The 57,019-nt window shown below is 70.7% G+C and carries 50 protein-coding genes and 8 pseudogenes (1 of these 58 only partly in view); 29 read left to right on the top strand and 29 right to left on the bottom strand.

The window, feature by feature from the left end; all coding sequences use genetic code 11:
• Positions 1–279: the 5' portion of a TetR family transcriptional regulator gene (locus ACFZCY_RS18375; RefSeq protein WP_391174374.1), read on the bottom strand. It extends 312 nt beyond the left edge of the window; 279 of the gene's 591 nt are visible here — the first part of the coding sequence; it begins with the start codon at positions 277–279; its stop codon lies beyond the left edge, outside the window.
• A gap of 458 nt (positions 280–737) precedes the next feature.
• Between ACFZCY_RS18375 and ACFZCY_RS18370 the strand changes: the two genes are divergently transcribed.
• Positions 738–1,328 (top strand): TetR family transcriptional regulator, encoded by a 591-nt coding sequence (locus ACFZCY_RS18370; RefSeq protein WP_391174374.1) that lies wholly within the window; start codon positions 738–740, stop codon positions 1,326–1,328.
• 1,118 nt (positions 1,329–2,446) lie between these two features.
• Here the strand turns inward: ACFZCY_RS18370 and ACFZCY_RS18365 are convergent.
• Entirely contained in the window at positions 2,447–3,358 is a 912-nt protein-coding gene (locus tag ACFZCY_RS18365; RefSeq protein ID WP_391174371.1) for a LysR substrate-binding domain-containing protein, read from the bottom strand.
• A gap of 286 nt (positions 3,359–3,644) precedes the next feature.
• On the opposite strand from ACFZCY_RS18365, the gene ACFZCY_RS18360 reads away from it, so the two are divergent.
• The 4 genes and pseudogenes from ACFZCY_RS18360 to ACFZCY_RS18345 all read left to right on the top strand — a co-directional run.
• Positions 3,645–4,265 carry an NAD(P)-binding domain-containing protein gene (locus ACFZCY_RS18360; RefSeq protein WP_391174368.1) on the top strand — a complete coding sequence of 207 codons (621 nt, stop codon included), beginning with the start codon at positions 3,645–3,647 and terminating at the stop codon, positions 4,263–4,265.
• Positions 4,266–4,317: 52 nt separating this feature from the next.
• Positions 4,318–5,253 (top strand): NAD-dependent epimerase/dehydratase family protein, encoded by a 936-nt coding sequence (locus tag ACFZCY_RS18355; RefSeq protein WP_391174366.1) that lies wholly within the window; start codon positions 4,318–4,320, stop codon positions 5,251–5,253.
• Between the two features lie 81 nt (positions 5,254–5,334).
• Positions 5,335–5,994: an NAD(P)-binding domain-containing protein gene (locus ACFZCY_RS18350; protein WP_391174435.1), complete on the top strand. Its 660-nt coding sequence runs from the start codon at positions 5,335–5,337 to the stop codon at positions 5,992–5,994.
• Positions 5,991–6,158: pseudogene (locus ACFZCY_RS18345) on the top strand (winged helix-turn-helix transcriptional regulator); the annotation flags it as partial. The gene ACFZCY_RS18350 and the pseudogene ACFZCY_RS18345, both read left to right, overlap by 4 nt.
• A gap of 154 nt (positions 6,159–6,312) precedes the next feature.
• Here ACFZCY_RS18345 and ACFZCY_RS18340 read toward each other — a convergent pair.
• From ACFZCY_RS18340 to ACFZCY_RS18320, 5 genes and pseudogenes are all read right to left on the bottom strand, one after another.
• On the bottom strand, positions 6,313–7,212 hold the full coding sequence (locus ACFZCY_RS18340) for a zinc-binding dehydrogenase (protein WP_391174363.1): 900 nt from the start codon (positions 7,210–7,212) through the stop codon (positions 6,313–6,315).
• A 265-nt stretch (positions 7,213–7,477) separates the two neighbouring features.
• Positions 7,478–7,594: pseudogene (locus tag ACFZCY_RS18335) on the bottom strand (IS5/IS1182 family transposase); the annotation flags it as partial.
• A gap of 168 nt (positions 7,595–7,762) precedes the next feature.
• On the bottom strand, positions 7,763–8,323 hold the full coding sequence (locus ACFZCY_RS18330) for a DNA/RNA non-specific endonuclease (RefSeq protein ID WP_391174432.1): 561 nt from the start codon (positions 8,321–8,323) through the stop codon (positions 7,763–7,765).
• A gap of 63 nt (positions 8,324–8,386) precedes the next feature.
• On the bottom strand, positions 8,387–8,533 hold the full coding sequence (locus ACFZCY_RS18325; protein ID WP_391174360.1) for a hypothetical protein: 147 nt from the start codon (positions 8,531–8,533) through the stop codon (positions 8,387–8,389).
• A gap of 228 nt (positions 8,534–8,761) precedes the next feature.
• Positions 8,762–8,938: a hypothetical protein gene (locus tag ACFZCY_RS18320; protein ID WP_391174357.1), complete on the bottom strand. Its 177-nt coding sequence runs from the start codon at positions 8,936–8,938 to the stop codon at positions 8,762–8,764.
• Between the two features lie 615 nt (positions 8,939–9,553).
• On the opposite strand from ACFZCY_RS18320, the gene ACFZCY_RS18315 reads away from it, so the two are divergent.
• Positions 9,554–9,961 carry a hypothetical protein gene (locus tag ACFZCY_RS18315; RefSeq protein ID WP_391174354.1) on the top strand — a complete coding sequence of 136 codons (408 nt, stop codon included), beginning with the start codon at positions 9,554–9,556 and terminating at the stop codon, positions 9,959–9,961.
• 115 nt (positions 9,962–10,076) lie between these two features.
• On the opposite strand, the gene ACFZCY_RS18310 is transcribed toward ACFZCY_RS18315, so the two are convergent.
• The 10 genes from ACFZCY_RS18310 to ACFZCY_RS18265 form a co-directional block, all read right to left on the bottom strand.
• Positions 10,077–11,159: an integrase core domain-containing protein gene (locus ACFZCY_RS18310; protein WP_391174352.1), complete on the bottom strand. Its 1,083-nt coding sequence runs from the start codon at positions 11,157–11,159 to the stop codon at positions 10,077–10,079.
• 82 nt (positions 11,160–11,241) lie between these two features.
• A complete protein-coding gene (locus ACFZCY_RS18305; protein WP_391174349.1) occupies positions 11,242–11,916 on the bottom strand; it encodes a hypothetical protein in 675 nt (224 codons plus the stop codon).
• Positions 11,917–12,770: 854 nt separating this feature from the next.
• On the bottom strand, positions 12,771–13,436 hold the full coding sequence (locus ACFZCY_RS18300) for a MerR family transcriptional regulator (RefSeq protein WP_391174347.1): 666 nt from the start codon (positions 13,434–13,436) through the stop codon (positions 12,771–12,773).
• 53 nt (positions 13,437–13,489) lie between these two features.
• Positions 13,490–15,094, bottom strand: a complete 1,605-nt coding sequence (locus ACFZCY_RS18295; RefSeq protein WP_391174345.1) for a carboxyl transferase domain-containing protein — start codon at positions 15,092–15,094, stop codon at positions 13,490–13,492.
• Between the two features lie 81 nt (positions 15,095–15,175).
• Positions 15,176–16,180: a methyltransferase gene (locus ACFZCY_RS18290; RefSeq protein WP_391174343.1), complete on the bottom strand. Its 1,005-nt coding sequence runs from the start codon at positions 16,178–16,180 to the stop codon at positions 15,176–15,178.
• 99 nt (positions 16,181–16,279) lie between these two features.
• Positions 16,280–17,485: a cytochrome P450 gene (locus ACFZCY_RS18285; protein WP_391174340.1), complete on the bottom strand. Its 1,206-nt coding sequence runs from the start codon at positions 17,483–17,485 to the stop codon at positions 16,280–16,282.
• Positions 17,482–18,303 carry a methyltransferase domain-containing protein gene (locus ACFZCY_RS18280; protein WP_391174337.1) on the bottom strand — a complete coding sequence of 274 codons (822 nt, stop codon included), beginning with the start codon at positions 18,301–18,303 and terminating at the stop codon, positions 17,482–17,484. The genes ACFZCY_RS18285 and ACFZCY_RS18280 overlap by 4 nt, the downstream gene beginning before the upstream one ends.
• Complete coding sequence (locus ACFZCY_RS18275; protein ID WP_391174334.1) at positions 18,231–18,983, bottom strand: TcmI family type II polyketide cyclase; 753 nt, start codon at positions 18,981–18,983, stop codon at positions 18,231–18,233. Before ACFZCY_RS18275 ends, ACFZCY_RS18280 begins: the two co-directional genes overlap by 73 nt.
• Positions 18,984–19,027: 44 nt before the next feature.
• Positions 19,028–19,285, bottom strand: coding sequence for a phosphopantetheine-binding protein (locus ACFZCY_RS18270; protein ID WP_391174332.1), 258 nt, complete (start codon positions 19,283–19,285; stop codon positions 19,028–19,030).
• Positions 19,286–19,309: 24 nt separating this feature from the next.
• Positions 19,310–22,405, bottom strand: a complete 3,096-nt coding sequence (locus ACFZCY_RS18265) for an acyltransferase domain-containing protein (RefSeq protein ID WP_391174329.1) — start codon at positions 22,403–22,405, stop codon at positions 19,310–19,312.
• 19 nt (positions 22,406–22,424) lie between these two features.
• Between ACFZCY_RS18265 and ACFZCY_RS18260 the strand changes: the two are divergent.
• Positions 22,425–22,559 (top strand): annotated as a pseudogene (locus ACFZCY_RS18260) (daunorubicin/doxorubicin resistance ABC transporter ATP-binding protein DrrA); the annotation flags it as partial.
• A 396-nt stretch (positions 22,560–22,955) separates the two neighbouring features.
• Here the strand turns inward: ACFZCY_RS18260 and ACFZCY_RS18255 are convergent.
• Positions 22,956–23,084, bottom strand: a pseudogene (locus ACFZCY_RS18255) (LysR family transcriptional regulator); the annotation flags it as partial.
• A 215-nt stretch (positions 23,085–23,299) separates the two neighbouring features.
• Between ACFZCY_RS18255 and ACFZCY_RS18250 the strand changes: the two are divergent.
• The 3 genes from ACFZCY_RS18250 (at position 23,300) to ACFZCY_RS18240 (ending at position 25,836) form a co-directional block, all read left to right on the top strand.
• Complete coding sequence (locus tag ACFZCY_RS18250) at positions 23,300–24,403, top strand: YbfB/YjiJ family MFS transporter (protein WP_391174428.1); 1,104 nt, start codon at positions 23,300–23,302, stop codon at positions 24,401–24,403.
• Complete coding sequence (locus ACFZCY_RS18245; RefSeq protein WP_391174326.1) at positions 24,285–25,460, top strand: nitronate monooxygenase; 1,176 nt, start codon at positions 24,285–24,287, stop codon at positions 25,458–25,460. Before ACFZCY_RS18250 ends, ACFZCY_RS18245 begins: the two co-directional genes overlap by 119 nt.
• 91 nt (positions 25,461–25,551) lie before the next feature.
• On the top strand, positions 25,552–25,836 hold the full coding sequence (locus ACFZCY_RS18240; RefSeq protein WP_391174425.1) for an acylphosphatase: 285 nt from the start codon (positions 25,552–25,554) through the stop codon (positions 25,834–25,836).
• Positions 25,837–25,869: 33 nt separating this feature from the next.
• Here the strand turns inward: ACFZCY_RS18240 and ACFZCY_RS18235 are convergent, their stop codons facing one another.
• Complete coding sequence (locus ACFZCY_RS18235) at positions 25,870–26,115, bottom strand: hypothetical protein (RefSeq protein WP_391174323.1); 246 nt, start codon at positions 26,113–26,115, stop codon at positions 25,870–25,872.
• A 17-nt stretch (positions 26,116–26,132) separates the two neighbouring features.
• Between ACFZCY_RS18235 and ACFZCY_RS18230 the strand changes: the two are divergent.
• Positions 26,133–26,447 (top strand): annotated as a pseudogene (locus ACFZCY_RS18230) (IS5/IS1182 family transposase); the annotation flags it as partial.
• A gap of 178 nt (positions 26,448–26,625) precedes the next feature.
• Here the strand turns inward: ACFZCY_RS18230 and ACFZCY_RS18225 are convergent.
• Positions 26,626–27,006: pseudogene (locus ACFZCY_RS18225) on the bottom strand (transposase); the annotation flags it as partial.
• A gap of 176 nt (positions 27,007–27,182) precedes the next feature.
• Between ACFZCY_RS18225 and ACFZCY_RS18220 the strand changes: the two are divergent.
• Entirely contained in the window at positions 27,183–28,031 is an 849-nt protein-coding gene (locus tag ACFZCY_RS18220; RefSeq protein ID WP_391174320.1) for an oxidoreductase, read from the top strand.
• Positions 28,031–28,645, top strand: coding sequence for a TetR family transcriptional regulator (locus ACFZCY_RS18215; protein WP_391174317.1), 615 nt, complete (start codon positions 28,031–28,033; stop codon positions 28,643–28,645). Before ACFZCY_RS18220 ends, ACFZCY_RS18215 begins: the two co-directional genes overlap by 1 nt.
• A gap of 591 nt (positions 28,646–29,236) precedes the next feature.
• Here ACFZCY_RS18215 and ACFZCY_RS18210 read toward each other — a convergent pair.
• Entirely contained in the window at positions 29,237–29,653 is a 417-nt protein-coding gene (locus ACFZCY_RS18210) for a hypothetical protein (protein ID WP_391174314.1), read from the bottom strand.
• Here ACFZCY_RS18210 and ACFZCY_RS18205 point away from each other — a divergent pair.
• From ACFZCY_RS18205 to ACFZCY_RS18190, 4 genes are read left to right on the top strand one after another with little or no spacing between them, the layout of a single operon-like run.
• Complete coding sequence (locus tag ACFZCY_RS18205; RefSeq protein WP_391174311.1) at positions 29,646–30,179, top strand: hypothetical protein; 534 nt, start codon at positions 29,646–29,648, stop codon at positions 30,177–30,179. The genes ACFZCY_RS18210 and ACFZCY_RS18205 overlap by 8 nt on opposite strands.
• Complete coding sequence (locus ACFZCY_RS18200) at positions 30,176–31,177, top strand: hypothetical protein (RefSeq protein WP_391174308.1); 1,002 nt, start codon at positions 30,176–30,178, stop codon at positions 31,175–31,177. The genes ACFZCY_RS18205 and ACFZCY_RS18200 overlap by 4 nt, the downstream gene beginning before the upstream one ends.
• On the top strand, positions 31,177–32,268 hold the full coding sequence (locus tag ACFZCY_RS18195) for a hypothetical protein (protein ID WP_391174305.1): 1,092 nt from the start codon (positions 31,177–31,179) through the stop codon (positions 32,266–32,268). Before ACFZCY_RS18200 ends, ACFZCY_RS18195 begins: the two co-directional genes overlap by 1 nt.
• Before the next feature lie 37 nt (positions 32,269–32,305).
• Positions 32,306–32,692: a hypothetical protein gene (locus tag ACFZCY_RS18190; protein WP_391174302.1), complete on the top strand. Its 387-nt coding sequence runs from the start codon at positions 32,306–32,308 to the stop codon at positions 32,690–32,692.
• Between the two features lie 223 nt (positions 32,693–32,915).
• Here the strand turns inward: ACFZCY_RS18190 and ACFZCY_RS18185 are convergent, their stop codons facing one another.
• Together ACFZCY_RS18185 and ACFZCY_RS18180 are read right to left on the bottom strand one after the other, a co-directional pair.
• Positions 32,916–33,248: a hypothetical protein gene (locus ACFZCY_RS18185; RefSeq protein ID WP_391174299.1), complete on the bottom strand. Its 333-nt coding sequence runs from the start codon at positions 33,246–33,248 to the stop codon at positions 32,916–32,918.
• Positions 33,249–33,258: 10 nt separating this feature from the next.
• Positions 33,259–33,840, bottom strand: a complete 582-nt coding sequence (locus tag ACFZCY_RS18180; protein WP_391174296.1) for a helix-turn-helix domain-containing protein — start codon at positions 33,838–33,840, stop codon at positions 33,259–33,261.
• A gap of 40 nt (positions 33,841–33,880) precedes the next feature.
• Here ACFZCY_RS18180 and ACFZCY_RS18175 point away from each other — a divergent pair.
• Both ACFZCY_RS18175 and ACFZCY_RS18170 read left to right on the top strand, forming a co-directional pair.
• Positions 33,881–34,806 (top strand): annotated as a pseudogene (locus ACFZCY_RS18175) (ornithine cyclodeaminase family protein).
• Positions 34,803–35,930 carry an aminotransferase gene (locus ACFZCY_RS18170; protein ID WP_391174292.1) on the top strand — a complete coding sequence of 376 codons (1,128 nt, stop codon included), beginning with the start codon at positions 34,803–34,805 and terminating at the stop codon, positions 35,928–35,930. Before ACFZCY_RS18175 ends, ACFZCY_RS18170 begins: the two are co-directional and overlap by 4 nt.
• 110 nt (positions 35,931–36,040) lie before the next feature.
• Here the strand turns inward: ACFZCY_RS18170 and ACFZCY_RS18165 are convergent, their stop codons facing one another.
• Entirely contained in the window at positions 36,041–36,196 is a 156-nt protein-coding gene (locus ACFZCY_RS18165) for a hypothetical protein (RefSeq protein ID WP_391174289.1), read from the bottom strand.
• Positions 36,197–36,523: 327 nt separating this feature from the next.
• Between ACFZCY_RS18165 and ACFZCY_RS18160 the strand changes: the two genes are divergently transcribed.
• The 4 genes from ACFZCY_RS18160 (at position 36,524) to ACFZCY_RS18145 (ending at position 38,977) form a co-directional block, all read left to right on the top strand.
• On the top strand, positions 36,524–37,069 hold the full coding sequence (locus tag ACFZCY_RS18160; protein WP_391174286.1) for a hypothetical protein: 546 nt from the start codon (positions 36,524–36,526) through the stop codon (positions 37,067–37,069).
• A complete protein-coding gene (locus tag ACFZCY_RS18155; RefSeq protein WP_391174284.1) occupies positions 37,066–37,269 on the top strand; it encodes a hypothetical protein in 204 nt (67 codons plus the stop codon). Before ACFZCY_RS18160 ends, ACFZCY_RS18155 begins: the two co-directional genes overlap by 4 nt.
• Positions 37,270–37,397: 128 nt before the next feature.
• Positions 37,398–38,015 carry a PepSY domain-containing protein gene (locus ACFZCY_RS18150; protein ID WP_391174281.1) on the top strand — a complete coding sequence of 206 codons (618 nt, stop codon included), beginning with the start codon at positions 37,398–37,400 and terminating at the stop codon, positions 38,013–38,015.
• A 323-nt stretch (positions 38,016–38,338) separates the two neighbouring features.
• The gene (locus tag ACFZCY_RS18145) at positions 38,339–38,977 is read left to right on the top strand and encodes a CBS domain-containing protein (RefSeq protein ID WP_391174279.1); all 639 of its coding nucleotides are present in this window, start codon (positions 38,339–38,341) and stop codon (positions 38,975–38,977) included.
• Between the two features lie 405 nt (positions 38,978–39,382).
• On the opposite strand, the gene ACFZCY_RS18140 is transcribed toward ACFZCY_RS18145, so the two are convergent.
• A complete protein-coding gene (locus ACFZCY_RS18140; protein WP_391174275.1) occupies positions 39,383–40,516 on the bottom strand; it encodes a hypothetical protein in 1,134 nt (377 codons plus the stop codon).
• Complete coding sequence (locus ACFZCY_RS18135; RefSeq protein ID WP_391174273.1) at positions 40,513–41,364, bottom strand: hypothetical protein; 852 nt, start codon at positions 41,362–41,364, stop codon at positions 40,513–40,515. The genes ACFZCY_RS18140 and ACFZCY_RS18135 overlap by 4 nt, the downstream gene beginning before the upstream one ends.
• 34 nt (positions 41,365–41,398) lie before the next feature.
• On the opposite strand from ACFZCY_RS18135, the gene ACFZCY_RS18130 reads away from it, so the two are divergent.
• Positions 41,399–42,268: a hypothetical protein gene (locus ACFZCY_RS18130; protein ID WP_391174270.1), complete on the top strand. Its 870-nt coding sequence runs from the start codon at positions 41,399–41,401 to the stop codon at positions 42,266–42,268.
• Between the two features lie 264 nt (positions 42,269–42,532).
• On the top strand, positions 42,533–42,808 hold the full coding sequence (locus tag ACFZCY_RS18125) for a hypothetical protein (protein WP_391174267.1): 276 nt from the start codon (positions 42,533–42,535) through the stop codon (positions 42,806–42,808).
• 15 nt (positions 42,809–42,823) lie between these two features.
• Here ACFZCY_RS18125 and ACFZCY_RS18120 read toward each other — a convergent pair whose 3' ends face one another.
• The gene (locus ACFZCY_RS18120) at positions 42,824–43,219 is read right to left on the bottom strand and encodes a hypothetical protein (RefSeq protein WP_391174265.1); all 396 of its coding nucleotides are present in this window, start codon (positions 43,217–43,219) and stop codon (positions 42,824–42,826) included.
• Between ACFZCY_RS18120 and ACFZCY_RS18115 the strand changes: the two genes are divergently transcribed.
• On the top strand, positions 43,202–44,569 hold the full coding sequence (locus ACFZCY_RS18115) for an alpha/beta fold hydrolase (protein WP_391174262.1): 1,368 nt from the start codon (positions 43,202–43,204) through the stop codon (positions 44,567–44,569). The genes ACFZCY_RS18120 and ACFZCY_RS18115 overlap by 18 nt on opposite strands.
• A 40-nt stretch (positions 44,570–44,609) precedes the next feature.
• Here ACFZCY_RS18115 and ACFZCY_RS18110 read toward each other — a convergent pair.
• A pseudogene (locus tag ACFZCY_RS18110) lies at positions 44,610–45,030 on the bottom strand (transposase); the annotation flags it as partial.
• Between the two features lie 131 nt (positions 45,031–45,161).
• Here ACFZCY_RS18110 and ACFZCY_RS18105 point away from each other — a divergent pair.
• On the top strand, positions 45,162–45,857 hold the full coding sequence (locus tag ACFZCY_RS18105; protein ID WP_391174260.1) for an alpha/beta fold hydrolase: 696 nt from the start codon (positions 45,162–45,164) through the stop codon (positions 45,855–45,857).
• 69 nt (positions 45,858–45,926) lie between these two features.
• On the opposite strand, the gene ACFZCY_RS18100 is transcribed toward ACFZCY_RS18105, so the two are convergent.
• Positions 45,927–46,862 carry a LysR substrate-binding domain-containing protein gene (locus ACFZCY_RS18100; RefSeq protein WP_391174257.1) on the bottom strand — a complete coding sequence of 312 codons (936 nt, stop codon included), beginning with the start codon at positions 46,860–46,862 and terminating at the stop codon, positions 45,927–45,929.
• 305 nt (positions 46,863–47,167) lie between these two features.
• Here ACFZCY_RS18100 and ACFZCY_RS18095 point away from each other — a divergent pair, with 305 nt between their 5' ends.
• Positions 47,168–47,407, top strand: coding sequence for a hypothetical protein (locus ACFZCY_RS18095; protein WP_391174254.1), 240 nt, complete (start codon positions 47,168–47,170; stop codon positions 47,405–47,407).
• Positions 47,408–47,501: 94 nt separating this feature from the next.
• Positions 47,502–57,019: SDR family NAD(P)-dependent oxidoreductase (locus ACFZCY_RS18090; protein ID WP_391174252.1), on the top strand; the 9,518-nt coding region annotated here is incomplete at its 3' end.

Below are 57,019 nucleotides of genomic sequence, written 5' to 3'. Positions count from 1 at the left end.
CAGGTACCCGCGCACGATCTGCTCGAGTCCGGCACGGCCAGGCGCAGCCCGTGCGACGACGTTCTCGGCCTGCGCCTTCAACTGGTCGGCGATTGCCGTGGTGACGAGGTCATCTTTGGATTCGAAGTGAGCATAGAAGGCTCCATTGGTCAGCCCCGCGTCCTTCATGAGCGTCGAGACCCCGGAGCCGTCGATACCGTCTTGCTTGAACCGGCGGCCCGCCGTCTCGATGATCCGCCGCCTCGTCTTCCACTTGTGCTCTTTTCCGTACCGCACCACAGCACACACTCCTTCGCCGGCCGGAAGGACCAGTCGCCCTTCACCGACGTCGCCAGTCTATGGTATTGCGAACGTAATCCAAAGAGTCGGCAGCGGCGACGGTCGGCCGCCTCCTCGCCAGTTGCCCTCTGCGGCAAGAACGGCGAGCGAGCGTCGGGCTTTCATCAGTGAGGGCAGCCACGGACTCAGCGACTGAACTCGCCCTCGTCGGCGCGGCTCATGGTGACGGCCGTCACCATGAGCCGCGCCGACGAGGGCGAGTTCAGTCGCTGAGTCCGTGGCTGCCCTCACTGATGAAAGCCCGACGCTCGCTCGCCGTTCTTGCCGCAGAGGGCAACTGGCGAGGAGGCGGCCGACCGTCGCCGCTGCCGACTCTTTGGATTACGTTCGCAATACCATAGACTGGCGACGTCGGTGAAGGGCGACTGGTCCTTCCGGCCGGCGAAGGAGTGTGTGCTGTGGTGCGGTACGGAAAAGAGCACAAGTGGAAGACGAGGCGGCGGATCATCGAGACGGCGGGCCGCCGGTTCAAGCAAGACGGTATCGACGGCTCCGGGGTCTCGACGCTCATGAAGGACGCGGGGCTGACCAATGGAGCCTTCTATGCTCACTTCGAATCCAAAGATGACCTCGTCACCACGGCAATCGCCGACCAGTTGAAGGCGCAGGCCGAGAACGTCGTCGCACGGGCTGCGCCTGGCCGTGCCGGACTCGAGCAGATCGTGCGCGGGTACCTGTCGCCCCAGCACCGCGCCAGCCTCGGCGACGGCTGCCCCAACGCCGCTCTGCTCGACGAGATCGGGCGCTGTACCGACACAACCAGGCAGGCGTACACCGACGGCGTGCTGGTCCTCATCGACGGCATTGCCGACCGCATGGCGCCCGAGGCCCCGTCCTCCGCACGTGTGAAGGCGCTCAGCCTCCTCGCCCTGATGGCCGGGACACTGCAACTTTCGCGTGCCTTGACCGACAGCCAACTCGCCAATCAGCTCCTCGATCAGGGGATTAGCAACGCCCTCGCCCTGATCGACGCCGGGCAGCACGTCTGATGCGCCACATCCCCAGCCCCTGGGCTGTGGCTCTCGGGGGAACAGCCCGACGCCGACAGGTTCTCTCCAGCTGGCACTCGGCCGATGCCACCGACAATCATCTCCTGCGCCGCCAAAGCTGCTGGAAGACCCGCATGCCGTTCTTCGACGTACCCAGCCTCTTGATCATCGACGAGCTCGGTTGCCTCCCGCTGCCTAGGACGGTGTCTCTGTCCATTGCAGAGTGATCAACCAGCGGTATTTGAATTCTTGGCCCGGGCACGCTTCTGCCCTGGCACCGCCTGAAGGGTGTCTTTATTACCGTACGGTGGTTGACCTGGGGCTTTGCGATCGTCTGAATGTGGGCATGATCAATGATCGTGGGTCTGCGACTGCTCTACCTGGTCTTCTGCCGACTACTGGGCTGCCTCCTCGTGCTGGCCGATCGACCGTCGCGAACAACGCCGAGATCCTCGTGCTTCGTCATGAGCTTGCTGTGCTGCGCCGGCAGGTTGAGCGGCCGCGGTTCTCGTGGGCTGATCGTGCCGTGTTCACCGCTCTCGCCAAGCACCTGCCATCCGCCTTGCGCCGCCGTCGGCTGGTCACCCCGGGGACACTGGTGACGTGGCACCGTCGTCTGGTGCGCTGGAAATGGCGACAGGCACCCGCCAGGCCCGGCTATCGCGGAGAAGAGGTGTCGGCAAGCCCCACAGGCTTGCCCACGGGTTCTGACCAGGGCTGGACGGTACGGTCTTCGCCGCACGCCGCAGCGGTCGTCACCACCACCGCCATCCGGAGCCCGCCGAGGAGCCCGACAGCTTGATCATTCTCAAGTTCACCGCGGTGGACTTGGTCCAGGACCCGCTCTGATTCCAGCATACTGAGCACCCGCGTCCGGGGGCTCAGAACAGGTTGTCAGTGGGAGCTGGCATCCTCCCCGCCGGGACACATCAATGCTGCCGGTGACACGATGAGTTGGGGCGAAGGGGTGGGGGATTCCTTGCGGGACGACAGGCGCATCCGTGCGACGATGTCGATTCTCACTGTGCGCCAACTTCGCCTCCGCTCCCGAGCTGAATGCCTTCGCCATTGCTGTGACCGCGTGCCCCTGTTGGCGCTGCTGTTGTCAGTCGGAGTGCTCAACCTTGCTTTGAAATTGCATCGCCTCCAAGCTGCCACATTTCATAGTTCCCACATTCTGCCGTGATCTCGGCCGTCGCCTGAGCCGCGGTGAAGAAGTCATCGACCACCGGCGAGGTGCGCGATGCCGCCACCGCGAGGCACACCTGGTCAGGCGCCAGGTCCGGGATGGGTACATAGCTGACATCTGGATGTGAGTAGAACACGGTCGCCGAACGGGCCAGGAACGAGATGCCCCGGCCGGCCGCGACATGCTCGAGCGTCTCGTCCGCCCCGCGCACCAGGTACCCGGCGTTAGGGTGCGGGCGCCTGGTGGGCTGCGTACTCGGGTCGGCATGCCAGATGAGCGGTTCGCCGGCCAGCTCGGCCTCGGTGACCTCCTCCTTGCCGGCCAACCGGTGGCCGGCGGGCAGCACCACCACCCGCGGCTCGGTGTACAGCGGGGTGACGCGCAGGCCGGCCTCGTCAATGGGCAGCCGCACAAAGCCGACGTCGATGCGGCCGTCGAGCAGCATCGGGGCCTGGTCGTCCCCTTCGATCCGCTGCACGTCCACGACCACGTCCGGGTGCCGGGCCTCGAACGCCCGCGCCGCCGGGATGACCGGGATGCCGGCCCGGAAACCGACCATCAGCCGCCGGCTGCCGCGGGCGGCCGCGGACACCCGGCGGCGGACCGCGTGCGCGGAGGCGAGCAGCGGACCGGCGTCGGCCAGCAGTTGTCGGCCCGCGTCGGTCAGCGCTACGCCGTGGCGATCCCTGGTGAACAGTGAGGCGCCGAGATCCTGCTCGAGCGCGCGGATCTGTCGGCTGAGCACCGGCTGCGCGATATGCAGCTCGTCGGCGGCGCCGCCGAAGTGCAACTCGTCGGCCACGGCGACGAAGTAACGCATTTTGCGCAGGTCCAGATCCATGGAGCCTTTCGGTCCGGCGATGCCTCCAAGGTATCACCGGGGCTAAAAGAGGTCTTGGACACCCGCTCAGGCCAATGGCAACCTGAATAGGTACCTGATGGGGGCGAAGTGGATTCGGCACAAGAATTCGCTATCGGAACTTGATAGCAGGGCCCAGGCTCAGAATGAGCACATCAGAAATTGAGTGCCGTCCATCGCGTCATTTCGACAGCGTCGACGACACAACCGTTGACGACGACGGGGTGGGCGTGGCGTCCTATCCCAGCTCCAGAAAGCAGGCACACCAATGAGCAGCATCAGCATTATCGGCCTGGGGAACATGGCCAGTGCCCTGGCCGACCGGGCGCTCGGCGGCGGCAACGCCGTCGAGATCATCGGCCGCGACCCGGCCAAGGCCAAGGAATTGGCCGCCGCGCTCGGCGGCGCCACTGTCGGGACGGTCGGCGCCGCCCCGGCCGGGGACATCGTTGTCCTCGCCGTGCCGTACGCCAGCGCGGCGGCGGTGGTGAGCGAGTACGGGGACGCACTACACGGCAAGGTCATCATCGACATCACCAATCCCGTCTCCCCCGATTCCCAGGGCCTTGTCACCCCCGAAGGCAGTTCCGGCGCGCAGGAGATCGCCAAGGTCGCCCCCGTCGGCGCGCACGTCGTGAAGGCGTTCAACACCGTCTTCGGTCACATGCTGGCGCAGGGCAACCCGCTGGACGTGCTCATCGCCGGCGACGCCGCCGAGGCCAAGGCGACTGTGTCGGCATTCATAGAAAGCCTCGGGCTGCGGCCGATGGACACCGGCCCCCTGACAATGGCGCGCTGGCTGGAGGGAACGGGCCTGGTGATGATCGGCCTGGGCCGCTATGGCGCGGGAAGCTTCAACTTCACCCTCGGCGTCAACACGTCTGCCTGAGCGCGCCCGCACCACCACTTCTCGCGCCACATCAATCACAAGGACCAGTAGCATGCGCGTTTTCGTCACTGGCGGGACCGGCCATTCCGGTTCGTACATCATCCCCGAGCTCATCGCCGCCGGGCACGAGGTCACCGGCCTGGCCCGATCGGACACGGCCGCGGCGGCCCTGTCCGCGCTCGGCGCGAAGGTGCGCCGCGGCGACCTTCAGGATCTCGACGGGCTCAAGGAGGCAGCTGCGGATTCCGACGGCGTCATCCACGTCGCGCACCGGCAAGACCTGCTGCCCTCCGGCGGGATGGACGCCGTGGCCGCTGCGGAGCTCCCGATCATGCTCGCGTACGGCGAGGCACTCGCGGGAACCGGAAAGCCGCTGGTCACGGCGGGAAGCATCGGCTCGCCCGGGAACCTGGAGCGGCCGGCCACCGAGGAGGACCCGGCCCTCCCCGCTGGCGAGGAGCACAAGGGCACCTTGCGGGTCCGCAACGTCGTGGAAAGGGCCGTTGTCGATCTCGCCGAGCAGGGGGTGCGGTCTTCGGTCGTGCGGATTGCCACCATCGCCCACAGCACGACCGATCGTGCCGGCTTCCTCCCCACGCTGATCGCGCTCGCGAAGGAGAAGGGCTTCGTCGGCTACCCCGGAGACGGCGCGAACCTGTGGAACGCCGTGCACATCCGCGATGCCGCCACCTTGTTCCGCCTGGCGCTGGAGAAGGGGCCGGCCGGCAAATACTGGCACGCGGTCGAGGACGGGGGCATCCCGTTCCGCGACATCGCCGAGGCCATCGCCGGCCGCCTGGGCCTGCCCGCCGTGAGCGTTCCCAACGATGCCCTGATGACGCCGGGGTACTTCGGGTTCCTCACGAATATCGTCACGCAGAGCTACCCGGCGTCCAACCTCATCACCCGCCGGACCCTCGGCTGGGAACCCGCTCAACCCAGCCTGCTCGCCGATCTGGACAACGGCCATTACTTCTCCGCCGGCTGACGTCAGGGACCCGAATCGAAACGAGCCCGGCAAATGACAAGGGTTCGGCTCTTCTGAAGGGACGTCGAGAATATGACGACTGTGGGATTCATCGGAAGCGGATACATCGGCAGTACCATCGCGCGGCTCGCCATCGAGGCCGGGCACCAGGTGGTGCTCAGCAACTCGCGCGGTCCCGAAACGCTCGCGGACACGGCCGAGGAACTGGGGCCGCAGGCGTCCGCGGCGACGAGCGAAGAGGCCGCGGCGGCCGGTGACATCGTCGTGGTCACGGTGCCGGTGAGCGCCTTCCCCCACGTGCCCGCCGCGCCACTGGCCGGGAAGACGGTCATCGACACCTGCAACTACGGCCCCGAGCGTGACGGGCACATCCCCGAGCTCGACAGCAAGTCCCTCACCTCAAGCGAGCTGCTTCTGCGGTACGTCCCGGACGCCATGCTCGTAAAGGCGTTCAACAACACCTTCTTCAAGCACCTGCTGTCACTCGCCCGCCCGGCAGGGGCGGCCGACCGCTCCTACCTGCCGATCGCCGGGGACTCCGCGCCGGCGAAGGCGGCGGTGACCGAATTCATCGACTCCATCGGCTACAGCGTGGTAGACGCGGGAACCCTGGCCGACAGCTGGCGGCAGGCGACGGGCACGCCGGTGTGGGGAACACCGTACGGGCCGTTCTCGAACGAGAAGGGCCAGCCGGTCGGCGAGGACGCCATCCGCGCGGCACTGGCCACCGCAACGCGGTAACCGCCGCGGAGTTGCGCCGTCGTATGCCGGGCATCTCCCGGAAGATGCTCTCCGTTACTCCGCAGGGCCTGGTTCGCGCCGGCCTGGCGGCCCGCCATGTGGAACCCACCGTGCCGCCCGCCGTCCGCTACCGGCTCACCAACCTCGGCCTGTCGCTCGAGGGCTCTGCATCGGGTGATGTTCCGGCTGACGTGCGGCAGGCGGCGAGATATGCCGCGTCAGCATCTCCTCGGTCGCCCACCCTCAGTCTGACGACTTCTCGATCGCGCCTGGCGGGCACCGTGGCCCAGCATCGGGATCGGGCGGTGCCCCGTCGGGTCATGCTCGGGTGAGCACGATCTTCTTACCGCCGGCCCGTCCGGTAACCACCTGGGCGAACGCAGCCGGTCCCTCGCTCAGCGGCAGGGGTTCCGGTGCGAGTTTCAAGGTCCCCGCGGCGGCCTGCTCCGCCAGCTGGACAAGCTGCGCGGCGTTGGGCTCGACGTAGAGGTCCCAACTCGTGATGCCTCGTTCCTCCGGAGGCGCGTCCGAGGTCAGGGAGCACAGTCGGCCGCCGTCCCGCACCAAAGGCAGGGCGGCGTCCGCCGTGCCGGTGGCGATGATGAGGGCGGCGTCGAACCCGCCGCGTACCTTGGCCGACCAGTTCGGGTCGTGGTAGTCGACGACCTCCATCGCTCCCAGACCGAGCAGGCGCTCTGCGGCGGCAGGAGACGCGGTCGCGGTCACCTCGATGCCCTTGGCCGCGGCGAGCTGGATGGCCAGGGCTCCGGTGGCCCCGCCTCCGTTGGTGATCAGGAGCCGCTGTCCTCGGCTGAGGCCCAGCTTCTCCAGGGCCTGCAACGCGGTGAGTCCGTTGACCGGCAGCGCCGCCGCGTGCGCGGCGTCCAGCCCGGGTGGGCAGGCTGCCGTGTGATCCGCGTTGATCAGAACGCGTTCGGCCCAAAAGCCGCTTCCCCCGGGCAGTGGGGCCTCGTGTGCGAGCACCCGGTCGCCTACGGCAAACCCGGTGACACCCGCGCCCATGGCCAGCACCTTGCCCGCGCCCTCCACTCCCAGCGCCGCCGGGGGGCGCAGCCCCACGTCCCAACCAGCGCCGTTTAGCAGTTCGTCCCACGGGCCGACCCCGGCCGCCTCAACCGCCATCAGGATCTGACCGGCCTCGGGAGATGACGGTTCGGGCAACTCCAGCAGGGCGACTTCCTTATCGGCCCCGGACACTCCGCACGCCTTCACAGCAGATCTTTGTCCTCTCATTCAGTCCGGCCGACCGGGAGGTACGGGCCGGAAACCCAAAGCAGGCACCAGTATCGACCTCGGGGTCCCCTCCAGAGGTCGCTCGTGGTCTCAGCCGCATTGGTGTCGAGCCTATGAAGCTAGTGACCCGGACATGTGATCCATTTGAAGAGTGACCAACTGGGCCAATCGTGGAATAGAGCTGCACCTGGACCGTGGGTCGGGTCGGGCCGTACGTCATCGTGTTCGAATAGCGAAAGCGCCGCTCACACTGCGGCAGCAGCGGTTCCAGGCGGTCCCACAGCTCATCCGACACGATCCACGGCGACGTCCCCACATCGAACCGAACGCTCAACTCCCGCCTCAGACACGGCGATCAGCGCCCATCCACCTCATTAAGAACCGTCTCCGTTCCAGGGGCAGAAATTGGCGATCTCTTCAGGAAGGCCTCAGGGCAGGCGCACCCTCCTCGCGGCCGCCGGGGCGCAGGAACCGGGTCCGGGGAGTTTGAGCTCGGCCGCCCTCATGTGCCGTTCTACGGGATGGGCATGGTGATGTCGTTGTACGACTCCAGGAGTGTCCAAGGCCGTGCTGCGCGCACTCCCGTGGGGAGCCGGTCGGCGGCCGGCAGCGGGCCGAGGTCCAGGCCGGTGAGGTCGGCGATGTCCAGGACGGGTACCTGGAAAGTACGGAAAGCGCCGAGCGGGGGAGGGTCGCCTGCTCGAGCGGCTTCGGCCATGGCTTGGGCAGCGGCGTCTTTGGTGAGGTCGGGGCTCTGGTCCAGAACGTAGGCGGTGGCCGCCGGGTCCCCGTCTTGCATGAGAGCTGCGACCTTCCAGAACCGGAGAGGGACCTTGATGCCCCGGTAGGGCGGATCGGAGTCCTCGAGCACCGGCCCGGTGAAGACCGTCAACTTGCGGTGGAAGTTTACGGCGTGCTCGAGCAGAAAGTTCTCCAGACCCTGCCAGTTGCTTGCCCTGGTTGAAGATGTCCGTCTGCGGAGCTGCGTTCGTGTAGTGGAAGTGTCCTGGTCCGCTGTGGAGGCTTCCGGGCCCCATACCGGGTCGAGTCTGCGGACCAGGTGGCCCTTGTCCAGGGGGTTGTCCTGGTAGATGGGGTGGCCGGTCTGCTGGGCTTCGGGGAGGCGGGGGGCGAAGCGTCAGTCGTCATTGCGCGGGACATCGATGAGGTTCGCGCCGTCGATCGTGACGGCTGTTGCCGCGGCCAGCCGCCGGTCCGGGCGGAAGACGACACTGAAGTTGGTGTACGGGAGGATCACCGTGTCGATGCCAGGGTCGGCAGGCACCCGGCAGCGGTACAGCCGTTCCCAGGAAGCGGTCGTTGTATCCCTTGCGGTTCGCCAGGGATTCGCGGGTCACGGTCTCGGCGTCAGGCGGGGGATCGGGGTGAGTGGCCATGCCGCACTACGTACCGCACCGCCCGGGCTCGCACGCGGAGGCTGCCTGCCGCCTCACCTGAATGGATCAGGAGCAAGTTCCCCTCTCGCGGGCCCAGTGGCGTGACATCACGGCGGTCACCGATGACGAGGTCTCCTGTCCTCAGGTGGATCGGATCCACCGCCGTCGGCGGGCTCGGCGGTGGTCGGACGACGGCCCGCGGTGGCCAGGCCGATCATCGCCGTCAGCAGCCCTAGTACCTGGCTGATCAGCCCGATCCAGGCGGTGAGCAGCGCCGCCGAATTGGCCACCACTTGTTGTGCGTCCTGAGCCAGTGGGCCCGACGCGGGGCCGGGCGTGGCGGGCGCGGACTGCGGTGAAGTGGGCGATGAGGTAGGTGGGGATGTGACGGGCGAGGTCGGCGGCGTGGTGGGCGGTGAGGTCGGCGGGCCGGACGTGGTGTCCGTGTCGGTGGGATTCGGGGTAACCGTTCGCGTGGGGTGCACCGTCAGCACGGTCAGACCACCCGCTGACAGGAGCGTGCCGAAGCCCACCAGCACAAGGGTGACCAGCAACAGGGCAGCCGGAAGCTTGAGGACGGCGAGGGTACCGGCTTGCGGAAGGCGCCACATGGGCCCACTGTACGAACTCGATGCACAGGCTCGATCACACCGCGTTACGCCTGTCGTGTCGGCCGCTGCCCCGACAGCCGTGAGGTCGCGGCGCCGCGGCGTCCACAGCTCGTCGACGTTCCAGCTGTCCTCGAACAACAGGCTCTCGGACCTGTGCACGATGGTGGCATCGTACGAGCCATGGGAGCAGCAGGAACGACACCGGAACCGGGAACCCCGACGCACAGTGGCCTCAGGTCTCTGAGTGAGGCGGCGTGCCGTTATCGGGCGGATGAGATCCGCCCGGAGGATCTGCCGATGGTTGCTGCCCAGGCACTGGCGGCAGGGCTGGACACCCCGACACTGTGCGAGCTCGCCGGGTTACCTCGCAACGCGGATGCCCGCGATATCCGTCACGCGTTCGAGCAAGCACTTTCCGAGGCCGGAATCGAGTTGCCAGATCAGGGCCTTGCACGACGCCATGCTCTGCGCCGACTGGCGGCGAGGCTGGTCAATGGTGAAATCGCTCCCGCCGACTTGGCGACGGATGACTGGTGGGAGACGGAGGTCGAATCCGAGAAGGAGCAATCGTTCGTATCGCTGCTCCCGCAATGCGGGTGCTGCATCGAGTACACGTTGGGGCTTGACCTGCGGACGTGGGCGACAGAACTGCGGGTCGCTGCGCTCGCCCTGACCTCGTCTCCGCCGATCGGCCCCGGCTGCTGACTCTGCCAGGGCGGCATTCCGCGGCGAGGCACGTCGTTCTGCGCTGCTGCAAGACCTGGCGGACCAGCGGTGCGCTTGCCGAGTACCTCGTCCGTGCAGGTCATGCGGCATGTCTTTATGCGTGGAGGATGCCGCCGAGGCGGTCGTGGCGTCGTATGCCGAGGTGGCTGAGCTTGTCCGGGTCGTCGATTGGTGTGGGCAGTGGGTGTAGCGGTCGGGCGTTCGCGATGCCTTGGTGCGGTCGATGGGAGTTGTAGAACTCCTCGAACTCCCGTAGGGCGCGGAGGAGGTGGCGCTGGTTCCAGATCAAGGTCCGGTCCAGGAGTTCGTGTCTGCAGGTCTGCACCCACCTTTCCGCGATCGAGTTCATTCTCGGCATCTGGATGCCGGTGAGGACGACCTCGATCCCCGTGTCATTGAGGACAGCGTCGAACAGGGCGGGGAACTTCCCGTCCCTGTCTCTGATGATGAATCGTGCCCGGCAGCCGATGTCCTCGAGGCCCATGACCAGGTTCTTCGCCGTCTGTGTGACCCAGGATGTGGTCGGGTGTGCGGTGGCACCAAGGATCCGGATGCGGCGGCTGCTGCGTTCGATCACCGCGAGTACGTACATCCGCGCGCCGGACAGGGTGACCGCTTCAAAGACGTCACAGGCAAGGAGGGCGTCGGCTTGGGAACGCAGGAAGTCGGCCCACGTGCTGGAGCTCCGGTCGGGCGCCGGATCGACGCCGGCATCCTTCAGGATCTTCCAGACGGTCGAGGCGGCCACCTTCACCCTCAGCACGAGTAACTCGCCGTGCAGCCGTCTGTACCCCCACTGCGGATTTTCCCTCACCAGACGCAGCACCAGAATCCGGATGGACCGCGCTGTACGAGGTCGACCGGGTCGCTTGGGACGCGATAAGGCGGCATGACGGCGCCTGACGAGGTCGCGATGCCAGCGCAGCACCGTGTCAGGACGCACGGGCAACCGCACACGCCGCAGGGCGGGCAACAGCATCCGGTGCAGCAGCGCCGCCAGGAACGCCCGATCGCTCGGCGTGAACCGTACTCGATCACTGCCGAGTTGGCGCTCGAGCACTGTGATCTGATGGCGGAGGGCCAGGATCTCCGCAACTTTGTTCCGGTCGCTCATCGGCAGCAGACGCAGCAGCGCGAACGCGTTGGTCACTGCCGGGTAGGCCAGTCGCAGCAGCACGGTCGATCATCATGACGCGTGGACTGCCGGCTGCGCGAGAGCGCCGAGGCCGACCACCGATAGCCCGGGTGCAGGCGTCCGATCAGGGCGGATGACATTCTCGGCAAGCGCAGAGTTGCAACGTGGTGAGTGCCCCAGTGGACCGGGTTGGACAGCCGTCGAGCAGCCGCTGCATCGCTGCGGTGATGGCGTCGCGCTCGGCGTCGCGGTCAGTGGCCATCGTGAAGTTCTCCGGTGTGGTCGTGAGCGGTAACGATGCGTTCCAGGCGGTCGAGCTCGTGCTGTTCGCGGGCATGTCGGAAGGCGGGAGCCAGCGGGTCGTCGACCAGCGGCCGTAGCTGCTCGATCTGAACGAGGACGTGTTCGATGTCGCGATCGGTCCGCGCGATGTTGACGCAGTTCGGGCGGCAGTCGTCGAGGTCGGGGTGCGGCGGGTGCCGTCCTCCTCGCTGCGGAGGCGGCAGGCTGCCCGCTTCGGGTCCAGGACGCAGGTCATGCCCTTTCCGGGGAAGATCTGCAAGTCGGGGTTGCTGAGCATGGCGTTGGCATGCCGCTTGGTGCGCAGGACTCGGCCGGCGAAGCGAGTGGCGGCCTGGACGCGGTGCCGGTAGGTCTCGGCTGCCGGGCCGCTGACCTGCTCGCCTTCACGCAGGCGTTGGTGTGCGTCGGCGAGGGTGTCCAGCCGGGCCGGCCAGTCCTCGAAAGCGAGGTCGTCGGGGAAGCCCGAGGCGTAGTTTCCGGCGTAGCCGAGAGTCATCTGGATGCGAAGGTGTCCGTGGATGGCGGCGGCAACCAGGCCCCGTGGCCGGCGGACGATGAACCAGGCCAGGGTGCGGCGCAGGCGAGCGGAGTAGATGACCGGGTGGACCGGGTCGGCGGGATGTGATCGCTGCGGCCGTGCTCGGTGCAGTAGGTCTCGACCCAGGCCAGGAATTCGGCGATGTCGTGGTTGATTCGGGTCTCCGACCGGGAGCCGCCGAGGCGGCTGCGCAGGATGGTCGCGCCGTCGCGGCCGTCGGTGTCCGCGACGCTGCCGGCGACAAGATGCCCGAGGGCGAGATGGTCCCGTCCATCCGGCCACCTCCGCGCTTTGGAGGAGCGGCGTCTCAGCCGCCGACCGGCGGCTCCCCGGGGCGATCGCAGGCATCGAGGCGGGAGAGATGTTCTGCCAGCATTCCGTCGGCGCTGCTCAGGAGTGAGAGGCCGCGGCGCCCTTCGCCTCGGTGATCAGGCTGCGGCTTCGCCGGGGTCCTCGTCCTCCGGGGGGTGGACCCAAGTAGTACCGGGTGCGAGGTCGGCTCCTGTCTCCGCTTGGGCAAGCCATCGGAAGGCTTGGCAGGCGAGCAGGTAGATCAGCCGTATCACCCCGACCAGCACGCTGCCTCAAAACGGCTCGCCGCTCCCGAGATCTGGGCAGATCCGAAGCAGCAGGTCAGCCCGGGTGACATAATTCCCGGCACCCACACCCACGGAGAACGCGAACGCCTCTACCCCCGGCCGACCAGCACACCTACGAACTTCTAGCCTGACCGGCGGGCTCACTCCAGAAGAGCCGCACCCGATCGAAATGAGCCACGTCGATGTTCCGTGGACAGGTCACACGGAGCTCTCTCAGGCCGAGTCTCCGGAGTCGGACCTCTCCTGCCGCTGCTCGGCGGGCGAAGCGTAGGACTCGTGCAACCGCTCGCGCAGGCGTGCCCGCTCCTGCTCGCCGAGGTCGGCGAAGGACCGCTCGCGCTTGCGGGTCAACGCCGACATCTCCTCGTCGCTGTAGTGGGCAGTCTTGCGCCGGCGGGCCTCGATCAGGTCGGGCAGTTGCTCCGGGCCGATGGGCTCGTTCGTGGTCATTGTCTCCTCGATCACTTGCAGGAACTGTTCGGTCGAAGGCTGGGTCCGGTGGTCGAGCGCGTCCAGCACATCGGTCAGGCGTACGCGCAGATCGAGCAGCTGGTGGATCCGCTCGTTGACCACGTCCAGCTGACTGCGCACCAGCTCGGCCGGGTCCTGCTCGGGCCGAGTGTCGAACACCGACTTGATCTTCTCCAGCGAGAGCCCGAAGCTGCGCAGCGCGATGATGTGGTGCAGCCTGCGCACGTCGTCCGCGCCGTAGGAGCGGTGCCCGCCCGAGGTGCGCTGGGACGGCGAGAGCAGGCCGAGCCGGTCGTAGTGATGCAGCGTCCGCACCGTGATCCTGGTCTGCCGGGCCAGCTCGCCGATCCGCAACGGCGCGCTGTCGGCTCCGGCCGGTTCCCGCGAGATGTGGCCCGTGGTCGGCATCCCTCCTCCTCTCCTGTGCGATGCCAACGTTAGAACCTATCGCTACGTCAGGTTCAAGTCGGAGGGTTGCCGTGCTTGCGGGGCGGCAGGTCGGCGTGCTTGGTGCGCAGCATGGCCAGGGCGCGGATGAGCACCCCGCGGGTCTCGCTCGGATCGATGACGTCGTCGACCAGGCCGCGCTCGGCGGCGTAGTACGGGTGCATCAGCTCGGTCCGGTACTCCTTGACCATGCGGGCCCGCATGGCCTCGGGGTCCTCCGCCGCGGCGATCTGGCGCCGGAAGATGACGCCCGCGGCGCCTTCGGCGCCCATCACGGCGATCTCGTTCGTCGGCCAGGCATACGTCAGATCCGCACCGATGGACTGGCTGTCCATGACGATGTACGCACCTCCGTACGCCTTGCGCAGCACCACCGAGATCCGCGGCACGGTCGCGTTGCAGTAGGCGTACAGGAGCTTCGCGCCGTGCCGGATGATCCCGCCGTGCTCCTGGTCGACGCCGGGAAGGAACCCGGGGACGTCCAGCAGGGTGACGAGGGGAACGCTGAAGGCATCGCAGAACTGCACGAAGCGCGCGGCCTTCTCGGACGCCTCGATGTCCAGGACCCCCGCCAGGTGCTGTGGTTGATTGGCCACGATCCCGACGACCCGCCCGGCCAGCCGGGCCAGCGCCACGATGACGTTGGTGGCCCAGCGCTCGTGCACCTCCAGGTACTCGCGGTCGTCGACGATCTCCTCGATCACGGCGTGCATGTCGTAGGGGCGATGGCCCTCCGCCGGCACGAGATCCAGCAGCACGTCGACAGGACGGTCCCCGGGGTCGTCGCACGGGACGTCCGGCGGGTTTTCGCGGTTGTTCTGCGGCAACAGCGAGAGCAGGTACCGGACTTCGGCGATGCAGGTCTCCTCGTCGTCGTAGGCGAAGTGGCACACGCCGGACGTCTCGGCGTGCACGTCCGCGCCGCCCAGGCCGTTCTGGGTGATCTCCTCGCCGGTGACCGCCTTGACCACGCCAGGGCCCGTGATGAACATCTGCGAGGTCTCGCGGACCATGAACACGAAGTCCGTCAGGGCGGGCGAGTACGCCGCGCCGCCGGCGCACGGGCCGAGCATCACGTTGATCTGCGGGATGACACCGCTCGCCTTGATGTTGCGCTGGAAGATGCCGCCGTAGCCCGCGAGGGCCGAGACGCCCTCCTGGATGCGGGCGCCCGCGCCGTCGTTCAACGACACGAGAGGCGCCCCGGCCGCGATGGCCATGTCCATGATCTTGTGGATCTTGGTGGCGTGGGCCTCGCCCAGCGCGCCGCCGAAGATGCGGAAGTCATGGGCGTACACGAAGACCGTACGGCCCTCCACCGTGCCCCAGCCGGTGATCACACCGTCCGTGTGCGGCTTCTTGGCCTCCAGGCCGAACCCGCTCGCCCGGTGCCGGCGCAGTTGCTCGACCTCCCGGAACGAGCCCGGGTCCAGGAGCAGCTCGATGCGCTCCCGCGCGGTCAGCTTCCCCTTGGCGTGCTGCGCCTCGGTCGCCTTCTCGCTCGGCCCGGCCACGGCCTGCGCACGGATCTCGTGCAGCGCGGCCACGCGCCCGCGTGCGTCCGTCGGCTCAGCCGGCGCCATGCCGACGTCGTCGGGAGCGGCTTCTGTGACGGTCATCGCACATCGCTCCAAGCAATCTGTGCCAAGGGGTCTTCGGTGTCCTCCGAGGCGTGCCGAAGAGCTCTCAGTGGGCCGGGCTCAGTTCGACGATCGAGCGGGAGCCGGCCGGCGTGATCGCGGTGACCTCAAGGCCGACAGAGCCGGCCAGTTCGCGCAGCTGGTCGAGGGTGTGCTGTCGGCCCCGGAAGTAACAGAGCATGCGCAGGTCTCCTTCCGTCTGAACCCGTCCGCCGCCGTTGGGAAGTGGTCGACGACCAGCACCTTTCCCGTTCCCGACGCCGCCTCGGCGCACCGTCGCACGATGCGGGCGGCCGACGCGTCGTCCCAGTTGTGCAGGATGCTCGACAGCACATACCCGCCGGCTCCCGGGGGAAGGGCGTCGAAGAAGCTGCCGGTCTCGGCCTCGGCCCGGTGGGCGAGGCCGGCCTCGGCGATGGCTCGTTCTGCGCGGGCCGCCGGGCCGGCCAGGTCGACGACCGTCCCCCGCAGATCACCGTGGGCGCGCAGGATGGCGATCAGCAGGCTGCCGTCGCCACCGCCCACGTCGACGACATGCCCGAGGGAGTCCCAGGGGTAGGCGGCGGCCACGGCGGGCGCCTCCGCCACCAGCCTGGCGCCCATCAGCGCGTCGAAGGACTCGGCGCGCCTGTCGTCGGCCGACAGCTCCTCCCAGAACGTCCTGTCGTACCGGCGCGGGAACGCGGGTTCGCCGGTGCGCACCGTGTGCAGCAGCTCGACGAAGCACAGGTCGGCGTGCCCGATGGCACCCTCCATGTCGAACCAGGCCCGTATCGCGTCGGGGTGATCGTCCCGCAGGTGATCACCAAGGTCCGTCAGGCCATAGGTGCCGGTCGCCTCGTGCGAGAGCACGCCGGCCGTCACCAGATGGTCCAGCAGCCGCGCCAGGGTGTCCTGGTCGGCGTCCACGGTCGCGGCCAGTTCCTTGGTCGTACGCGTGCCGGCGGCGATGTGGTCGGCCAGCCGCAAGGTCGCCGCCACCCGCACGGACATCGGGGTCACCAGATCGGCGGCCGCCCACAGCCCGCCGCCCCATACGCTCTTCTCCGCCGTCTCCTCGGCCATGGCGCCTCCTTCAGTCAACCCTCACGGTGCGACCGGCATGCGTGACGGACGCGATGACGCAACGGACTCTTCCGGGCCGGCCCGCCGCGGCCGGGACCGCTACCAGGTGACGGGCAGCGTGCTCGGCCCGTACGCCTGCTGCGAGTGGTACTCGAACGCCAACTCGCTCTCGTGAACGGCGAGTTCCAGCGTGGGGATGCGCTGGAACAGTGTCGTGTAGGCGATCTCCAGCACCGCCGGCGCCAGGTGGTACGCCACACACCGGTGCGGCCCGTGGCCGAAGGCCAGATGCCGGGTGGGCCGCTCCCGCAGCAGGTCGAGCCGGTGGGGGAAGGGGCACACCCCCGGGTCCCGGTTGACGGGGAGCGTCGGAACGGCCAGGCCCTCACCGACCTTGATCACCGTGTCACCGATGCGCACGTCCTCCAGGGCCTGCCTCAGCGGAGTGGCGTCGTTGATCGAGAAGTAGCGGAGCAGTTCGTCCACGGCCTGCGTCATCCGGTCCGGCCGGGCCAGCAGCGCCGCGCGCTGTTCGGCGTGGTTCAGCAGGGTGAGGATACCGAGGGAGATCATCGTGGCCGTCGAGTGCTGCACGCCGAACGCGAAGAGCAGCAACAGGCTGGCCACCTCGTAGCGGTCGATCTCGCCGCGCTCGGCCCGGTGCCGCTCGATCAGCCGGCTGATCAGATCGTCGCCGGGGTGCTTCTCCTTGCCCGCGAGGACGTCCGCCACATGCTGGTGCATGTGTGCGGCGGCCGCCTTCTCCTCGTCCTCGGTCTCGGCCTTGATCAGCAGGTCCATCATGTTCTGCCGCATCGTGGCCAGTTCGTGGGTCGGAATCCCGAGCAGTATCTCCTGCATCCGCCATGCGACCGGGTACGCCAGCTCCCGCACCAGGTCGACCGGTCTCGCCGGCCGTGCGAGCAGCGCATCGACGATCTCGTCCGTGCCGGCCTGCAGGCGCGGCCGCAGTTCGGCCACCCGGGTCCGGGAGAACTCGTGAATGATCGAGTTCTTGGTCTCCGCGTGGTCCGTGCCGTCCATGTTGACGAGGAACGGCGCGCAGTACTTCAGCTTGTCCAGCCCGTGCTGCGACAGGCGTGGAAAACCCTCGCGCATCTTGTTCGCGCTGAAGCGCGGGTCGGAGAGGACGAAACGGGCGTACTCCGGGTTCGTCACCAGCCACGCCAGGTCGCCGGTGGGCATCTTCACATGGCCGATCCCCTGTTCCCGCAGGTTCTCGTACTCGGGTGGCAGCACACCGGGCTCCTGCCGCCGGATCGGGAAGCTCGGCACCTCGGTCATGCCGTCACCTCGGCCGCGGCCCGCACGATGGTGGTGTGGGTGAGATACGTGGCCATCTCGAACTCGGGATCGAGCAGGTTGGCCCGGATGACGGCCAGGTCGTCCGGGGTGAGGCCGGCGTTGGCCGTCAGGTGCGGCTCCAGCATGAAGCTGTGCAGTCGCGCCAGCCGCGCGGTCGGCGTGCCGCCCCGTCCCGTGTCCTGGAACAGCTCTGTGCCGACCTCGTAGCCCGCGGCGCGGATCACGTCGGCCGTCCGGGCGGCCCACGTCAGGTCCATGCCGGTCTTCTCGCCGAGCGCGTGCACGCCGTCGTGGAAGCGCTGCCAGATCTCGGCGGTGTACGCGTCCACCGGGGACGCCACCACGCCGGCCGCGCAGTCGCAGTACCAGTCGGTCAGCACGAGCACACCGCCCGGGCGCAGATGGCCGGCCAGCCGGACCGCGATCTCCTCGCGTGCGGGCAAGTGCATCAGCAGCAGCCGGGCGTGGATCAGGTCGAACGGCGGCCCCGGCCACGGGTCGAGGGTGAGGTCGTGCCTGAGCGGCTCGATCCTCGGGTGCTCGGGCACATGCCCCGGATCGAGGTCGCTGGCGACCACCTGGCCCGTGGTGCCGACCCGGGCGGTCAGCCACCGGGCCACCGAGCCGTTGCCGGCGCCGATGTCCCAGCACCGCCGGCCGTGGCCGACGCCGAGTCCGTTCAGCACCCTGAAGGTGTGCCGGTCGAGGATGTCCGACAGCAGGCTCAGCTGGTCCTGGGCCTCCGGCCTGGCGTTGTCGAACCCCTCCTGCTGTTCGTCCTCCGTCTTGCTGTACATGCGCGTCCCCCTACTCCGCGGCCCAGTGGTAGAAGCGGGTGGCCAGCTGTCCGCCCTCCGCGTCGTACGGTGGAATGATCTTCGTGAGGTCGTCGACCAGTCGCAGGAAGGCGGGATCGGGGTCCTCCCCACACGGCGCCGATCACCTTGCGGTCGTCGGGCTCGGCGAAGTCCTGGATGTGCAGGTAGATCCCCCGGTACAGGTAGATCTGGCGGCGCAGCGTGCCCATGGTGTGCGGGAAGTCGGTCGCGTCCGACTCGGCGAAGAGCCTCGACGTCTCCGGGATGTGCTCCTGGCGCTGAGTGTTGACGATCACCGAGCTGTACGTCCGCTCCAGACCGTCCAGTTGCTCGGTCGGCCACACGTAGAACCGGGCGGCCGTCGGCACGTCGGTGGGGCCGTCCCAGCCCTCCCGCGCGGTGTACTCGCCGAGGTACGCCGACAGTCGCTTGTCCAGCTGGGTGCATCGGGGGTCGGTGGTCAGCGTCCGGTGGGCCTCGGCGGCGTCCGCGGTGTTCCAGTCCTGCACCTGTATGCAGAGATCGCTGTAGGTGAAGGCCTGCCTGCGGCGCAGCAGGGGCAGTTCGGGCGCCGTCTCGGCGTCGAACTCCTCAAGGATGGCGGTGACTTCGGCTATGTTGCCGCTGTCGAAGGTGTCGATGGTGACGGTGCTCGGCATGTGCCTCTCCTCACGGTTGTCCGGTGGGACGGGTCGCTCGTCACTCAGGCCGGCGTGGACAGCAGCTCGTTGACCAGCGCGACGAACTGCCTCGGTGTCTCCGCCTCGGCCAGGGCCTCTTCGCGCGGACTCACGCCGAACTCCCCCTCGACCCGGCTGGCGAGCTCCAGCAGGGCGAGCGAGTCGTAGCCGAGGTCGGCGAACGAGGTCTCGACGATGTCGCCGTCCAGGCTGATCGACTCGTCCTCGCCGGCCGCCTCGCGCAGCAGCCGGACCAGGTCGGACTGGGTGAACGTGGCCATCTCGGTCCTTTCCAGGAGTGCGGTCTACGCCGACGGCTGTCCGCCGGCGAGTGGGATGCCCGCCTGCTCGGAGAGCAGCAGGGAGAGTTGCCGTACGGTCGGCCGCTTCAGCACCGACGCCGAGGAGAGCTCGACGCCGAACACGTCCTGGAGGCGGTTGCGCACCTCCAGGGTCATGAGCGAGTCGATGCCCACGGCGCGCAGCGGCTGTTCCGGGTCGATCGCCGAGGGGGACATCCGGGCGACAGCGGCCACGCATGCGGCGGTGTGTGCCTCGATCGCGGCCAGCCGGTCTCCGTGCGGCAGGGTCAGCAGCGCGTCACGAACCGGCTCGGGGTTCCGCCCGGCGGGTCGCGACTCGCTGCGTTGCTCCGTCGCGGCGGGGGCGGGTGGGCCCTCGCTCGCGGCGGTGCCCGACGACACGACGATGGTCACGCCGGTCGCCTCGATCACCGGTCGCCCGGTGCGGTCGTGGACGGTGACGTCCGCCCGGAAGTCGCGCCCCTGCCGGCGTACGAGGGCATGCGCGTAGCAGCCGTCGCCGTCCAGGGCGCGGTGCGCCACGACGTCCTCGATGCCGCCGAGGATCAGCCGGCCGTCGGCGGCGGGGAGCACCGGTGCCAGCGCGGCCTGCAGGGCGGCGTCGAACACCGCCGGGTGGACCAGGGTGCCGGGCTCGCCGCCGCCGCGCGGCGGACCGATCCGGGCGAGGACCTCCCCGTCGGCGTGCCAGACGCGTTCGAGCAGTCGATAGGCCGGGCCGTAGGCCAGGCCGCGTTCGGCCAGGGCGGCGTAGTACCGCTCACCGGACAGGCCGTCGCGTTCCAGTCGCCGCTCGGCCTCGGCGACGTCCGGCAGCCGCTCGCCACCGGCGGACCGGACGGGCACCGACACGTCGGCGCCCGCCACGCAGCGGGCCCGCTCATCGTAGATCCGCACCCGGGCGGACCCGGTCAACTCGTCGCGTACCAGTACTAGTTGGGCGGTACGCCCGGAGGCGTCGACCTGCAGTGGCCGGCGCAGCCGCAACCCGGTGGCCCGCAACCCGCCCGCCCCGCCGCCCGGGAGGACGTCCCGGGCGGCGCGCAGCACCAGGTCGAGGTAGGCGCTGCCGGGCACCAGGGCGTGTCCACCGACCACGTGGTCGCCGATCGCGCCGGTCCTCGGGTCCCACCGCAGCCGCCAGTAGCGGGTGCCCGGCTCCACCGCCGAATCCAGCCGCTCGCCGAGCAGCGATCCGTCGTGCGGGCCGGCGGGCCGGCCGGGTTCGAGACGGTGCCGCTCGCGCTGCCAGGGGTAGCCGGGCAGCACGTCGGCCGGCCGGGCAGGGGTCGCGGCCCGCCTCCGGTCCACCGGTACGCCTGCGGTGTGCAGCGAGCCGAGCGAGTCGAGCAGCACGTCCCGCGCCGGCTCGTCCCGGCGGGCGGACGCCAGCACCAGGACGTCGTCCGCACCGAGGTCCGACGCGACCTGGCGCACGGCGGGCAACAGGACCGGGTGCGGGCTCAGTTCCACGAACGCGGTGTGGCCGGCGCGGACCAGGTTGGCCACCTGGTCGCCGAACAGCACCGGCGAACGCAGGTTGCGGTACCAGTAGTCGGCGTCGAAGTCGGCGCCGTCGCACAGCTGCCCGGAGACCGTCGAGTACATCGGCACGGCCGGGGCCTTGCCGGACAGGCCGGCCAGCGAGTCGAGCAGGTCGGCGCGCAGCGGCTCCATCTGCGGACTGTGCGAGGCGACGTCGACCTTCACCCAGCGGCAGAACACCTCACGCCGGCCCAGCTCGTCGGCGACGGCGTCGAGGGCAGTCCGGTCGCCGGCCAGGACGGTGGACTTCGGGCTGTTGCTCACCGCGACGGACACCACGTCCTGCCAAGGCCCGATCGCCCGTGCGGCGTCCTCGGCGGTCAGCTCGACGGCGAGCATGGCGCCCTTCCCGCTGGCCCGCTGCATCAGCCTGCTGCGCCGGCAGATCACCTGGATCGCGTCCGGGAGGGACATGGCTCCCGCGATGTGCGCGGCCGCGGCCTCGCCCATGCTGTGCCCTACGACGGCGTCCGGCCGTACGCCCCAGGAGCGCCAGAGTTCGGCCAGCGAGACCTGCATCGCGAACAGCATCGGCTGCACCACGTCGATGCGGTCCATTTGCGAGGCGGCCGGGCCGGCGTGCAGTTCGTCGACGAGGGACCAGCCCACGAAGTCGGCGGCGGCCCGGTCGCAGCGGCGCATCGCAGCGGCGAACACCGGCTCGTCGGCGTACAGGTCCACGCCCATGCCCAGCCACTGCGATCCCTGCCCCGGGAAGACGAACGCGATCTCCGGCCGGCGTGCCGGCGCGGTCGTCCGGTGGACCGTGCCGGTCGGCTCGCGCAGCGCCTCGGCGAGGGCGCCGCTGGTGGCGGTGACCGTGGCCAGCCGGTAGGGCAGGTCGGCCCGTCGGTCGGCGGCGGCGGCCAGCGCGGGCATCGGCACCGGCCCGGCCGCCTCCAGCGCGGTGGCGACCCGGTCGGCGTACGCGCGCAGCGCCGGCTCGGACCTGGCGGACAGGGTGAACAGCTCGGCCCGCTCGCCGCCCTGCCCAGGCCGTACGACACCGAGCCGGTCCAGTGCTCGCAGCGCGCCCAGCACGCCGGTGCGGTCGTCCTCGCCCGCCGCCATCGTGGCCAGCGCGGTGCCGGTACCGCCCGCGTCCCGGACGCTCTGGTTCAGCGCGGGCAGCAGCACCGGATGGGCGGACAGCTCGACGAGCACCTGGTAGCCGTCGGCCAGCAGCTTGGCGGTGACGTCGGCGAGCAGTACCGGCTCGCGCAGGTTGCGCGCGAAGTACTCCGCGTCCAGCTCCGTGCCGTCCACGGCGGCGCCGGTCAGCGTCGAGATCATCGGTACGGCGGCCGGTGCCGTGGCCAGGGTGCCGATGTCGGCGACCAGTTGCGGGCTCACCTCGTCGATCGCCGGGCTGTGCGCCGCGACGTTCACCCTGATCATCGCGCACAGCACCCCGTCGACCTTCAACTCGCCCAGCAGTCGCTCCAGTTCGGGCAGCGGGCCGGCGACCGCGGTGGATCTCGGGCCATTGTGGGTCGCCGCCGGCCAGGAGGCCGCGCTCGACGAGCGGCTCACCGGCCGGGAGAACCTGCGGATGTTCGGCCGGCTGGCCCGTCTGGGCACGCGAGGCGCCCGGCAGCGCGCCGACGATCTGCTGGAGCGCTTCGAACTCGCCGACGCCGGCGATCGGTTGGTCGCCACCTACTCCGGTGGCATGCGGCGCCGCCTCGACCTGGTCACCAGCCTGCTGCGCGCCCCCACGGTGCTCTTCCTCGACGAGCCGACCACGGGTCTGGACCCCCGCAGTCCCCGCGGGCACTTCGGCGTCCCCTCGGACGAGGGCGATGTCGACGGTGCGCTGTCGCAGCGCCTGGACCGGGTCGTCGGTGCGGCTCAGGCTGACCGAGGCGCCGGTGTCCTCCTCGAAGCGGCTGACCGTCCGCTGCGCCCAGGGGTCGGGCAGCAGCCAGCTGAAGCCGAGCCGGAGGGCGCCGCGGTGCTGGACCACGGCCAGAGCGTCGTCCAGGGCGGCGAGGACCCGCTCGGCGTGGTCCAGGAACCGCGCGCCGGTCTCGGTCAGCTCGACGTGCCGGGAGGACCGGTCCAGGAGCAGGACGCTCAGCCTGTTCTCCAGCTGCGCGATCGTACGGCTGAGCGCCGGCTGCGTGATCAGGAGTTCCTCGGCGGCCCGTGAGAAGGAGCGGTGGCGGGCGACGGAGCTGAAGGCCCGCAGATGGCGCAGTTCGATGTCCATGCCCGTAGCGGCCCTCACCGGCGTCCAGGCGCGTCATGCATAGAGGCGGCCTAACCGGCATTTCTCAGGCGCGTGCGGGCTCCCTAGCGTCGAAGGCGGCCCTGAACACCACCAGGAAGGTGACCACAGCTGTGCACGCGTCATCCACGCCCCCGCCGCGTACGGCATCTCCCTGGACGATCGTCGTCCAGGGAGCGGCGGCGCTCGCCGCGAGCATGGGGGTCGGCAGGTTCGTCTACACCCCCATCCTGCCGCTGATGCGCGATCAGGCCGGGCTCTCCTCGGCGCTCGGGGCGAACCTGGCCACGGCCAACTTCATCAGCTACCTCCTCGGCGCCCTCATCGGGATCGGCGCCCCCGCCGTCGTACGGTCGGCGGCGGCGCTGCGCGGGTCGCTCCTCGTGCTGGTCGGCACGCGGGCGCTGATGCCGGCCACGCACGACGGCGCCCTGTGGCTCGCACTGCGGCTCGTGGCGGGCGCGGCCAGCGCACTGACCTTCGTGATCGCCGTCAGCGCCATGCTCACCGGCCTACGGGCACACGCCCACCTGGTCGGCTGGGCCTTCGGCGGGGTCGGCGCCGGCATCGCCCTGTCCGGCCTGCTGGTCGTCGCCGTGCAGGCGGCGTCCACCTGGCAGGCGGCCTGGCTGACCTGCGCCGCCCTCGCCGCGGTGCTCGCCGCCCTCGCCTGGCCGCTGGCCCCGCACCGGCATGCGAGCGAACACTCCGAACCGGGCCGGCCGGCCGACCGGCCGCGCACCCACCGCTGGTTCATCGCCCTGCTGGCCAGCTACACCTTCGAGGGGATCGGCTACATCATCGCCGGCACCTTCCTCGTCGCGGCCATCCAGGAAGGCGTTCCGGGCCGGCTCGGCGGCGGGGCGTGGATCGTCGTCGGCCTCGCCGCCCTGCCCTCCTGCGCCGTATGGACCCGGCTGGCCCGCCGCTGGTCCCGGCCCGCCCTCCGGTTGACCGCGCTGATCATCCAGGCCGTCGGCATCGCGCTGCCGGCCGTCGTCGGCGGCGCGGTGCCCGCACTCGTCTCCGCGGTGCTGTTCGGCGCCACCTTCATGGGCGTCAGCACGATCGCCCTGTCGATCGGCGCCCACCTGCGCGTGCCGCGCGCCGTGGCCCTGCTGACGGCCGGGTACAGCGCGGGCCAGATCCTCGGCCCGCTGCTTGCCGCGCCGCTGCTGAACCATGGCTACAACCAGGCCCTGCTGCTGGGCAGTGTCATGGTCGCCCTGGCCGGGGCCGCGGCGGCGGCCGTCCGCGTCCGCTTCCCGCACCACCTCGCCCCGGCGGCCCCGACCGCCTGACCTCGCGCCTCAAGGAGCGCCCATGAGCACACTGCTGACCGGTCTCGGCATCGACCGTCCGATCCTCTCCGCGCCGATGGCCGGCGGGCCGAGCACGCCCGCCCTGGTCGCCGCCGTCGCCCGCGCGGGCGGACTGGGCTTCCTGGCCGGAGGGTACAAAAGCGCGCAGGCGCTGGCCGGGCAGATCCACGCCGTCGAAGCCGAGGGAGTCCCGTTCGGCGTCAATCTCTTCGTACGCAACCCCGTGCCCATCTCTCCTGAGGAGTACGGCCGTTACGCGCGTGAGCTGCGGGAAGAGGCCGACTGCTACGGGCTGACCCTGCCCGACGCCGTACCGCTGGACGACGACCACTGGTCGGAGAAGATCGAGCTGCTGAAGGCCCACCCCGTCCCCTGGGTGTCCTTCACCTTCGGCATCCCCCACGGCGACGTCATCACGAGCCTGCGCCGAGCCGGAACCACCGTCCTGCAGTGCGTCACCACGGCAGACGAGGCACGGCGGGCCGCCGATGCCGGGGCCGACGCGCTGATCGTGCAGGCGCCGGCCGCCGGGGGCCACTCGGCCACGCTCACCCCCGACCGGCCGCTCGCCCCCGCCGCCCTGCCCGACCTGGTCGCCGAGGTACGCCGCGCCACCGCCCTGCCGACCGTCGCCACCGGCGGGATCGCCGCCCCCACCGACGTGGCCGACGTCCTACGGGCCGGGGCGGACGCCGCCATGGTCGGCACCGCGCTGCTGCGCACCGACGAGAGCGGGGCCTCCGCACCCCACAAGGCGGCGCTGGCGGACCCCGCCTTCGACTCCACCGTCCTCACCCGCGCCTTCACGGGACGGCCGGCCCGCGCCCTGCGCAACCATTTCACCGACCGGTACTCCGATCGCGCCCCGGCCGGCTACCCCGCCCTGCACCACCTCACCAGCGGGCTCCGCAAGGCCACCACCGCGGTCGGCGACACGCGCCTGATCCACCTGTGGGCCGGAACCGGCTACCGAGAGGCCAGGATCGAACCCGTATTCCGCACCATCGAGCGGCTGACCAGCCGACTCCGACAATAACGGCCCGTACGGCCCACCCGGCGTGTCTGCCTCGCCGGGTGCGTCCTACGGGCCTGCTCCACCGCCGTTCTCCTTCGAAGGGCTCCCCGTGCTGATCCGACGAAACGTCCACGTCCGCGGCCTCGTACAGGGCGTGTACTACCGCGACACCTGCCGCCGACTGGCCCGCGAAGCGGGCGTGAACGGATGGGTCCGCAACCTTCACAACGGCGACGTGGAAGCCGTCTTCGAGGGCTCACCGCGCGGCGTACAGCGCCTGGTGAGCTGGGCCGCCGAGGGGCCGGGCGCCGCCGAGGTGACCGAGTGCGCTGTGGCCGCCGAGAACCCCGAAGGTGATCGCGATTTCCGCGTCCTGGACGACGCTCCGGCCGCGTAGCGCGCACTGCTCGCTCAGCGCGAACGGGCGCCGTCAGGCCGTGTAGCGCCGTTCCAGCTCCTCGTACTCGGCGCGGCGGACCAGCCGCTGGCGTTCCGCCCAGGGGGCGAGCCGGTCCATGACCGGCGCGAGGGAACCGGCGCCGCGCAGGCCAATCAGCACGGTCCGGGTGCCGAGGATGGTCCCCTGCATCGCGGCGTTGGTGTACAGGAGGACGGAGTAGCCCATGGCCGTCAGCTCGTCGCGCGGCAGCAGCGGCGTCTTGCCGCCCTCGACCATGCGGCCGCCTTCGGCACGTCCGGGACCGCCCGCCCGCGTCCCGCCGCGGCCACCGACGGCGTCGCCCGGCCAAACTGCACGGCGACAAGGGCCACGACTACCGCTACCTGCGGCGATGGCTAGCCTCCCGCGGCATCCGGCACCGCCTGGCCCGAAAAGGCGTCGAGTCCTCCGAACGGCTGGGCCGGCACCGATGGGTCGTCGAGCCCACTATCAGCTGGCTGTCCGGCACCCGCCGAATGCGCCGTCGCTACGAACGCAAGCCCGAGCACTTCATCGCCGTCACCACCATCGGCTGCATCCTCATCTGCTACCGACGCATCACCTCATGAATTGCCTTGCTGGAGGTCATTTCGTCAACAATCACCAGACCGGCGCGTTCCGGACACGTCAGACCTGGCGCCGGTGTGTCGGTGTGGGCCGACGCCTGAGCCTTGTCCCGTAAGTGATCTTCTAACGCGTTCGGGCACGGCTCACCGGCTCTGGGGCCCTCTATCCGGTGAGGGTGAGGTTGTCCTCCCAGCCTCGGGAGTCATGCCGGTTACCCGGCACGGCCCGACCGACGACTACGACCCGGCGGGTATCGGCATCGATCACAACGTGATGGGCCGTGGAGTATCGATAGTTCTTCGACTGCTCGGCCACCGAGTGGTCGCGGGTGGGCACCAGGGTGCCGTCGACGATGAGGACGGTGTCCCTGCGGAACCGGCTCCGCTGCCGGAGTGCCAACAGCGGACCGAGGTGGTCGATGATGCGGTCTGCGGCCGACTTGGAGTTCCCGAACAGCGGCGCCAGCCGGCCTGCGGCTACCAACTTGCCGAAGCAGCGCGGACTCAGCCCCGTAAAGGGACCTGTCCAGGACGGCACCGACGCCGTGATCACTCCACCCACACCGTGATCGTTTCAGCCGAGGCGAGCGGGTCGGTGAGGGGCCGGATCGACCTCGGCTGAGCATGATGCCGTTGGGGGCGGGCAGAATCAACATCGCGTTGATTAAACTCGACGTAGTGTAGACTTTCCGGGTGAGGGGGCAGCCCAGCTCCTCGTGAGACCTTTCTGGAGGAACAGTGCAGCAGCAAAAGTGGCTCATCACCGGCGTCAGCACGGGCCTCGGCCGTGCCTTCGCCCAGGCCGCCCTGACCGCCGGGCACACCGTCGTCGGCACGGTCCGCTCCGAGGAGGACCTGCGGGCCTTCGAAGGACTGAAACCCGGGTACGCTCACGGCCGCATCCTGGATGTGACTGACGGCGACGCCGTCTCGAGTGTGGTCGCGGAGGTGGAGCAGAGCGTCGGTCCTTTGGATGTCGTCGTCGCCAACGCCGGCTACGGCCTGGAGGGCACCTTCGAGGAAACCCCGCTGGCCGAGGTGCGGCGGCAGTTCGAGGTCAACGTATTCGGGGCAGTGGCCACCCTGCAGGCAGCCCTGCCCCACATGCGCCGGCGCCGCCGCGGACACCTGATGGCCGTCACCTCCATGGGCGGGCTCATGGCCGTGCCCGGCATGTCCGCCTACTGCGGCAGCAAGTTCGCCCTGGAAGGCATCCTGGAAGCACTGGGCAAGGAGGTCGCACAGTTCGGGATCCACGTGACGGCGATCGAGCCCGGCTCCTTCCGCACCGACTGGGCCGGACGGTCCATGACACGCGCCGCGCAGTCCATCGACGACTACGAGGAGCTGTTCACCCCCATCCGGGAAGCGCGGCAGAAGGCCAGCGGGAACCAGTTGGGCGATCCGGCCAAGGCCGGAGACGCCGTCGTGCACATCACGTCGGTCGACCAGCCGCCGGCCCACCTCGTCCTGGGCTCGGACGCGCTGCGACTGGTCACCGCCGCGCGCACGGCCGTGGACGAGGACATCCGCGCATGGGAGCCCCTCTCCCGTACGACCGACTTCGCCGAGGGCGCTCAGCTCTGATGCCCAGCCACCACCCCGCGCGGAGCCGGCGCGCCACCGAGCGCAAGGGCGATGTCCGAGAGCGGGCCATTCTGGACACCTGCGAAGCTCTGCTCGCGCAAAAGGGCTACGACGCCATGACCGTCGGCGACATCGCCCAGGGCGCCGGCATCACACGCGGCGCCCTGTACTTCTACTTCGGCTCCAAACAAGAAGCGGTCACGGCACTCGTGGCCCGGACCGTTGAGCACCTGTGGGAGCGGTCTCGGGCCACTGCGCAGACCGACGAGCCGCGCCAGGCCATCGCAGCAGCCATGCAGCGCACGATTGAGCTGTGGGATGAGCACGGCCTGGTCATGCGCACGGCGATCGACCTGTCGTTGACCGTGCCGGAGATCGGCGAGCTGTGGAGCCACACGGCTGACTTGTTCATCACGGCCATCACCGCCGTCCTGGAACGAGCCGGCGTTGAGGCCGGCACCGAACCAGAGCAAGCGTCAGCGATGGCACACGCCCTGTGCTGGATGATCGAGCGGACCTTCTACCACGCCTCGCAGGAATCCCGCGAGGAGTTGCAAAAGGCATCTTCGACCTGCGAACACATCTGGCTGATCAGCGCCGGCCTGACCACCTGATGCATCTGGTGTGGACGATGAGGCGCGCAACCGGACCCCGTGACTCCGAGACCCGCCGTCCAGGCACTCCGCCAGCGGGCGGCGAGGCACAGCGTCCTCTCCCAGCCCGGTCAACGGGAGCTGGCGTCCACAACTCCCGTGTAGGGGCCTTCCGGATCAGGTTGCGAGACCTGGAAGGTCACTTACGGGACAGCCCTTGGGCGGCATCTGTGGTGTACCACCGCGAACGCGCACAGTCGCACTTCACGGAAGTTGAGCCAGAACCCGAGTTGGTTCTGGCTCAACTTCTGTGACGCGGCCACGCTGAGTCACAGCTGAGTTTCTCCGGGCCGCACGCGAAGTCGACTGAAAACGACCCGTGGGCAAGGCGGCTGGGCCGAGGGTTCGGGGCCGTGCAAGAGGTCGTACTCCGGCTGAAGGAGTTGTTGTTCCCGTCGATCGCCGGTGTCGCGGTGCTGTCGGTGGACGTGACACGCCTGGAAGCTCTGAGAGGAGATTGTGCCGCTTGGCTACAAAGGCAGCTACCAGCGCGTCCGCGCCTACCTGCACGAGAAGCGCACTTCGCCGCGGCCGGTGACCGCGCGGCCGCATTCACCGCGGAAGGTCGCCGGATGGATCCTCAGCCGCCCGGAAACCCTCACCGAGCCCGAACAGCTCCAGCTCAAGACCGTCCGCTTTCATTGCCCCGAGCTCGACGCCCTCATCCGGCATGTCCGCTACTTCGCGGTCATGCTCACCGAGCGCCAGGGCGAACGCCTGCCGCACTGGCCCGACGCCGTCCGGCAGGACGACCTGCCCAGCCTCCACACCCTCGCCGCCGGTATCGACCGCGATCGCGACGCCGTCATCGCTGGCCTCACCCTGCAGTGGAACTCGGGCGTCGTCGAAGGCCACGTCAACCGTCGGGGTGTTCGGGTTCGGGATCTCCGGCAGCACGGCCAAGGGCTGGGCGACCCAACAGGGCTTCTCCTCCTCGCCGTTCCGCAGGGGGTGGCGGACGGTGAACACGCTGCACCGGCGCGCGCCCGGACAGAACAGCCAGGCCACCCACGACCGCGTCTACACGCTCACCGATCCCCAGGTCCGCCAGGCCGCGGTCCCGGTCATCGCCGAGGCGGCCGAAGCCGTCGTGGCCGAGGCCCGCGCAACCGTGTTCGCCGCCGAACTGCGCGAGGAAGCCGATCCGGCCGACCAGCCGACAGACACCGCCGACTGTCATGACTACGACAACAGCCCCTGTCCCGGCCCCGGCGGAGGATGCGGGGCCTCGTTCCTGATGTGCCTGGCCTGCCCCAACGCCCGAATCCACCCCGCACAACACAGCCGTCTGGCCCACCTGCACCACTCCCTCGACAACCTGCGCACCGCCGTGCACCCGGGCCAGTGGCACAGCCAGTGGGAGGACGGGCACGCCCGCCTGGAACACCTCAAGAGCCAGCTCGGCACCGCAGTGTGGACCCGCGCCCTGGCCGACGTGAACGACACCGACCGCGAACTCATCGCCCTGCTGCTCAACGGAGACCTCGACCCGTGACGGTCACCCCAGCCCCTGCCCGCTTCCTTCCCGGACCCGACACCCCCGTCATCGCCGCCCACCGGATCGTCGACGGCTACACCGGCCCCATCGCGCGCTATGCGGCGCCGGCCTGGCCGCTGATCCCCATGAACGCCAACCCGGGCGTCACGCACAGCACCATCCACTGGCCGACGTTCCCCGACACGTTCCGGGAGGAGATGCGGCTGGCCGCCTGGACGTTGATCAACGGCGAACTGCCCGCGGTGTTCCTGCGTGAGCGCCATCCCACCTGGCGCTCACGCCAGGCCCCCAAGGCGCTCTGCCAGACGATCGGGACCTGGTGCCGGCTGGCCGTGTGGCTCACCGACCGGGGCATCACCACGCTGAGCAACTGCACCACGCAGGTACCGGGTGAGTACGGCCGTCACGTGCGCGACAGCGGGGCGGCCCGCATCACGGTACACAGCGTGCTGTCGTCGCTGACCCAGCTGTGGGTCTTCGACCAGCTCAGTGGCCGTCCCAGCGGAATCGGCTGCCCGCCGTGGGAGTCCGAGGGGGTGGATGACTACCTGCCGGCGGCGACGCCGCGCGGCGAGAACGCCACCGAGGCGATCGCCGAGCAGACCATGGGCCCCCTGCTGGTGTGGGCGATCCGCGCAGTCGAGGAGTTCAGCGACGACATCCTGGCCGCCTGGGCCGAAGCCAACCGGCTGCCGCCAACATCGCCACGCCCGCCTCACGAGCCGCTCTTCGGGCATTCATGGACCGCATCGATGCCGACCGGCTGCCGATTCCGACCACACGGTGGCTGGGCAGAACTACGATCGCGGGCGCGTATATCGCCGCGCTCACCGGCGCCTCCCTGGGCCAGGTCCACAGCACCACCCGTGATCACGGCTGGCGCCAGGCCGTCCTGGATCGGCCCGGCCCCTGCCCGCTCCGTGTTCCGATCACCGGCCGACTCGGCGGGATCCCCTGGACAGAGGCCGTCGACTACACCGAAGCAGGCTTCCTGATGCGCCAGTTGGGCACGGCGTGCTTCATCGTCATCGCCTATCTGACCGGGATGCGTCCCGGCGAGGCGGCCGGACTGCGCAGCGGCTGCTGCCCCGACCCGAAGCCGGACAGCGCCGGGCACACAGGGCGGCACCTGATCACGAGCACCGTGTACAAGACCGCCAGCGACGAAGACGGCAACCACCGCCCCGAGGGCGAAGTCCGCGATGCTCCCTGGATGGCCATCGCCCCTGTCGTGAACGCCATCCGTGTCCTGGAACGCATGGTTGCCCCAGGGCAGCTGCTGTTCGACCACCACGCCCACGACCTGCGCGGCACCCGGGCCGGCACCGGCTCCCTCACCGTGCACACCCTGGGCACCCGGGTGGAGGACTTCATCACCTGGGCCAACCACGAGGCAGCCGCCCGCGGCCTGGTCCACGAGGTCATCCCGCCGGACCCGCACGGCAGGATTGGTACCGAACGGTTCCGCAGGAGCCTGGCTTGGCACATCGCCCGCCGCCCCGGGGGCCTGGTCGCACTCGCAATTCAGTACCGTCATCTGCGAACTTCCGTAGCGGCCGGATACGCCGCGCGCAGCCGGGACGGCATCCACGACCTCCTCGACGTCGAGACGGCCCGCGCCACCATCGACACTGTCGCCGACCTGAATGCCGCGATCGAGGACGGCCTCGGCATCTCCGGGCCCGCCGCCCGCCGGGCCATCAAGGCCGCCGCCACCGCGCCCCAGTACACCGGCACCGTCATCACCGCACGGCAGGCCCGACAGATCCTCGCCAACCCCCACCTGGCCGTCTACGACAATCCCCGGACGCTGCTGATGTGCGTCTACAAGCGCGACAAGGCCCTGTGCCACCGCGGCCTCAAGGACACCCCCAGCCTCGACCAGTGCGTCCCCGCCTGCGCGAACATCGCCCGCACCGACCAGCACGCCACCGGCCTCCGCCTCCGCGCCACCGCGCTTGACCAGCAGGCAGGCCACGTCCCCGGTCCGCTGGGCGAACGCCTGCCCGACAACGCCACCCGCCTGCGCGACCTCGCCGACACCCACCACCGCACCCGCATCAGCCTCCAGGACGCCACCGCATGAGCCCGCACCCGACGAACGCGACCGTATCCGCGCGGGCATGGACCGCATCCTGCAAGGAACCGCGCAGCACTCCAACGGCGCGCTGACGATCGTCGCCCTGGCCCAGGAAGCCGACGTACCGCGCAACGCGCTCACCCAGCGCCACCTCGACCTCAAGAACGACTTCTACACACAGGTCAGGGCGCGCGGACAGACGCCGGACTCCGAGATCCGCCTGCGCCAACAGATCGTCAAACTCAAGGAACTCCGAGCCAAGGACACAACGGAGCTGTCCCAGCTGCGGACCGACGTCGATCATCTTGTTCGCGCTGTTAACCAACTGACCGTGGAGAATCGACAACTGCGCGGTGCACTGCCGCAGCCCACCTCCCTCGTTCGAATGCTGCCGACCCAACCGAACCCGAACCCGAACCAGACACTCTGAATCACTACTCACCCCACTGCGCCGCGCGGCAACTGAGCACACCCCCGCGCCGGAGCACCACGCCGTCTACGGTGTACGCAACCCTGGCGGGCAGGCACGCCTGCCCATCTGCTCAGGGGGCCGCTCCACGCCACGGCAAAGGAGCGCCCCCGCAGGCACCTGCCGCAACCCACCCCTGCCCGGTCGACAAAGGGCAGTGCCCCGCCGGCTCGGCCAGCTGTCGTCAGGCGCTCTCATCCGGCGCCGGCGCGGTCGCGTCCGCCGGGCTGGCGCGGAGCATGGCCTTGTAGAGGGCGTCATGCTCGGGCGAGGAGGGCAGGGGGCCGCGGGCCGGTGCCTCGCAGGACTGGATCAGCATGGCGACGACGCGCCGCCATGCGTCGAGGGCGGCGTCGCCGGTGGCGTTGACGACGCCGGCGTAGGCCATATGGATCAAGACCAGGTCCGAGGGATCGAAGTCCTCGCGCAGCCGGCCCGTGGCCTTGGCCCGGTTGATGAGCTCCGGGTGCCTCCCGGCCCGTCCTGGATCCGTCGGGGACGGGGCGGGTCGGGGCAAGCCGACGGCGTCAGGCGCCGCTGACAACCCGCATGAAGACGGTCGGTTCGGCGTGCTCGTTGAGGTAGGCGTACTGCTGGTCGCTGGGGATGGTGGCGCTCTGCCCCGGTCCCACCACCTGCGGTCCGGTTTCCAGCACGAGGGTGAGGCGGCCGGCGAGGACGTGGTGGATCTCCTGTGCTCCAGGCCGGTCGGGTTCGGCGTCGTAACGGCCGCCTGGGGCGAGGGTCCAGCGCCATAGTTCGGCGCGCGGGTTCTCGGTGGCGCCCAGCAGGAGGGCGGTGCTGGCGTCCGGGGCCTCCCATACGAGCGTGCCTTCGGCTTCCGTGCCGGGAGCGTCGTTCTCGGGCAGGGCAAGGGCGGCGAAGTCGGTGTCGAGGGCACGGGCGACGCGGTCGACGGTGGCGAGGCTGGGGTTGGCCTGGCCGAGTTCGATGTCGGTGAGCATGCGCCGGCTGAGCTTGGCGGCGTCGGCGAGGTGCTGGACGCCCCAGCCTCGCTGTTTGCGCAGCGTGCGGATGCGTGTGCCGATGCGGGTGGCGAACTCCTGCGTGGCCTGGCCGTCTCCGTCTGGGGCGTTCTCACGACTCATAGTGAGAACTATAGTGCGCAAAAGGTTGCCACCTGGCTAGATGAGCAATATATTGCTCATCATGCGTGTGATCAGCTCTCCCCGCGTCTCCGAGCAGGCCGTTCTCGCCGCTCTCCGCGACGCCTTCGGGGCCCCCTACCTCAGCACGGCACCGACTCCGGGCCAGTTCACGGTCGACCTGCCCGGTGACGGTGACGTCATCCACTACCCGGCTGTCCTGCCCCATGCCGACGTGTACTCGGTCAAGGTCTCCCCGTACCTGACCTACCCTGCCGGGCCCGCCGTGGTCACGGCGTGGACGATGCTCGTGAGCCTGTCCACGGGGAAGCCCATCGCGCTTCTGGACGCCTCCGGGCTGACCGTCGAGCGCACCGCGGCCACCACCGTGCTCGCCACCGACCTGCTCCTGCCGCCCGCACCGCGGCCGTCATCGGGTACGGGCGAGTCGGCCGTGCCCACGCCCGCTACCTGCGCCACGTGCGCCCCGGCATGACCGTCCGCGCCTTCTCCCCGCAGGGCGTCGACGAGGCCGGCGACGGCGTCCAGGCCGCGGCGAACCTTGAGGACGCGGTGACGGGTGCGGACCTGGTGATGCTGTGCACCTCGGCCGCCGACGATGTGATCGACCCCCGCACCCTGCCCGCCGGCACGGTCGTCACCTCGATCTCGACCAACGCCCCCGGCGCCCGCGAGATCCCGCCCGCCGCCGTCGAGGCCCTTGACGTCTACGTCGACGCGCTCACCACCTTGCAGGTCGCCGCCGACCTGACCCGCGCCGCCGCTGACGGCTGGGACCCCGCAGCCGTGCGCGGCGACCTGGCCGGCCTCGTGGCCGGCTGCGCCCAGCGCCCGAGCGGCGAGCGGCCGGTGTACTTCCGGTCCGTGGGACTGGGCATCGAGGACGCGGCCGTCGCCTGGGCCGCCCTGTACAACGACAATGCCATGACGAAGGGACAGTCCCGGTGAAGATCCGCCCGTTCGCCGTCGAGCAGTGGATGAACGACTACGAGGAGACCTGCCGCTACAACCTCGCCGAGACCTGCGTCCGCTCCCTGACCACCGGCGAACTGCTGCAGATGTCCGGACGGCGGGGCGAGATCCTCGCCGAACTCGACGCCACCCCGCTCACCTACGGCCCCATCCCCGGCAGCCCACGCCTGCGCAGCCTCGTCGCCGGCCTCTACGACAGCCAGGGCCCGGACAACGTCCTGATCACCCACGGCGCGATCGGCGCGAACGCCCTCGTGCACGCCACTCTGGTCGAACCCGCCGACCACATCGTGGCCGTCGTCCCCACCTACCAGCAGCACTACTCCATCCCCGAGAGCTACGGCGCCCGCGTTACCCAACTGCCGCTGCGCGAGGCCAACGGCTGGCTGCCCGACCTCGACGAACTCGACCGCCTGGTTACGGCCGACACCAAGCTCATCGCCGTCAACAACCCCAACAACCCCACCGGCGCCCTCATCGGCGAAGCCGGACTGGCCCGCATCGCCAAGATCGCCGAACGGGTCGGCGCATGGGTGCTGTGCGACGAGGTCTACCGGGGCGTCGACCAGGACGGCGACGGCTTCACCGCCTCGATCGCCGACCTGTACGAGCGCGGCATCTCCACCGGCAGCATGTCCAAGCCCTACTCCCTGGCCGGACTGCGCCTGGGCTGGATCGTCGGCCCCACCCGCCTCCTCGCCGAGGTAGCCACCCACCGGGACTACACCACCATCAGCGTCGGACGCGTCGACGATCTCCTGGCCTGCGTCGCCCTGGAGAACAAGGACGCCATCCTCGCCCGCTCCCACCAGATCACCCGCACCAACCTCGCCATCCTCGATGAATGGATCACCGGCCGCGACGACATCACCTACGTCAAACCGGCCTCGGGCACCACCGCGCTCCTGCGCTACAGCGCTCCGATCGGCTCCTACGAATTCTGCACCCGCCTCCTTCAGCAGACCGGCGTCATGTTCACCCCCGGCGCCGCCTTCGACATCGAGCACACCGTCCGCATCGGCTTCGCCGACGACACCGAGACCCTGCGCACCGGCCTGGAACTGATCGGCCAGTTCCTCGACCACCTCGCCCAGGACTGACTCACCGGCAAGAGGGTCGGGAAAGTGGGGCGAGGTGTACCCCACCACGCACGGTCGGCTCACCCCTCGATCGTTGCGTTGAAGCACGCGAAGCCAGGGCTCGCCACCCCTCAACACGTACGACTTGACAGGGAACAGACCCGGTCGGTGTAGAGCTTGGTCGTCAACTGGCCGCCGCACCCGCCGAGCAGCAGCCCGCACCAGAACGTGTCGTGCTCGTGCCGGTGGCGGAAGGCGTCCAGCTCGATCGCCTCCAACGGCAGCATCAGCGGCTCCTCCGAGTCCGCGCTACCCAATACCGCGGTCTGGATCTGCCGCCTGTCATCCCGCAAGGAATCCCCACCCCTTCGCCCCAACTCATCGTGTCACCGGCAGCGGTTGATGTGTCCCGGTGGGGAGGGTGCCAGCTCCCACTGACAACCTGTCCTGAACCCTCGGACGCGGGTGTCTGGAGGGGTCAGCCCCTTTTGTCCTCCGCCCTCTGCGCAGCCCTCCCGAGTACGGGTACGGTCGATCAGTTCGACGGCTGGCGGCGGTTGTCGCTGGGCAGTGTTCGGGCGACTCGTTGTCGCATCGCAGGTGGGGGTACCTCAGTGGACAGCACCGAGCAGAAATTAGATCAACAGTTCGCGCAGCTCCAGCATCATGTGGGGGCTTGCCATGCCGAGGTGCTGAAGTGCTCGACCGACGACGACCAGTTCGAGGTGGAGTACGAGCGGCTGGTTGAGGCCGCCGACGAGCTGGTGGAGTTCGAGAAGACGATCCCCGAGCGGATAGCCGAACCGAAGCGGAAGCGCAGCGAGCGCATCGTGGTGTGGTCCTGGCGCGGGCAGGCGGGGGTCGGGGCCGGGCTGATCGCCCTCACCTTTGCCTGGGACCGCTCCTTTGGGTGGCTGTTCCTGTTGGTCCCGCACTTTGTGGGGACCATGGCCGGTTGCTTCCATCAGAAGGTCGATGCCGACAGGCACCTCCACTGCCGCAAGGTGGCCGTCGGCCTGCATGTGGTCGCGGTCCTGGTCGCCCTGGTCAGCCTGAGCCTGATCAGCTTGTGGTTCCTGCCGGCCATCATCCTGGGCTGGATGGTCGTCCTTGGCGCCTCGATGGAGGATTCGGAGACCAGCGGGAAGGCGCGGCCGTGAGCGACGAGTACAGCTACCAGATCCGTCGGCTCACGAACCAGACCAGCTCGGTGGAGAGCGAGCTGCTCTCGTTGCGCTCCGAGCTGGGGGAGGTCGACGACCTCGGCTACGAGCAATCACCACCAACAGGTCGCTGCCGAGCAGACCGACCACGACAGCGGCTGGTGCTCTCCGGAGCCGCGGGAGGCACCGGTTCCTGAGCTCATAGGACCAGGGAGACTCACCGCCCGACTCTGCGCCGCGCGAGTTCCTTGAGCTCCATGCGTGCGGCGGGTGTGCCCGATGGTCCGCGCCAGTAAGGGTGGTCGGCGATCTGTGCTGACAGCTCTTGGAGGCGTCGGCGGTCCGTGGTCGTGCTGGCTGCCGGGCCGGATTCCGCGAGCTGCCAGTACGTGCGGTACCAGGCGGTCTGCGCCTCCGTGAGGTCAGAGGGGAAATCGTTCTGGGTCATGCCCTGATTAGATCGCTTGTTCGAATTCGAAGGCAACAGGGCGCGGCGAACGAAGGGGGCCTGGTCGCGCAGACCTCCCCCGCACATGGCCGTACGACCGGCTGGACGCAGGCCGCCGCCGTCGCCCTGATCGGTGGCACGGGTGCCGCCGGCGCTTTCGCCGACGACAACGGCCCCGCGCCGAAGTCCTCGGTCCAGCTCTCCCAGGGCGAGCGGCAGCTGGACGACACCGCGCAGGACCGCACCGAGGTCAAGGCCGACACGGTCAGCTACAACGAGGCCACCGCCGCCGCGCTGAAGGCCGTGCCCGGCACCGCGACCTCCGCCGAACTCGACACCGCCGACCGCAACGGCTCCCTCATCTGGGAGGTCGACGTCTTCGGCAAGGACCACAAGAACCACGACGTCACCGTTGACGCCGCCAGTGGCAAGGTCCTCAACCAGCATGTGGACCACGACGACAACGACAACCAGGACGACGGCGACGACGGCTGATCAGGCACCAGGTCGCCTGTCTGAGGCCTCCCCCGGAGCCCGAAGGGGCCGCGCCCGCCACTGTCCGGCGGCCGCGGCCCCTTCGTCCGTTCCGGGGGTCGTGCCCGTGGGCATGCGCTCGGCCGCACTCCTGGCCGTAAGGACCGCCGGCCTTCCCCGCCAGGTCGAACGTCAGTGGTCGCCGGAGCGGCACGGTGCTGTCATGGGTAGAGAAGACGTCGTGGGCGAGCCGGCAGGGCCGCGGAGGCCGGCGCACCGCGCGTGGCCCGCCCGGGGCGGCCCGGCCGCGGCCGCCCCGTCGCGAAGCGGAGGAGGCCGATGCCATGCTGCACCGCCGCACGGTCGGGGACGTGATGACCGAGGAGGTCGTCACCTTCCGCCCCGACACGCCGTTCCAGGAGGTCGCCGCCCTGCTGGACGCGAACGACATCGCCGCGGCCCCGGTCCTCGACGACAACGGCGCACCCCTCGGCATGGTGTCCGCGTCCGACGTACTGCGGCACGAGACCGGCAGGCCCGATCCGCAGGGGCAGGACGGGAACGACGACCGCGCCTGGGCCAAGGCCCGGGCCCAGGCCGCGGGCGCGCTCATGAGCAGCCCCGTCTTCACCGCCCGCGCCGACTGGACGATCCCCCGGGCCGCGCGGGAACTGCGCAGGCGGCACGTCAAGCAGCTGCCGGTGGTCGGCGGCGACGGGCTCCTCATCGGCATCATCAGCCGCAGCGACCTCCTCGACGCCTTCCTCCGCTCCGACCTCGAGATCCGCGACGAGGTCGAGCAGGACGTCCTGGGGCGCATCCTCGGCCTGGACGAGGGCACCGTCTCGGTCGCAGTCCGTGACGGGGACGTCACCCTTCGGGGTCACGTCCCGGAACCGCGTCTCATCCCAGTGGTCGTGGGCCTCTGCCAGGGCGTCGACGGTGTCGTCGACGTGGACGCCCACCTCGCCGCCACGGGCTAGGTGGTCCGCCCTGGCTCCCCCTCGACTGCTCCAACACGAGGACCGCAATCGGCAACAGGCGCTCGTCGTGAACGATGATCCGCACTTCGCCGGGTGCGGTCGATATTGGATCGCCGCTGTCGCCTCGCTAAATGATGATGGTCCGGCAGCCCGCCTCACCATTCCGTTGGACCGTCCATAAGCCCGGGGCCCGCAGTTGTGCCCGTTACGTGACGAACGGGTTCGGCTGGGTCAGGGAGCGGTGCCGGGATCGATGCCCTGCGCACGGGCGAGGGCGAACAGGACGCGTTCGATCGCGTCGGGACGGTGCCGATGGTCGTGATGAAGATGTCGCTCCAGGTTTGTGAGTCGGAGCGGGACAGGTCGGCGCTGGGGACCGGCAGGCATGGCGGGGGTAGCGGGGGTTCATCTGCTGGGGTCTCTCGGTGCCGGTGCGGATCGAGGCGGGGGCTGCGAGATCGCCGGTGTGGTGGGCAGCGTCATGCCGCGGATCTGGGGCAGCAGCGGGGTGTTGGGGATGAGGAGGGAGCGGAGTTGGGGGAAGGGGAGGGCTTCGTGGCGCAGGACCAGGCCATCGGTGAGCAACTGTGCGACGGGAGCGGCGAGGTGTGGTGGCAGCCAGGTGGCCGCGGCATGGGCGTCGTCGGCGGCGACGGGCGGGTGAGTGCGCGGTGGACGGGTGAGGAGGGCCTGGTAGAGGCCGGCGGCGTGCTGCAGCGGGGGAAGGCCGACAGCATGGGCGCGCTCACTGGCCTTCTGGGCGCAGCACAGGCCCTTGAGGTCGAGGTCTGCGTAGAGCAGCAGGGTGTCCACGGGGTGGTCGCGCTCGCGGAAGGAGGTCTGGGCGGTGGGCAGGGAGGCGATTAGGTGGTCGCCTTCGCCGAAGCCGAGCCAGCCGACTTGGCTGCGGTCGGGCCAGGTGCCGAGGACGTCGCGCAGGCTGGTGAACGCGGCGGTGTTCTCGACGATGAGCATCCAGGGCGCCGACCCGAGTTCATACATCGCCAGGGGGGCGGGCGTGGGCCGGGCTCGGAGGTGCACGGTGAGGTCCAGCAGTCCTTTGGTGACGAGGTGGCGGCGTTCGATGTTCTTAAGGCGCTTTTCGTCGCCGTACAGCTCGTAGGAGCGGTCGGCCAGCGGGATGATCTCGGCGTCCGGCTGCTCGCGCAGCAGCGCGTTGACCGGGCCGAGCAGGGCGTGGTCGCCCGCGGTCAGGCGCAGGGTGGTGGCGAAGCGCAGCTGCTCGACATAGGCGTGGGGGTGTGTCGGCGGCGGGGTGGCCGGGTGGCAGGCGGGCGTTTGACCCAGCGGGGGCAGGGGTGGGTGGGCGCTGTAGTCCCAGCCGTCGCTTCCCTTGGGCAGGATGGCCAGCCCGCGGTGGGCCAAGGTGCGGGCGGCGTCGGCGAGGATGCGGCGTCGCCGGGGCGAGGCGGCCAGGCTGGAGTCGCCCGCGTCGGCGGCGCCCGCCAGCGCGTCGAAGTCGACGCGCTGGCGGGGCTGCCGGGCGAGGAACGCGGCCATGTGATCGGCGGCGGTCACACGGCATCCTGCTCGGGGGCTTGAGTGTCTGGTTCTGCCTCGGTGCGCAGGACGGTTCGGCGCAGGAGATGGGCAGAGGTGATGCCGTCGTCTTGGGCGCGGGCGACGCCGGCAGCGACGGCGTCGCCGTACCGGTCGAGGATCTGGACGTAGCGCCGTTTAGTGCGCACGTCCACGCCGTTGCGCATGCGGATGATGAGGGGGAAACGGCCCAGGGCAGGCAGATCGTTGGATCCGGTGGTGTAGACGAGCTGGATACCGTGGGCGGCGGCGCGGCGCTGCAGGTCGACGAAGGGCCTGTAGTCGGCCTTCCCGAAGGGATTGTCCAGCACCAGTGTGCCCACTCCGCCGGGGATGCGCCGGTCGCGCTGGGCGGCACGCATCCGGGCAAGCGTGCAGTACAGCAGCACGGACACGGTCAGCAGTTCGCCGCCGCTGAATTTCTGGATCTCGGTGACGGAATGGCGTTCGACGTTGTCCAGGCTCTGTGTCGGCTTGATGATTTTCGCGACGATGTTGCCGTGGCCGCCAAGAGCTGCCAGGACCAGTCGTTTGGCCAGGTCAATCGCCTCAGGCAGGGCGCTGGCCCGTCCGGCGGCCTTGGCCGGCAGGTTGGTGATGAGACGGTCGACCTCGGCGGACAGTCTCCGAGCCAGTTCGTCGCCTGTGGCGCGCTGGCGCAGCTCCAGCGACAGGAACCGCTGGCTGGACCAACTCCCCAGATACTTGGGAAGACGGGAGTGGCGGGCGACTTCTTCCACGCTGTCCAGGACCGCTTCGACTGTGCTCGTACAGGCGTCCACGACGCGGGCCTGGTCCTCGGCGGACTCGGCCAGCAGCGCGACCACCTGCCGTTCGCGCTCCTCGATGTCCTCCAGGAGTGTGGCCAGCCGGGCGGGGGTGGTGAGGTCTTGCTGCAAGGCGCTCGCGCAGCCGTCCGTCGACGATCTGCAGGTACTCCGGCTGTTGTGCGAGCCGTTCCACCTTCTGCACGTCCTTGCGCAGGGAGGTTCTGGCTCTCTCCAGGGCGCGGTCGGCCTGAGTGACCTCGCGGACGAGGGCGTCCTTGATCTGCTCGGCGTCGTGCGGCTGCAGCGACTGCGCGGTCACGGCGGACAGCCCGTGCTGTTCGAGCAGGAGCGCGTCCACAGTCATCTCCGCGGCGCCGTCAGCACCCTGGCCAAGGGCTGGATGGTCGCTTGCCGCACTGAGGGCGCTGACCGATTGCCGAAGCTGCGCGGCGTGGCTGGCTGCCTGGTCGGCGCGCCGGTGGATCTTCTCGGCGTCCAGATGCCGTACCTGGGCGAGGACGCGGTCCTGTTCCAGCAGGTGCTGGGCTTCCTGCAGCTGCTTCTGCGCTTCCTGGGTGCTGTCGATGGCCGGCACCTTGACACCGGGGAAGTCATCGAGGGCGGTGGCCGCCTCTTCGTGGTCCTTGGTGGCCTGCCGCACCAGCAGCCCCGCTTCCGCCTCCGCACGCTCAGCGTCCTTCAGAGTTCTGTCGGCAACGGCGATGCGGGCAGCAAGGTGCTCGGCGTCCATCGTCTCGGCTTGGTCCAGGAGTTCGGTGGCCTGAGCGCGTGCGGCAGAGCCAGCCTCGGCCAGCTTCTGGTTGAGTTTCTTGATGGCGGTTTCGGCGGTGGTGAGCCGCTGTTGCAGGGCGGTGTCGCTGGTGCCTCACAGCAGCAGCCAAGCAGCAGCGGTCGCAGAACAGTGCCGTGCAGGGCGCGGCGGTTGCCGGACAGGGCGTAGCGGCGGGCTGCGAAGCCGTGCTCGAGTTCCTCGTCGATTTCTTCGCAGAGCGGGGCGAGGACATCGGCCGTGGCGGTGTCGGACAGGTAGGGCGGCGAGACTTCGAGCATCAGCTCGCCGATCGCGTGCGCCCTGGGGTTGCGGCAGTCGGTGGGACAGAGCCGCGCCGCAGGCAACCAGGTGGTCCGCGCCACGCGTCTCTCCTTTCACCGGCCCGTGACGGCGCCGGGCACCGCTACCCGACTCATGACCTGGAGAACAACCTTGGCGCACGACGAACGCGACCAGTCCGACGAGCACCCCCAGGCGCCGTGGTGGTGGGGCATCGGCCCGGTGGGGGCCGTCCTCCTCATCGTCACCGGGATCGCCTGGGCGCTGTGGGAGTTCTTGGGAACCGGCGCCGCGAACGACCCGGCGGCTGGCTACCAGGGGAGCAAAGTCGTCGCCATCGGGCTCGTGCTCCTCGGCGCAGTCGTCCTGGAACGCCTCCGCAGTCGTCGTTCGCGTGCGCACGAGGCAGAGGACCGGCAGAACAGCTAGGAGCTGTCCGGCCGATCATGTATCTGTCTCCTGCTCGGCTCCTGTCGTTCGCCGCTCGGCCTCCAGCTGAGGGGCTTCCATTGGGAAGTGGATAGGGCTGAGCAGGTATTGCGCTCGCTCGGGACTCGGCTGGTTGGCGAGTTTCGGCGCGATGGCCGCCCGCAGTTCGCCGATCAGTTCATCCAGTTCCGCCGGGCTGAGCCAGAGCGCATGCTGCCGGTACCCCACCTGGTCGGCCACAGGATCAGCTCCATCGCGGTCGAGATAAGCGGTGAACTCGGCCAGCAGGGCGGTCATTGCGGTGGCGAATACCTGTCGGTGGTCCTTGGGGGTGAGCGTGCGGGCCATCTCAGAGCCGATCACAGCTCGGTCCCGCCGCAGCCGGTAGTGCCGTTGCACCGCGCCGCGCACCCTACGCTCCTCGGCCACCTCCAGAATCCCGCCGCTCACCAGCAGATCGATGTGCCGGTAGACGGTGGCTTTGGAGGCTTCTGGGATGCGCGCGCAGAGCTGAGCGGTGGTCAGCAGCTGGCGCGAGGCTTCGCCGCGCTGCTGCGGGCGGAGCGGTTCGGCGAAATCGTGGCGCTGTTCGCGCCCCCACTGCGGGCCGCAGTCTCGGCCGAGGCCCTGCGGCTCGCGTGGGCGGCCGAGGCTGCCGGAGAAGGCGGCGTCAAAGTGGTTGAGGAGCCGGTGGCCGAGGCCGGCGAGGGCGACCTGGTGCGCCTGCGTATCCCGGTGACCTGCGCACATGGCAGCTTCACCGTGGTCACGTCGGTCGGCGACGACGGTTTATTGCATGGATTGAGACTCGATCTGCACGGCGGCGCCGAGTGGCAGTCACCGCACTATGCGGATGCGGACCGGTTCACCGAGCGGGACGTCCTGCTCGGTACCGGTCCGCTCGCGGTCCCCGGCACGCTCAGCATGCCCGCCGGCCCCGGACCGTGGCCCGCCGTGGTGCTGCTCAGCGGTGGCGGCGCGTTCGACCGGGACGAAAGCAGCGGCCCGAACAAGCCGCTGAAGGACCTCGCCTGGGGACTCGCCTCCCGACGGGTAGCCGTGCTGCGCTTCGATAAGGTGACCTTCGCGCATCCGGATCGTCTGCCATCGGACTTCACCATGGCCGACGAGTACCTGCCCCATGCGCTCGCCGCCGTCCGGCTGCTCCGGCAGCAGCCCGAGGTGGCAGCGGACCGGATCCACCTGCTCGGCCACAGCATGGGCGGCAAGGTGGCCCCCCGGATCGCCGCCGCCGACCCGTCGATCGCGGGCCTGGTGCTGCTCGCCGCGGACACGCAGCCGATGCATGAGGCGGCCGTCCGGGTAGCCCGCTATCTCGCGGAGCTCGCACCCGGTCCGAGCGCGGACGAGGCGGTGTCAGCACTGATCCAGCAGGCCGCGTCGGTGGCGGACCCGGAACTCTCGCCTGACATGCCGTCAAAGCAGCTGCCACTGGGGTTCCCCGCCGCCTATTGGCTCGACCTGCGTGCCTACGACCCAGTGGCCACAGCAGCCCAATTGGGCTGTCCGATGCTGATCCTTCAGGGCGGGCGAGACTACCAAGTGACCATCGCCGACGACCTGACAGGCTGGCAGCGCGCCCTGGCGCACCGGCCCGAGGTGACGATCCGGATCCACGAGGACGCCAACCACCTCTTCTTTACCGGCAGCGGCCAACCCACCCCAGCCGAGTACGCGCGGCCAGGACACGTTGACTCCGCGGTGGTGGACGAGATCGCGACCTGGCTGGCGCGACGGTAGGGGAGGCCATGCCGTATGAGGCAACAGGAACGCGGTGGTCTCACGGATGCCGAGTGGGAACGGCTCCGGCCACACCTGCCGGTGAGCAACAGGCGGTGCGGGTGCTGGCGAGATCATCGACAGGTGATCGACGGGAGGAAGATGCCTGCGATGTGGAGTCCTGCCAGGTAGATGGTGGCGGTCTTCTCGTAGCGGGTGGCGATGCCTCGCCACTGCTTCAGGCGGTTGATGCACCGCTCGACGGTGTTGCGTTGTTTGTAGGTCTCGCGGTCGAAGGCCGGTGGCCTGCCGCCTCGGCGGATCCGGTGACCGCGCTGGTCCACTGGGGCGGGGATCACCGCGCGGATACCGCGCCTGCGCAGATGCTCGCGGATCGCGCGGGAGGAGTACGCCTTGTCGGCCATGCCCACGTCCGGCCTGGTGCGGGGCCGTTCACGGCGCCGGGGAACGCGCAGCTCGTCCTCACCGTCTGATCCCGTCGTGGCCTGGTCTCCCAGTGGCCCGTGCTGCGTACGCTGATCAGCCACGTCCCCGTAACGGTGGCTTTGTCCTCGTTGATCGAAGAGCAGTCAAGGCAGACATGGAGGTAGCGATGAGGGTCGTGTTCGTGCATGGGGCGTGCGTGCGGGACGGGTCGTGGTGGTGGCACCGCACCGCCGAGCTGCTGCGGGGGCGAGGGGTGCTGAGCGTGGCCCCGGCGCTGCCGAGCTGCGGCGAGGCGGGCCTGCCCGGAGGCGCCGGCGGTCCGGGCCTGCCCGAGGACGTCGCGGCGGTGCGGCAGGCGCTGCTGGACAGCGATGAGCCGACCGTTGTGGTCGCCCACAGCTACGGCGGCATCATCACCGCGGAAGCCGCCGCGGGCGTCGCGTCGGTACGCCACCTGGTGATGGTCTCCAGCTACCTGCCCGAGGTCGGGCAGAGCCTGTCGGAGTTCGGGAGCGGCCGCCCCGCCCCGTTCCTCGACGTCGATCCCGACGACGGCACCTTCGGGGTCCGCCCCGAGCTGCTCGTGGACACGTTCCTGCAGGACTGCGACCCCGCGATCCAGGCACAGGCGGCGGACCACCTCGCCCGGCAGAGCGTGCGGGTGACCGCGCAGCCGGTCGGGGCGGCCGCATGGCAGCAGGTGCCCTCGACGTACCTCCTCTGCGCCCAGGACCGGGGCACCCCGCCGCGCCTCCAGCGCGAGTTCGCCCGCCGGGCCGACAGCGTCGTCGAACTCGACGCCGGCCACCACCCGTTCCTGTCCCAGCCCGCCGCGGTCCGGGACCTGCTGCTGAGCCTGTGACGGCAGCGCGGACGAGCCGGGCCGGCGATTCGAGGACCAAGTGCGCCTGCCGACGGCCGGCGGCACCGGTCACTGCGATGGTGGGCGGGCCCCTGAGTGTCCTGGTAGCAGCGAAGCCAGCAGCTCGGTGAACTGCGAGGTCACCCACGGGAGCCGACGGCCGAGCATCGTCTGGACCTGCGCCTCGCGCTGCCGGAAGACCGGGTGGTCGATCGGGACGTACGCGACGCCCTCCGCGGAGGCGCACTCGCCCAGGTCGCCCAGGTCGCCGAGATCGCCGACGAGAGCCAGCCCGCCCCCGGAGCGTACGAACTCGTACTGTGGGGCGAGGCCGTCGCAGACCAGGGCCGGGCGGACGGAAAGACCCTCCAGACGGACGCCGATGTCGAAGAGTTCACGCTGGCTGGAGCCGGTCGGGCTGAGCGTCAGCGGATACGCGCACAGCTCCGGCAGGGTGATCCGCTCCCGCCCGGCCAGTTCGTGGCCGAGCGGGACGATCGCGGCCACCGGGATGACGACGGCGCACTCCACACGCACATCGTGCTGCGGGCCCATGGCGTAGGTGGCGGCGACGTCGACGATCCCGTCGGCCACCCGTCGCGTCGCCTCCTGCCGGGACACGATGTCGAGGCGGAAGGTCACGTCCGGATGCCGGCGCCGGAAGGCGGCCATCGCACCCGGTACGACACGGCGCGCGAATCCCTGGGAGCAGGCGACGGCGACACAGCGAACATCGGCTCCTTGCCCTGTGCGCAGCTCCTCGACGAGCGCGGCCGATTCGATCTCGCTGCGGCGAGCGTGCGCCAGCAGCCGCGAGCCCGCGTCGGTCACGGTCATCCCGCGGGGATGACGGATGAAGAGCGGCACCCCGATCTCGGCCTCCAGCTTGGCTATCTGACGACTTATCGCCGACGGGGCGACGTTCAGGATGTGGGCGGCCTCGCTGACCGATCCAGCCCTTGCCACCTCCAGGAAATACACGAGGTTGACCGGAACCAGCGGCATGTCGCCCCCTTCTTCAGCTCCCACGCGTGTTGCCGTCGCCACAGCGCGCCCTGCACTCACCACGGCACACCTGGCCCTTTGACGAGATGAGAACGCCCCACATCGCAAACGGCAATAGCCGTTGGCCGGTTGTCGACCTACGCTTCAAAGCCAACCCCCGTCCTCCGCGCGCAGTCCACCGACGTACCGCGCTGCCCTCTCCGTGTTCGCCGCGTCCGCCGCGCCCACCGTGCGAGCTGTGTCCACCGTGTGCGCCGTGTCCGATCATGCCCTGGTCCAGGGCGATATCCAGGAGAAACACCGCTGTGTTGCCTGCGCAACTGCGCCGCAAAGCCGAGGAGTTCATCGACTCGGATGCCTTCTTCGCCGAACCGGGCGCCATGGCCGCCCGAGCGACCCTTGCCGTCAGGGCATGCCTCACCGAGGTCCGGGTGCCGGCCCTCGACGATCCCGGGTGCTCCGCGCCGACGTACGGCGACGACGAACCGCAGGGCGGACCGTTGCTCGTCGGCGGGCGCGTCGAGGCGCCCGCGCTGAGGGTCTGACATCGCGGAAATCCGGTATTCGCTGCCGGGGTGCCGGCGGTCAGGAAAGAGGAAGATGTCCACGCGCTTCTCGAAGAGTGCCCATACCCACCCCATGGCTACCGCGCCGACCGGGCCCGAAACTCTCGTCGTGCTGTCCGCCAGGACACCCCGAACGCTGGATGCCGCGGCCGCCGACGTGGCCGCACGCCTGCGCCGGTTGCCGGAGGCCGACCTGGCGGCCGCCGCCTACACGCTCGCCACCGGGCGCCGGGCCCACCGGCACCGCCGTGCGGTGCTCTGCCACGACCCCGGTGAGGCCGCCCGGCTGCTGGAGGAGCCGCCGTCCGACGGCCACACCGGCGCGGTCGCCGTCGATGGCCCCGGCTCGCTGGTGTTCGAGCTTCCCGGCGACGTGCCCGACGTCGAACGCCTGGCGGCCGAGGCCGCCCGCGCCCACCCCCGCTTCGCCACATACCACCAGTCGTGCCGCCGCGCCGGGGCCTTCCGGCACGGTGGCCGGGGAGCCGTCTTCGCCTTCGAGTACGCGATGGCGCGGCTGTGGCTGCACTGGGGACTGCGGCCACGTGCCATCCACGCGAGCGGCGTCGGCGAGATCGCCGCCGCCTGCGTCAGTGGCGCGCTGGGCCTGGCCAAGTCGGTGGCACTGCTCGACGGTGCGAAGCCGCCCGCCGACGGGCGCACACGTTCCTTCCGTATCCCCGTCGAGTCCCTCGACCAGGCCGGTCCCGAGGCGGGCGACGTGGCGCTGCGGGCGGGTGGCGGCTCCCCGCTGGAGGCGCTGCGTCAGGCTTGGCTCGCCGGTGCGCAGGTGGACTGGGAGAACGTTTACGACGGCCAGGAGCGCCGCCGGATCCGGCTGCCCGCGCGCCCGGCCGCCTCCCAGCCGAGGAGCGCGGGCAGCCCCCGCGGCGGCCGGGGCGCCCCGGCCGCCGCGCACCGCGGGGCGGGTGCGGACGGAGCGGGCACGGACGGGGCCGAGGTGCTGCCCTGGGTGCTGTCGGCGTCGTCGGCCGCGGCTCTCAAGGCGCGGGCCGCCGAGCTGAGCTCCGCCGCTGAGCGCGAGCCCGGGCGGTCGCCGCTGGACCTCGGCCGGTCCCTGGTCGCCGAAAACGCCGCCGCGGCCGGGTCCGTTCACCGTGCGGTGGTGCTCGGCCGCGACCGCGAGGACTTCCTGCGGGGCCTCACCGCACTCTGCTCCGACCGGCCGGCCGCCGGGATGATCCGCGGCACGGCGTCGGTGAGCGATGGCCGCATCGTCCTCGTCTTCCCCGGCCAGGGCACTCAGTGGCAAGGCATGGCCGCCGACCTGCTGGAGTCCTGCCCGGCCTTCCGCGAGGAGGCCGAGGCGTGCGTCGAAGCCTTCGCACCGCACCTCGACTGGTCGTTGACGGACCTGCTGCACGACCGGCCCGGGGCGGCCTCGCTGCAACGCGTTGACGTGGTGCAGCCCGCGCTGTTCACGATCATGGTGTCCCTGGCCGCGCTGCTGCGGTCCTGGGGCGTGCGGCCCGACGCGGTGATCGGGCACAGCCTCGGCGAAGTGGCCGCCGCGTACGTCTGCGGCGCCCTTTCGCTTCAGGACGCGGCCACGGTCGCCGCGCAGTGGAGCAAGGCCCAGGCGACCCTGGTCGGCGCCGGGGACATGGCCTCCGTCGAACTCCCGGCGGAGGCACTGCGCGACCGGCTGGCCGGCTACGACGGCCGGCTCGGGCTGGCCGCGGTCAACGGGCCGGACTGGGTGCTGGTCTCCGGCGGCCAGCAGGACGTGGCGCAGCTGGTGGAAGAGCTCACGGCCGAGGGCGTACGGGCCCGGTTGATCAACGTGGGACTGGCCGCGCACTCCGCGCACATCGACGCCATCACCGACCGCATGACGCGGGATCTGGCGTCGCTCACACCGCGCCCCGCCCGGGTGCCCTTCCGCTCGTCCGTCACCGGCGAGCTGCTGAACGGCACCGAGCTGGACGCCGCTTACTGGTGCCGCAATCTGCGCGGTACGGTCGAGTTCGCACGGACCGTGCGCGCCCAGGTGGAGGCGGGCTATCGGACGTTCCTGGAGCTCAGCCCCCATCCGGCGCTGACCATGGGCGTCACGAACACCCTTGAGGCCGCGGACGCCGAGTTCGACAGCGTGGTCATGGGATCCCTCCGGCGTGACCGCGACGGGCGGACCGCGCTGCTGTCCGCCCTGGCCGGTTTGTACGTGCGCGGCGTTCCGGTGGACTGGGCCGGGCCCTTGGGCGGGACCCCGGCTTCCGCCCCGACCGCGGTGACCGCCGCAGCTGCCGCCCCGGTGCCCGCGGACCGTGCCGAGGAGCCGGAGGACGAGGACACCGGGCCGCTCGGGCGGCTGGCCGGGATGCCCGAGGCCGCGGCCGAACGTATGGTCCTGGAGCTGATCGGCTCCCATGTGGCCGCGCTGCTGGGCGTCGGGTCGCCCGATGAGGTGGCACCGAGCTGGGCGGGCCGGTCTCTCGGTGCCCTGGGGTTCACCTCGCTGCTGGCTGTCGACCTGCGGGACCGGCTGACCCAGGACACCGGCCTGCGGCTGCCCCGCACCCTGGTGTTCGACCACCCGGTCCCGCGCGCCCTGGCCCGTTTCCTGGCCGGTGAGCTGCGCGACGCCCCCGCCGGTACGGCGCCCGGCCGGCCCGCCCCCGAGGCGGCCGCCCCGGCAACCGCCGTCTCCGCGGACGCCGCATCCCCAGCCGCCGTCCCGCAGGCCGCGGAGCCCCCCGCCGCGGCCGGTCTCCCGGACGGCGCCATCGCCATCGTGGGCCTGGCGGCCCGGCTCCCGGGGGCCAGGGACCTGGAGGAGTACTGGGACCTGCTGAGCGGCGGCCGGGAGGCGATAGCCCGCTTCGACGACGAGGAACTCGCCGCGGCGGGCGTGCCCGAGGAGCTGATCCGCGACCCGGCTTACGTGAAGGCGTTCGGCGCGCTGCACGACGCGGAGATGTTCGACGCCGCCTTCTTCGGGCTGACCCCGGCCGAGGCGGAACTGACCGATCCTCAGCACCGGCTGTTCCTGCAGACGTGCCATGCCGCGCTTGAGCACGCCGGCTGCGACGCCGCGCGGCACCCGGGGACGATCAGTGTCTTCGGCGGCGCGGCCAACAACGCGTACCTGCAGCACAACGTGCTGGGCGCCACCGATCAGAGCACCACCTCGCAGTACTTCCGCGTCCTGTTCGGGAACGACAAGGACTACCTGGCCACCCGGGTGGCCTACAAGCTGGACCTGAAGGGCCCCAGCTACACCGTCCAGACGGCCTGCTCCACCTCGCTGGTCGCCCTCCACCTCGCCTGCCAGGCGCTGCGGGCCGGGGAGTGCGACCTCGCGCTGGCGGGCGGCGTGTCGGTGCGGATACCCGAGGCCAAGGGCCATCTGTACGAGGAGGGCGCCATCCTGTCGGCCGACGGGCAGGTCCGTGCCTTCGACGCCGACGCGAGCGGCACGGTGTTCGGCAACGGCGCGGGCGTCCTGGCACTGAAAAGGCTGACGGACGCCGTGGCCGACGGCGACACCGTGCACGCGGTGATCCGGGGCGTGGCGACCAACAACGACGGTGCCGGGAAGGTCAGCTATGCGGCGCCGGCCCGGGACGGGCAGGCAGAGGTCGTCGCCAAGGCCCAGGCCGCCGCCGGGACCGACGCCCGGACGATCACCTACGTGGAGGCGCACGGCACGGGCACCACCCTGGGCGACCCGGTGGAGGTGGCGGCGCTCACCCAGGCGTTCCGCCACACCACACAGGACAACGGGTACTGCGCGATCGGCTCGGTCAAGCCGAACATCGGGCACCTGGACGCCGCGTCCGGCGTGGCCGGCGTCATCAAGGTCGTGCTGATGATGCGGCACCGCACCATCGTGCCGAGCATCAACTTCCAGCGCCCGAACCCTGCCATCGACTTCGAGGACACCCCCTTCCGGGTCGCCGACGAGCTGCGTCCGTGGCCGGCGAACGGAAGTCCCCGCCGGGCCGGGGTCAGCTCCTTCGGCGTCGGCGGCACCAACGCCCACGCCGTACTGGAGGAGGCGCCGCCGCGCGAGCCGTCCGGACCGTCCCGTCCCGAGCAGTTGCTGCTGCTGTCCGCCGCGACGCCGTCCGCACTGGACCGGGCCGCCGCCCGGCTCGCCGGTCACCTGCGCCGCGACACCGGTGTGCCGCTGGCGGACGTCGCCTACACCCTCGCGGTCGGCCGCACGGCGCACCGCTTCCGGCTCGGGCTGCTGTGCCGTGACACCGACGAGGCCGTAACGCTGCTGGAGGACCGGGCGGCGCGGGAGAGCCACACCGCGCAGACCGGCTACGCGCCGCCCGCGGCGGCCTTCGCCTTCCCGGCCCTGGACGGCCCCGATGAGCGGCAGTGTGCCGAACTCGCCGCCGCCGAGCCCGCCTTCGCCGAGGCGTACGAGGCGTGCGCGGCGGCCGGAGCACTCGGACACGGCCCGCGCGGCCTGGCGTTCACGTACCAGTACGCCCTGGCCGGGCTCTGGGAGGACTGGGGCCTGCGGCCGGAGACCTTCTTCGCGGAGGGCGCCGGTGAGCTGGTGGCCCACTGCCGGGCCGGCGCCCTCCGGCTCGACGAGGCGATCCGCGCGCTCGCCGCCTCCGGCGGGAGCGGCACCGCACCGGCGCGGCGCGCGCCCCGACTGCCGGTGTTGCCGTACGCGCAGGCCGAAGCCGCCGCGGGGGCCGGGGTGGTTCTGGTGGCCGGGCACGGCTCTGCGCCGGCCGCGCTGAGGGACGCCTGGCTGCGCGGTGCGGAGGTGGACTGGGAGCGTTTCCACCGGGGCCAGCGGCGCCACCGGGTACCGCTGCCGACCTACCCGTTCGAGGGGCGCCGCCACTGGCTGGAGCCCACCGCCCCCGCACCGGCCGGCTCCGGGGAGCCTGGCCCGCGGCTGCGTACGGTCCCGGACCCGGCCGGCTCCGGACGGGCTTGTGCGGAGGTCACTCTCACCACCGCCGAGCCGTTCCTGGCCGACCACACCGTCGCGGGCGCGGCCGTGCTGCCCGCTGCGGTCCACCTGGAACTGGCGCGGGCCGCCGGGGAGGCGGCGGTCGGTGCGAAGATCGGCGTACTGCGGGACGTCGCCTTCGAGCGGATGCTCTCCTTCCGGGGCGGCGCCCGCACGCTGCGGGTGGTTCTGGAGCCGCACGGCGGGGCGCGGAGCTTCACCGTGACGGCGGACGGCGCACCGGACGCCGAGGACGGCGAGGACGGCGAGGACGCCGAGGACGGCGCGGGCGCCGAAGCGGTGTACTCGCGCGGCGAGCTGCTCGTCATGGACAGTGCCGGTGCCTCCACCGCGGATGCCCCGCGGCGCCTCGGACTGGACGCCCTGCGGCGGCGCTGCCCGAGCAGGGCCGAGCCCGCCACCTGCTACGGCCTGCTCCGCGAACGCGGGGTGCGGCACGGCCCGAGCCTGCGCGCGCTGCGGGAGTTCGCGCACCGCGCCGGCCACGAGGCCGTCGGCGTCCTCGACCTGGCGGACACCGGTGCCGCCACGCCGGACGGCGGCTTCGGCCCGTCCGGGGCGTTCGTCCTGCCTCCGGCGCTGCTCGACGGCGCCCTCCAGGTGGCGGCCTGCCTGCTCGCCGCATCCGGCGAGGACGACGGCGCCGCGTACCTGCCGATACGACTCGGCGCGCTGCACCTGCACGCCGACCTGACGGGCCGGTGCACCGTGCACGTCACGCGGTCCTCCGGCGGCCCCGGGGACCAGGTCGTACGCTTCGACCTCGCCCTGGCCCATGACGACGGCACCGTGGCGGTCCACCTGACGGACCTGGTCCTGCGCCGGCTGCCGGCGGGCGCGGGGACCCCGGCAGCGGCGCCCCGGCAGGAGGCCGTCGGCGGCCCCGCTCCCGTGTTCCTGCGCGGTCACTGGGAGGCCGCGCCCCTCGGCCCCGCGGCCGGCGCTCCCGGCGGCCCGTTCCTGCTGCTCGCGGACGCGGATGCGGAAGCGGCCCGCCGGGCCCTGGAACAGGCGTTGCGGGACACCGGCGAGCCGGACACCCCGGTGGTCCTGGTGACCCCGGGACCGGCCTTTCGCCGCGACGACGCCCGTACCTACCGGGTCGCCCCCGAGCGGCCCGACGACTTCACCGGCCTGATGGCGGCGCTGGCCGCCGACGGCATCACACCCCGCCGGATCCTTCACGCGTGGAGCCGCCCGGCGCCGCCCGCCGACGCCTTCGGCACCGGCCTGATCGACCTGGGCGTCGGCTCGCTGTTCCACCTCACCAAGGCCCTGCTGGGCCGGCGGCCGGTGGCCGCGGTCCGGCTGCTGTTCGCGCATCCCCTGGGTGCCGTCCCGGGCGGCCCGGACCAGGCCGTACCGGTGCACGAGGCGGTCGCGGCCTTCGCAAGGACCGCGCGGCTGGAGAACCCGGCGCTGGAGTACCGAGTGGCTGCCCTCGCCCCGGACACCCTCACCGCTCAGCTGCCGGTGCTGCTCCGCGAGTTCGGTACGGACACCGGCCGGGAGGCCGAGGTCCGCTACGAGCGGGACCAGCGCCTGGTCCGCCGGTACCGCCCGGTGGACCCGCCGGCCCAGGACACCGGAGGAGCGGCGCTGCGGAACGGCGGCGTCTACCTGATCACCGGCGGCGGCGGGGGGATCGGGCTGCTGCTCGCCGAGCACCTGGCCCGACGGGTGCGCGCGAACCTGGTCCTGGTCGGCCGCTCCGAGCCGGACCCGGGCACCCGGGCGCGCCTGGAGGCGATCGCCGCAGCCGGGGGCTCGGCGCGCTATCTGCGGGCGGACGTCTCGCGGGAGGACGACGTACGAGCCGTGCTCGCCGCCGTCGAGGCCGACCACGGGACGCTGAACGGCGTGGTGCACGCCGCCGGAGTACTGCGGGACTCCTTCCTGGCCGCCAAGTCGCCGCAGGACCTGTCGGCGGTGCTGGCGCCCAAGGTCCACGGCACGGTCCACCTCGACCGGCTGACCGCCCACCACCCGCTGGACTTCTTCGCGGCGTTCTCGTCCGTCGCGGCCCCGCTCGGCAACGTCGGCCAGGCCGACTACGCGTACGCCAACGCCTTCATGGACGCCGCTCTGGCGCACCGCGAACGGCTGGTGGCGGACGGGCGGCGCAACGGCAGGTCGGTGTCGATCGCCTGGCCGCTGTGGCGGGATGGCGGGATGGCGCCCGACGAGGCGTCCGCCGCGGAGCTGGAACGGCGCCTGGGCTCCGCGGCACTGCCCGCACCGGTCGGCCTGACCGCCTTCGAAACCGCCCTCACCCTCCCCGGCGGTGCCGTGCTGGTCGCGCTCGGCGACACCGGGACCGTACAGGCCGCCCTGTCACCGGCCGAGAGCCCCGCGGCGCGGCCGAGGACGGCGGAACCGGACGTGCCCCAGGCCCCCGCCGCACGCTCCGAGGCGGCGGCCGACCCCCGGGCGGTGGCCGAGAACCTGCTGCGGGAGACCCTCGCCGCGCGGACCAAGCTCGATCCGGCGGCCATGGACGCGCAGGCCCCGCTGGACCGCTACGGCATCGACTCGCTGCTGATCGTCCGGCTCAACGGCGACTTGGAGGAGACCTTCGGGGAGCTGTCGAAGACGCTGTTCTTCGAGTACACCACCCTGGCCGAGCTGGCCGGCTACTTCGCCGACCACCATGCGGACCGGCTTCGTGAACTGGCGCCCGTCGACCGGCCGGAGCCCGCACCGGCGGCCCCGGCGCCCCGCGAGCAGGCCCCCGCGGTCCCGGCCCCCGCCGTCCCGGCCCGCGCGGACGGCGCGGACGGCGCGGACGGCCATCCCGTGGACGAGGACGAGGACGCCATCGCCGTGATCGGGTTGAGCGGCCGTTACCCGATGGCCGCCGACCTGGGGGAGTTCTGGCAGAACCTGGAGAGCGGCCGTGACTGCGTGACCGAGATACCGGGCGATCGCTGGGACCACAGCCGCTATTTCGAGGACGGCCCCCCGGCCCCCGGCCGCGCCTCCACCAAATGGGGCGGGTTCCTCGACGACGTGGACCGGTTCGATCCGCTGTTCTTCGGCATCTCGCCGCGCGAGGCCGAGCTGATGGACCCCCAGGAACGGATGTTCCTGCAGACCGCCTGGCATGCGGTGGAGGACGCCGGATACCGGCGCGCCGACCTCGCCGGCCGCCAGGTCGGGGTGTTCGCCGCGGCGATGTACGCCGAATACCAGTTGTTCGGCGCGGCCGCCCTGGCGCATGGCGATGGGCCGGTGGCGGCCTCGCTGCACGCCTCGATCGCCAACCGGGTCTCCTACGTTCTCGATCTGAGGGGGCCGAGCCTGGCGGTCGACACCATGTGCTCCTCCTCGCTCACCGCCATCCAGCTGGCTTGCCAGAGCCTGCGCGGCGGCGACAGCGAGCTGGCGATCGCGGGCGGGGTCAACCTCTCCCTGCACCCGCACAAGTACGTGTACCTCAGCCAGGGCCGGTTCGTGTCGGCCGACGGCCGCTGCCGTTCCTTCGGCGCGGACGGCACCGGCTACGTGCCGGGCGAGGGCGTCGGAGCCGTACTGCTCAAGCCGCTGCGCCGGGCCCTGGCGGACGGCGACCACATCCACGGCGTCATCCTCGGCGAGGCGGTCAACCACGGCGGCCGGACCAACGGCTACACCGTGCCCAGCCCCCATGCCCAGCAGCGGGTGATCGAGCAGGCCATGCGCCGGGCCCGCACCTCCCCGCGCGACATCGGCTACGTCGAGGCCCACGGCACCGGCACCTCGCTCGGCGACCCGATCGAGATCACCGGTCTGCGCAAGGCGTACGAGGCCCTCCAGCGGGAGCAGGGGGCGGACGGGGACCTGCCGCACCTCCCCATCGGCTCGCTCAAGTCGAACGTCGGCCACCTGGAGGCCGCGGCGGGCATCGCGGGCCTCACCAAGGTGCTTCTGCAGTTCCGGCACGGCCGGCTGGTGCCGTCCCTGCACTCGCAGCGGCTCAACCCGAACATCGACTTCGCCGGCTCGCCCTTCCGCGTACAGCGTGAACTCGCCGAGTGGGAGCCGCAGACCGGGGACGGCGGCGCGCCCGGGCCGCGCCGGGCCGCTCTCAGCTCCTTCGGCGCCGGGGGCTCCAACGCCCACCTGGTCCTGGCCGAACCGCCCCGCACCGGGGCCCAGGACGCCGCGGCGGTCCCGGCCGCCGAGCAGCGCACCTCCGAGCCGCTGCTGTACGTGCTGTCCGCGTGGGACGAGGAGCGGCTGCGCGAGTACGCCGGCCGGCTCGGCCGGTTCCTGCACACCGCGCGGGTCGCCCTGCCCGATGTCGCCCACACCCTCAGGTGCGGCCGCGAGCCCATGGCCGAGCGGCTCGCCGTGGTCGGCGCCGAGGGCCCGGCCGTCGCCAGGGCGCTGCTCGCGTTCGCCGAGGGAGCCGCCGCCCCGGCGGGGCTGTGGCACGGACGGGCCGGAGCCGCGGCGACCGCGGACCCGGCAGCCGCCGACACCGGCCCGGCAGCCCTGGCCCGCCGGTGGATCGCCGGGGAGGACCCCGGCGACGAGGCGTGGGGCGGGGGGGGGGGCCCGCCCGGCCGCCCGCGGGGGCGCCGCCCCCCCGCCCGGGCGCGCCGACCCCCCCCCCGCGCGCCGGGGGAGGGGGGGGGCCC

The organism is Streptomyces sp. NPDC007983 (assembly GCF_042958345.1).
Classification (GTDB): domain Bacteria; phylum Actinomycetota; class Actinomycetes; order Streptomycetales; family Streptomycetaceae; genus Streptomyces.
The sequence above is the reverse complement of the archived record's forward strand: the minus strand, read 5'-3'. Positions and strand labels throughout refer to the sequence as shown.

Bases quoted from the DNA above. Each gene is read 5' to 3' on its own strand.
- ACFZCY_RS18270 (WP_391174332.1), bottom strand. From the start codon at position 19,285: ATGGCCACGTTCACCCAGTCCGACCTGGTCCGGCTGCTGCGCGAGGCG.
- ACFZCY_RS18280 (WP_391174337.1), bottom strand. From the start codon at position 18,303: ATGTACAGCAAGACGGAGGACGAACAGCAGGAGGGGTTCGACAACGCC.
- ACFZCY_RS18235 (WP_391174323.1), bottom strand. From the start codon at position 26,115: ATGGTCGAGGGCGGCAAGACGCCGCTGCTGCCGCGCGACGAGCTGACG.
- ACFZCY_RS18305 (WP_391174349.1), bottom strand. From the start codon at position 11,916: ATGACTCTCGGCTACGCCGGAAACTACGCCTCGGGCTTCCCCGACGAC.
- ACFZCY_RS18250 (WP_391174428.1), top strand. From the start codon at position 23,300: ATGGGGGTCGGCAGGTTCGTCTACACCCCCATCCTGCCGCTGATGCGC.
- ACFZCY_RS18300 (WP_391174347.1), bottom strand. From the start codon at position 13,436: ATGCCGACCACGGGCCACATCTCGCGGGAACCGGCCGGAGCCGACAGC.
- ACFZCY_RS18315 (WP_391174354.1), top strand. From the start codon at position 9,554: ATGGTTGCTGCCCAGGCACTGGCGGCAGGGCTGGACACCCCGACACTG.
- ACFZCY_RS18245 (WP_391174326.1), top strand. From the start codon at position 24,285: ATGGCTACAACCAGGCCCTGCTGCTGGGCAGTGTCATGGTCGCCCTGG.
- ACFZCY_RS18365 (WP_391174371.1), bottom strand. From the start codon at position 3,358: ATGGATCTGGACCTGCGCAAAATGCGTTACTTCGTCGCCGTGGCCGAC.
- ACFZCY_RS18290 (WP_391174343.1), bottom strand. From the start codon at position 16,180: ATGGCCGAGGAGACGGCGGAGAAGAGCGTATGGGGCGGCGGGCTGTGG.
- ACFZCY_RS18165 (WP_391174289.1), bottom strand. From the start codon at position 36,196: ATGCTGCCGTTGGAGGCGATCGAGCTGGACGCCTTCCGCCACCGGCAC.
- ACFZCY_RS18145 (WP_391174279.1), top strand. From the start codon at position 38,339: ATGCTGCACCGCCGCACGGTCGGGGACGTGATGACCGAGGAGGTCGTC.
- ACFZCY_RS18355 (WP_391174366.1), top strand. From the start codon at position 4,318: ATGCGCGTTTTCGTCACTGGCGGGACCGGCCATTCCGGTTCGTACATC.
- ACFZCY_RS18275 (WP_391174334.1), bottom strand. From the start codon at position 18,983: ATGCCGAGCACCGTCACCATCGACACCTTCGACAGCGGCAACATAGCC.
- ACFZCY_RS18195 (WP_391174305.1), top strand. From the start codon at position 31,177: ATGCGCCAGTTGGGCACGGCGTGCTTCATCGTCATCGCCTATCTGACC.
- ACFZCY_RS18105 (WP_391174260.1), top strand. From the start codon at position 45,162: ATGAGGGTCGTGTTCGTGCATGGGGCGTGCGTGCGGGACGGGTCGTGG.
- ACFZCY_RS18100 (WP_391174257.1), bottom strand. From the start codon at position 46,862: ATGCCGCTGGTTCCGGTCAACCTCGTGTATTTCCTGGAGGTGGCAAGG.
- ACFZCY_RS18180 (WP_391174296.1), bottom strand. From the start codon at position 33,840: ATGAGTCGTGAGAACGCCCCAGACGGAGACGGCCAGGCCACGCAGGAG.
- ACFZCY_RS18215 (WP_391174317.1), top strand. From the start codon at position 28,031: ATGCCCAGCCACCACCCCGCGCGGAGCCGGCGCGCCACCGAGCGCAAG.
- ACFZCY_RS18295 (WP_391174345.1), bottom strand. From the start codon at position 15,094: ATGACCGTCACAGAAGCCGCTCCCGACGACGTCGGCATGGCGCCGGCT.
- ACFZCY_RS18285 (WP_391174340.1), bottom strand. From the start codon at position 17,485: ATGACCGAGGTGCCGAGCTTCCCGATCCGGCGGCAGGAGCCCGGTGTG.
- ACFZCY_RS18190 (WP_391174302.1), top strand. From the start codon at position 32,306: ATGGACCGCATCCTGCAAGGAACCGCGCAGCACTCCAACGGCGCGCTG.
- ACFZCY_RS18360 (WP_391174368.1), top strand. From the start codon at position 3,645: ATGAGCAGCATCAGCATTATCGGCCTGGGGAACATGGCCAGTGCCCTG.